This window comes from Bradyrhizobium sp. SZCCHNRI20481 (genome assembly GCF_032485055.1).
Taxonomy (GTDB): domain Bacteria; phylum Pseudomonadota; class Alphaproteobacteria; order Rhizobiales; family Xanthobacteraceae; genus Bradyrhizobium.
Genome location: NZ_JAUEUE010000001.1, coordinates 448,433 through 504,626 on the forward strand (window position 1 = coordinate 448,433; position 56,194 = coordinate 504,626).

The 56,194-nt window shown below is 65.1% G+C and carries 57 protein-coding genes and 1 pseudogene (1 of these 58 only partly in view); 17 read left to right on the top strand and 41 right to left on the bottom strand.

The window, feature by feature from the left end:
- The 11 genes from ptsP to QX132_RS02250 form a co-directional block, all read right to left on the bottom strand.
- Window positions 1-71 carry the 5' portion of a phosphoenolpyruvate--protein phosphotransferase gene (gene ptsP / locus QX132_RS02200; RefSeq protein ID WP_316159959.1) on the bottom strand. It extends 1,549 nt beyond the left edge of the window, so the window shows 71 of its 1,620 coding nt (coding positions 1-71); the start codon lies at window positions 69-71; the stop codon falls past the left edge of the window.
- Between the two features lie 2 nt (window positions 72-73).
- Window positions 74-376: an HPr family phosphocarrier protein gene (locus QX132_RS02205; RefSeq protein ID WP_316159960.1), complete on the bottom strand. Its 303-nt coding sequence runs from the start codon at window positions 374-376 to the stop codon at window positions 74-76.
- Window positions 377-388: 12 nt separating this feature from the next.
- On the bottom strand, window positions 389-787 hold the full coding sequence (dhaM, locus tag QX132_RS02210) for a dihydroxyacetone kinase phosphoryl donor subunit DhaM (RefSeq protein WP_284416623.1): 399 nt from the start codon (window positions 785-787) through the stop codon (window positions 389-391).
- Between the two features lie 2 nt (window positions 788-789).
- Window positions 790-1,395, bottom strand: a complete 606-nt coding sequence (gene dhaL, locus QX132_RS02215) for a dihydroxyacetone kinase subunit DhaL (protein ID WP_316159961.1) — start codon at window positions 1,393-1,395, stop codon at window positions 790-792.
- 3 nt (window positions 1,396-1,398) lie between these two features.
- Window positions 1,399-2,409 (bottom strand): ABC transporter ATP-binding protein, encoded by a 1,011-nt coding sequence (locus QX132_RS02220; RefSeq protein ID WP_316159962.1) that lies wholly within the window; start codon window positions 2,407-2,409, stop codon window positions 1,399-1,401.
- Entirely contained in the window at window positions 2,402-3,514 is a 1,113-nt protein-coding gene (locus QX132_RS02225) for an ABC transporter ATP-binding protein (RefSeq protein WP_316159963.1), read from the bottom strand. Before QX132_RS02225 ends, QX132_RS02220 begins: the two co-directional genes overlap by 8 nt.
- Before the next feature lie 4 nt (window positions 3,515-3,518).
- A complete protein-coding gene (locus QX132_RS02230; RefSeq protein WP_315739282.1) occupies window positions 3,519-3,716 on the bottom strand; it encodes a hypothetical protein in 198 nt (65 codons plus the stop codon).
- A gap of 17 nt (window positions 3,717-3,733) precedes the next feature.
- The gene (locus QX132_RS02235; protein WP_315712568.1) at window positions 3,734-4,687 is read right to left on the bottom strand and encodes a carbohydrate ABC transporter permease; all 954 of its coding nucleotides are present in this window, start codon (window positions 4,685-4,687) and stop codon (window positions 3,734-3,736) included.
- Complete coding sequence (locus QX132_RS02240) at window positions 4,684-5,646, bottom strand: sugar ABC transporter permease (protein WP_315739280.1); 963 nt, start codon at window positions 5,644-5,646, stop codon at window positions 4,684-4,686. Before QX132_RS02240 ends, QX132_RS02235 begins: the two co-directional genes overlap by 4 nt.
- A gap of 124 nt (window positions 5,647-5,770) precedes the next feature.
- Complete coding sequence (locus QX132_RS02245) at window positions 5,771-7,102, bottom strand: ABC transporter substrate-binding protein (protein WP_316159964.1); 1,332 nt, start codon at window positions 7,100-7,102, stop codon at window positions 5,771-5,773.
- Between the two features lie 331 nt (window positions 7,103-7,433).
- Window positions 7,434-8,321: a 4'-phosphopantetheinyl transferase gene (locus QX132_RS02250; protein ID WP_315777414.1), complete on the bottom strand. Its 888-nt coding sequence runs from the start codon at window positions 8,319-8,321 to the stop codon at window positions 7,434-7,436.
- A 223-nt stretch (window positions 8,322-8,544) separates the two neighbouring features.
- On the opposite strand from QX132_RS02250, the gene recQ reads away from it, so the two are divergent.
- Complete coding sequence (gene recQ / locus QX132_RS02255) at window positions 8,545-10,350, top strand: DNA helicase RecQ (RefSeq protein WP_315739277.1); 1,806 nt, start codon at window positions 8,545-8,547, stop codon at window positions 10,348-10,350.
- Window positions 10,351-10,743: 393 nt separating this feature from the next.
- Window positions 10,744-11,049, top strand: coding sequence for a hypothetical protein (locus QX132_RS02260; RefSeq protein ID WP_315739276.1), 306 nt, complete (start codon window positions 10,744-10,746; stop codon window positions 11,047-11,049).
- Window positions 11,050-11,084: 35 nt separating this feature from the next.
- Here QX132_RS02260 and QX132_RS02265 read toward each other — a convergent pair whose 3' ends face one another.
- The 6 genes from QX132_RS02265 to QX132_RS02290 form a co-directional block, all read right to left on the bottom strand.
- A complete protein-coding gene (locus QX132_RS02265; RefSeq protein WP_315777413.1) occupies window positions 11,085-11,819 on the bottom strand; it encodes an HlyD family efflux transporter periplasmic adaptor subunit in 735 nt (244 codons plus the stop codon).
- Window positions 11,820-12,166: 347 nt separating this feature from the next.
- A complete protein-coding gene (locus QX132_RS02270; protein ID WP_315739274.1) occupies window positions 12,167-12,868 on the bottom strand; it encodes a VIT family protein in 702 nt (233 codons plus the stop codon).
- Window positions 12,865-13,269, bottom strand: a complete 405-nt coding sequence (locus QX132_RS02275; RefSeq protein WP_316160002.1) for an OsmC family protein — start codon at window positions 13,267-13,269, stop codon at window positions 12,865-12,867. Before QX132_RS02275 ends, QX132_RS02270 begins: the two co-directional genes overlap by 4 nt.
- A gap of 140 nt (window positions 13,270-13,409) precedes the next feature.
- On the bottom strand, window positions 13,410-13,976 hold the full coding sequence (locus QX132_RS02280; RefSeq protein WP_315770973.1) for a cytochrome b: 567 nt from the start codon (window positions 13,974-13,976) through the stop codon (window positions 13,410-13,412).
- A gap of 81 nt (window positions 13,977-14,057) precedes the next feature.
- Entirely contained in the window at window positions 14,058-14,966 is a 909-nt protein-coding gene (locus tag QX132_RS02285) for a sigma-70 family RNA polymerase sigma factor (protein ID WP_316159965.1), read from the bottom strand.
- Window positions 14,963-15,721 carry an SDR family oxidoreductase gene (locus tag QX132_RS02290; RefSeq protein ID WP_315813171.1) on the bottom strand — a complete coding sequence of 253 codons (759 nt, stop codon included), beginning with the start codon at window positions 15,719-15,721 and terminating at the stop codon, window positions 14,963-14,965. Before QX132_RS02290 ends, QX132_RS02285 begins: the two co-directional genes overlap by 4 nt.
- Window positions 15,722-15,864: 143 nt before the next feature.
- On the opposite strand from QX132_RS02290, the gene QX132_RS02295 reads away from it, so the two are divergent.
- Both QX132_RS02295 and QX132_RS02300 read left to right on the top strand, forming a co-directional pair.
- Window positions 15,865-17,070, top strand: coding sequence for a M20/M25/M40 family metallo-hydrolase (locus QX132_RS02295; protein WP_316159966.1), 1,206 nt, complete (start codon window positions 15,865-15,867; stop codon window positions 17,068-17,070).
- Window positions 17,071-18,116: 1,046 nt separating this feature from the next.
- The gene (locus QX132_RS02300) at window positions 18,117-18,494 is read left to right on the top strand and encodes a hypothetical protein (protein ID WP_315770966.1); all 378 of its coding nucleotides are present in this window, start codon (window positions 18,117-18,119) and stop codon (window positions 18,492-18,494) included.
- A 277-nt stretch (window positions 18,495-18,771) separates the two neighbouring features.
- On the opposite strand, the gene QX132_RS02305 is transcribed toward QX132_RS02300, so the two are convergent.
- Entirely contained in the window at window positions 18,772-19,107 is a 336-nt protein-coding gene (locus QX132_RS02305; protein ID WP_316159967.1) for a hypothetical protein, read from the bottom strand.
- A gap of 717 nt (window positions 19,108-19,824) precedes the next feature.
- Between QX132_RS02305 and QX132_RS02310 the strand changes: the two genes are divergently transcribed.
- Entirely contained in the window at window positions 19,825-22,047 is a 2,223-nt protein-coding gene (locus tag QX132_RS02310) for a right-handed parallel beta-helix repeat-containing protein (protein WP_316159968.1), read from the top strand.
- Between the two features lie 327 nt (window positions 22,048-22,374).
- Here the strand turns inward: QX132_RS02310 and QX132_RS02315 are convergent, their stop codons facing one another.
- The 7 genes and pseudogenes from QX132_RS02315 to QX132_RS02345 all read right to left on the bottom strand — a co-directional run bounded on the left by QX132_RS02315 (window position 22,375) and on the right by QX132_RS02345 (window position 25,827).
- Window positions 22,375-22,626 (bottom strand): type II toxin-antitoxin system RelE/ParE family toxin, encoded by a 252-nt coding sequence (locus QX132_RS02315; RefSeq protein ID WP_316159969.1) that lies wholly within the window; start codon window positions 22,624-22,626, stop codon window positions 22,375-22,377.
- A 24-nt stretch (window positions 22,627-22,650) separates the two neighbouring features.
- Entirely contained in the window at window positions 22,651-22,776 is a 126-nt protein-coding gene (locus QX132_RS02320; RefSeq protein ID WP_316159970.1) for a hypothetical protein, read from the bottom strand.
- Complete coding sequence (locus tag QX132_RS02325; RefSeq protein WP_316159971.1) at window positions 22,766-22,906, bottom strand: ribbon-helix-helix domain-containing protein; 141 nt, start codon at window positions 22,904-22,906, stop codon at window positions 22,766-22,768. The genes QX132_RS02320 and QX132_RS02325 overlap by 11 nt, the downstream gene beginning before the upstream one ends.
- 230 nt (window positions 22,907-23,136) lie before the next feature.
- On the bottom strand, window positions 23,137-23,592 hold the full coding sequence (locus QX132_RS02330; RefSeq protein WP_315770957.1) for an RbsD/FucU family protein: 456 nt from the start codon (window positions 23,590-23,592) through the stop codon (window positions 23,137-23,139).
- Between the two features lie 157 nt (window positions 23,593-23,749).
- Window positions 23,750-23,998 (bottom strand): annotated as a pseudogene (locus QX132_RS02335) (PIN domain-containing protein); the annotation flags it as partial.
- A gap of 177 nt (window positions 23,999-24,175) precedes the next feature.
- Complete coding sequence (locus QX132_RS02340; RefSeq protein ID WP_315739267.1) at window positions 24,176-24,532, bottom strand: hypothetical protein; 357 nt, start codon at window positions 24,530-24,532, stop codon at window positions 24,176-24,178.
- Between the two features lie 644 nt (window positions 24,533-25,176).
- The gene (locus QX132_RS02345) at window positions 25,177-25,827 is read right to left on the bottom strand and encodes a hypothetical protein (RefSeq protein ID WP_315712575.1); all 651 of its coding nucleotides are present in this window, start codon (window positions 25,825-25,827) and stop codon (window positions 25,177-25,179) included.
- Window positions 25,828-25,997: 170 nt separating this feature from the next.
- Between QX132_RS02345 and QX132_RS02350 the strand changes: the two genes are divergently transcribed.
- Window positions 25,998-26,735 (top strand): hypothetical protein, encoded by a 738-nt coding sequence (locus tag QX132_RS02350; protein ID WP_316159972.1) that lies wholly within the window; start codon window positions 25,998-26,000, stop codon window positions 26,733-26,735.
- Window positions 26,736-26,759: 24 nt separating this feature from the next.
- The gene (locus tag QX132_RS02355; RefSeq protein ID WP_315777403.1) at window positions 26,760-28,340 is read left to right on the top strand and encodes an endonuclease/exonuclease/phosphatase family protein; all 1,581 of its coding nucleotides are present in this window, start codon (window positions 26,760-26,762) and stop codon (window positions 28,338-28,340) included.
- A 381-nt stretch (window positions 28,341-28,721) separates the two neighbouring features.
- Here the strand turns inward: QX132_RS02355 and QX132_RS02360 are convergent, their stop codons facing one another.
- The 7 genes from QX132_RS02360 to QX132_RS02390 form a co-directional block, all read right to left on the bottom strand.
- Window positions 28,722-29,663, bottom strand: a complete 942-nt coding sequence (locus tag QX132_RS02360) for an ABC transporter substrate-binding protein (RefSeq protein WP_315739266.1) — start codon at window positions 29,661-29,663, stop codon at window positions 28,722-28,724.
- A complete protein-coding gene (locus QX132_RS02365) occupies window positions 29,660-30,763 on the bottom strand; it encodes an LLM class flavin-dependent oxidoreductase (RefSeq protein WP_315739265.1) in 1,104 nt (367 codons plus the stop codon). Before QX132_RS02365 ends, QX132_RS02360 begins: the two co-directional genes overlap by 4 nt.
- Before the next feature lie 21 nt (window positions 30,764-30,784).
- Complete coding sequence (locus tag QX132_RS02370; protein ID WP_315739264.1) at window positions 30,785-31,969, bottom strand: acyl-CoA dehydrogenase family protein; 1,185 nt, start codon at window positions 31,967-31,969, stop codon at window positions 30,785-30,787.
- The gene (locus QX132_RS02375; RefSeq protein WP_316159973.1) at window positions 31,963-32,754 is read right to left on the bottom strand and encodes an ABC transporter ATP-binding protein; all 792 of its coding nucleotides are present in this window, start codon (window positions 32,752-32,754) and stop codon (window positions 31,963-31,965) included. Before QX132_RS02375 ends, QX132_RS02370 begins: the two co-directional genes overlap by 7 nt.
- Entirely contained in the window at window positions 32,748-33,761 is a 1,014-nt protein-coding gene (locus QX132_RS02380) for an ABC transporter permease (RefSeq protein WP_315739262.1), read from the bottom strand. Before QX132_RS02380 ends, QX132_RS02375 begins: the two co-directional genes overlap by 7 nt.
- Complete coding sequence (locus tag QX132_RS02385) at window positions 33,739-34,830, bottom strand: ABC transporter substrate-binding protein (protein ID WP_315739261.1); 1,092 nt, start codon at window positions 34,828-34,830, stop codon at window positions 33,739-33,741. Before QX132_RS02385 ends, QX132_RS02380 begins: the two co-directional genes overlap by 23 nt.
- A gap of 250 nt (window positions 34,831-35,080) precedes the next feature.
- Complete coding sequence (locus tag QX132_RS02390) at window positions 35,081-36,175, bottom strand: LLM class flavin-dependent oxidoreductase (RefSeq protein WP_316159974.1); 1,095 nt, start codon at window positions 36,173-36,175, stop codon at window positions 35,081-35,083.
- A 299-nt stretch (window positions 36,176-36,474) separates the two neighbouring features.
- Here QX132_RS02390 and QX132_RS02395 point away from each other — a divergent pair, with 299 nt between their 5' ends.
- The 9 genes from QX132_RS02395 (at window position 36,475) to QX132_RS02435 (ending at window position 44,975) form a co-directional block, all read left to right on the top strand.
- Window positions 36,475-37,335, top strand: coding sequence for an ABC transporter permease subunit (locus QX132_RS02395; RefSeq protein ID WP_316159975.1), 861 nt, complete (start codon window positions 36,475-36,477; stop codon window positions 37,333-37,335).
- Window positions 37,332-38,051, top strand: a complete 720-nt coding sequence (locus QX132_RS02400) for an ABC transporter ATP-binding protein (RefSeq protein WP_316159976.1) — start codon at window positions 37,332-37,334, stop codon at window positions 38,049-38,051. Before QX132_RS02395 ends, QX132_RS02400 begins: the two co-directional genes overlap by 4 nt.
- Before the next feature lie 17 nt (window positions 38,052-38,068).
- A complete protein-coding gene (locus tag QX132_RS02405) occupies window positions 38,069-39,085 on the top strand; it encodes an NrtA/SsuA/CpmA family ABC transporter substrate-binding protein (protein WP_316159977.1) in 1,017 nt (338 codons plus the stop codon).
- Window positions 39,086-39,126: 41 nt separating this feature from the next.
- Window positions 39,127-40,356, top strand: coding sequence for an acyl-CoA dehydrogenase family protein (locus tag QX132_RS02410; RefSeq protein ID WP_316159978.1), 1,230 nt, complete (start codon window positions 39,127-39,129; stop codon window positions 40,354-40,356).
- A gap of 62 nt (window positions 40,357-40,418) precedes the next feature.
- A complete protein-coding gene (locus tag QX132_RS02415; protein ID WP_316159979.1) occupies window positions 40,419-40,991 on the top strand; it encodes a flavin reductase family protein in 573 nt (190 codons plus the stop codon).
- A gap of 28 nt (window positions 40,992-41,019) precedes the next feature.
- Window positions 41,020-41,979 carry a serine O-acetyltransferase EpsC gene (gene epsC / locus QX132_RS02420; protein ID WP_316159980.1) on the top strand — a complete coding sequence of 320 codons (960 nt, stop codon included), beginning with the start codon at window positions 41,020-41,022 and terminating at the stop codon, window positions 41,977-41,979.
- Window positions 41,980-42,439: 460 nt separating this feature from the next.
- Window positions 42,440-42,667, top strand: coding sequence for a hypothetical protein (locus QX132_RS02425; protein ID WP_316159981.1), 228 nt, complete (start codon window positions 42,440-42,442; stop codon window positions 42,665-42,667).
- A 60-nt stretch (window positions 42,668-42,727) separates the two neighbouring features.
- Complete coding sequence (locus QX132_RS02430) at window positions 42,728-44,071, top strand: LLM class flavin-dependent oxidoreductase (protein ID WP_316159982.1); 1,344 nt, start codon at window positions 42,728-42,730, stop codon at window positions 44,069-44,071.
- Window positions 44,072-44,147: 76 nt separating this feature from the next.
- On the top strand, window positions 44,148-44,975 hold the full coding sequence (locus QX132_RS02435; protein WP_315777391.1) for a MetQ/NlpA family ABC transporter substrate-binding protein: 828 nt from the start codon (window positions 44,148-44,150) through the stop codon (window positions 44,973-44,975).
- Window positions 44,976-45,033: 58 nt separating this feature from the next.
- On the opposite strand, the gene QX132_RS02440 is transcribed toward QX132_RS02435, so the two are convergent.
- The 4 genes from QX132_RS02440 to QX132_RS02455 form a co-directional block, all read right to left on the bottom strand.
- Window positions 45,034-45,888 (bottom strand): NADPH-dependent oxidoreductase, encoded by an 855-nt coding sequence (locus QX132_RS02440; protein ID WP_316159983.1) that lies wholly within the window; start codon window positions 45,886-45,888, stop codon window positions 45,034-45,036.
- A gap of 135 nt (window positions 45,889-46,023) precedes the next feature.
- Complete coding sequence (locus QX132_RS02445; RefSeq protein ID WP_316159984.1) at window positions 46,024-47,253, bottom strand: LLM class flavin-dependent oxidoreductase; 1,230 nt, start codon at window positions 47,251-47,253, stop codon at window positions 46,024-46,026.
- The gene (locus QX132_RS02450; protein WP_316159985.1) at window positions 47,250-47,624 is read right to left on the bottom strand and encodes a ferredoxin family protein; all 375 of its coding nucleotides are present in this window, start codon (window positions 47,622-47,624) and stop codon (window positions 47,250-47,252) included. The genes QX132_RS02445 and QX132_RS02450 overlap by 4 nt, the downstream gene beginning before the upstream one ends.
- Window positions 47,621-49,216 carry an FAD-binding protein gene (locus QX132_RS02455; RefSeq protein WP_316159986.1) on the bottom strand — a complete coding sequence of 532 codons (1,596 nt, stop codon included), beginning with the start codon at window positions 49,214-49,216 and terminating at the stop codon, window positions 47,621-47,623. The genes QX132_RS02450 and QX132_RS02455 overlap by 4 nt, the downstream gene beginning before the upstream one ends.
- 448 nt (window positions 49,217-49,664) lie before the next feature.
- Here QX132_RS02455 and QX132_RS02460 point away from each other — a divergent pair, with 448 nt between their 5' ends.
- Window positions 49,665-51,089 (top strand): FAD/NAD(P)-binding protein, encoded by a 1,425-nt coding sequence (locus QX132_RS02460; RefSeq protein WP_316159987.1) that lies wholly within the window; start codon window positions 49,665-49,667, stop codon window positions 51,087-51,089.
- Here the strand turns inward: QX132_RS02460 and QX132_RS02465 are convergent.
- The 5 genes from QX132_RS02465 to QX132_RS02485 all read right to left on the bottom strand — a co-directional run bounded on the left by QX132_RS02465 (window position 51,071) and on the right by QX132_RS02485 (window position 55,858).
- Complete coding sequence (locus tag QX132_RS02465) at window positions 51,071-51,847, bottom strand: MetQ/NlpA family ABC transporter substrate-binding protein (RefSeq protein WP_316159988.1); 777 nt, start codon at window positions 51,845-51,847, stop codon at window positions 51,071-51,073. The two genes, QX132_RS02460 and QX132_RS02465, sit on opposite strands and share 19 nt — an antisense overlap.
- A 258-nt stretch (window positions 51,848-52,105) precedes the next feature.
- Window positions 52,106-52,888: a class II aldolase/adducin family protein gene (locus QX132_RS02470; protein ID WP_316159989.1), complete on the bottom strand. Its 783-nt coding sequence runs from the start codon at window positions 52,886-52,888 to the stop codon at window positions 52,106-52,108.
- Between the two features lie 184 nt (window positions 52,889-53,072).
- Window positions 53,073-53,738 (bottom strand): methionine ABC transporter permease, encoded by a 666-nt coding sequence (locus QX132_RS02475; protein WP_315799072.1) that lies wholly within the window; start codon window positions 53,736-53,738, stop codon window positions 53,073-53,075.
- Entirely contained in the window at window positions 53,728-54,849 is a 1,122-nt protein-coding gene (locus tag QX132_RS02480; protein WP_315799071.1) for a methionine ABC transporter ATP-binding protein, read from the bottom strand. The genes QX132_RS02475 and QX132_RS02480 overlap by 11 nt, the downstream gene beginning before the upstream one ends.
- A 163-nt stretch (window positions 54,850-55,012) precedes the next feature.
- Window positions 55,013-55,858, bottom strand: a complete 846-nt coding sequence (locus tag QX132_RS02485; RefSeq protein WP_316159990.1) for a CmcJ/NvfI family oxidoreductase — start codon at window positions 55,856-55,858, stop codon at window positions 55,013-55,015.
- Window positions 55,859-56,194: the final 336 nt, after the last annotated feature.

Genomic DNA, 56,194 nt, shown 5'->3' on the forward strand with positions numbered 1-56,194 from the left:
GCATGCAGGATCGCCGCGGGCCCGATGGCCAGCCCGTCCGACGCCGCCCGCCCGAAGATACGCCGCTCCATCGTCACTCCTCGTCGAACTTGCGGTTCACCAGATCGACCAGCGCGGCGATGGCGGCCTCGGCATCGGTTCCATTGGCGCGCAGGAACAGCGTCTCGCCCTTGGCGGCCTTGACGCGCATGATCTTCACCGGGCTCTTGGCATCGGTCCAGGGCCCGTCGGCCGCGATCGCGACTTCGATGGTCGACGCAAAGCGCTTGGCGAGCTGGGTCAGCTTGACCGAGGGCCGCGCATGCAGCCCGACCTCGTTGGTCAGCACCGCATGCGCCTTCGCTTCCTGCATGCCGATCTCTCCACCGTCAGCCATTCTCGTTCCTGCTCATCCGCCCATCAGCTCTTCGGCGGTTGCGCGCACCGCATCGAGCGGCGAGCCGCCGGAGGCTTCCGTCGCCGCCATCACCGCGCCTTCGACCAGCGGCGCGTTACAGATCACGATGCGCTCGCGCCGCTCCTCGGGCATCATCTCCACCGCCATCTCGCTGTTGGTTTCAGCGCCGCCGAGATCGACCAGGATCGCAACACCTGACTCCGACCATGCCTTGTCGATCGCGCCCATGATGGCGCCAACGTCGGTGCCGAGTCCGCCATCGGCATTGCCGCCGACCGCTGCGAGCGGCACGCTGTCGCCGACCATCTGCCTGACCATGTCGGCCGCGCCTTCCGCCACCTTGGCGGAATGCGACACGATGACGATGCCGACATTCTTCTGCTCACTCATGATCAGGCCTCATTGAATACGCTGCAGATCGCCTGCACGAGCAGGCTGGACGAGCGCGCGCCGGGATCCATGTGCCCGATCGAACGCTCGCCGAGAAACGAAGCACGGCCGCGGATCGCCAGCATCGGCACGGTGGCGTCGGCGGCTTCGGCAGCGATCGCGGGCAGCCGGGTGGCGAGATCGTCGCCACCGGCCGCAAAAGCTGCCTGCACCGGGATCAAGACGTCGAGCATGGTCTTCTGGCCTGCTTCCGACTTGCCGCGGGCTTTCACGTCCGCAATGGCACGCCCGAGCGCCGCCGCCGCTTCAGCGGCAGATGGCACCGGTGGCAACGCCTTGCCGAGTCCCATCGCCAGCGTGCCGTAGAGCGGACCGGACGCACCGCCGACCTTCATCACCAGCGCCATGCCGACCGCCCTCAGCGCCTCGGGAAGAGGCTTGGCTGAAATGTTCTCGACATCGGCGAGAACGGCCTCGAAGCCGCGCTTCATGTTGAGTCCGTGATCGCCGTCGCCGATCGCCGAATCGAGCGCGGTCAGTTCCTCGGCATGCGCGATGATGGCATCGGCCATCGCCATGATCAGCCTGCGCTTGAACGCATGGTCCATTGTCTATCTCACCCGCTGGCCCGCCCGGTCGAACAGCAGCGGCCGGGTGAACTCGATAGCGACGGCGTCGCCGACTTTCAATTCCGTATCCGGCTCGACCAGGCTGACGATGGTCTGGTCCTGCAGCGTGATATGCAGATGATTCTGATCGCCGAGATGCTCGATCCATTTCACCCGTGCGTCCGCACGGGTCTCGGCGCGCCGGACCGTCATGTGCTCGGTGCGCGCGCCGATCGTCGCGACGTCGCCCGGCACCGCGAGATCCGGGAACAGCCCACGCGGCAGCAGATTGATGCCGGGACTGCCGAGCCGGGTCGCCACATAGGCATTGGCCGGATCCTCATAGACCTCCCGCGGGCTGCCGACCTGCACCAGCCGGCCCTGCTCGATCACGCCGATGCGGTTGGCAAGTGTCATCGCCTCGATCTGGTCGTGGGTGACGTAGAGCATCGTGGCGCCGAGATCCTGCTGGATGCGCTTGAGCTCGATGCGCAGCTCGGAACGCAGCTTGGCGTCGAGCGAGGACAGCGGCTCGTCGAGCAATGCGATCGCGGGTCTGCGCACGAGCGCACGGCCGATCGCCACGCGCTGCATCTGACCGCCCGAGAGCTGAGTAGCGCGGTTGCCGAGCTTGTCCTCGATCCGCAGCATCCCCGCGACGTCACCGACGATGCGCCTGATCTCAGCCTCCGGAATCTTGCGCACAGGCGAGCGCAGTGGAAAAGCCAGATTGTCGTACACCGACAGATGCGGATAGAGAGAATATTGCTGGAACACGAACGTGACGTCACGCGCGGCCGGCGTCGCCTTCGTCTGGTCGACACCGCCGATGGTGATGCTGCCGCGATCCGGCATCTCGAGGCCGGCCACGAGCCGCAATGTCGTGGTCTTGCCGGCACCGGTCGGCCCGAGCAGCACGACGAGCTCGCCGTCGCGGATGGTCAGCGACAAATCCCGTACCGCCGGCTTGGAACCGAACGACTTGCTGACGGCGTTGAGCCGCGTCTCAGCCATGATGGCGCCCTCCTCTCACCGGCTGCTCATACAGCGCCGTGCGGACCGCACGGCCCGTGGCGGCGTCGAACAGCGACAGCCGGTCGGCGCGGAAGCTGAGTCCGACCGGCTCCGCACGCTCAACCCGGACCGCCGCGGGCGCGCGCGCCTTGACGGTGCCGTGAGCCGTCGTCACGGTGATGATCTGGGTGGTGCCGAGATATTCGGTGCCAAACACCTCGCCGCGCAGCCCGCCTTCGGCGCTGAGCGCCACCTGCTCCGGCCGCACGCCGAGGATCAGCTCATCGCTCTCGGCATCCTCGCGCAGCTCGGGCACGCCGATCTCGGCGCCGTCGATGCGCACGCAGTTCGTGCCGGCACCAAGCCTGCCCGCGAAGCGGATGAAGTTCATCGCCGGCGAGCCGATGAAGTCTGCGACGAACATGGTGGCGGGACGGTCGTAGATCTCCTGGGGCGTTCCGAGCTGCTCCACGAAACCGCGATTCATCACTGCGATCGTGTCGGCCATCGACATCGCCTCGAGCTGGTCGTGAGTCACGAACACAGTGGTCGCCTTGAGCCGGTCGTGCAGCGCGCGCAACTCGCCGCACATGATGTGACGGAACTCGGCATCGAGCGCGCCCAGCGGCTCGTCCATCAAGAACGCTTTGGGCTCGCGGACAATGGCGCGGCCGAGTGCGACGCGCTGGCGATCGCCGCTCGACAACCCGCTCACCGGACGGTCCACCAGATGGTCGATGCGCAGGATGCGCGCCGCTTCCTCGACCCGCCGCCTGATCTCCGCCTTGGGCACCCCCATCGAGACCAGGGGAAAGGCGATGTTCCTGCGTACGTTCATGTGCGGGTAGAGCGCGAACAGCTGGAACACCATGGCGATGTCGCGCTCACGCGCGCGCCGGAAGGTGACGTCCTCGCCGCCGAGGTTGATGGTCCCCGACGTCGGCAGCTCCAGGCCTGCAATCATGCGCAACGTGGTGGTCTTGCCGCAGCCGGACGGACCGAGCAGGCAGAAGAACTCGCCGTCGGCGATCGTGAAGCTGGTGCCGCGCACGGCGGCAAAGCCGCCGAACTCCTTGAACAGGTTCTCGATCCGGATCTCGGCCATGGCGTCAGTCCGGGAACTTGGAGACGATGGTGAACATCACGACACCAGCGAGCGTGGTGATGAAGGAATAGGTGTAGAGCACCAGCGCGAACGGCTGCAGCAGCATCAGCACGCCCGCCGCAATGAGGATCGTCGCCAGCGTCTCCATCGGGCCGCGCCGCAGCGCCCGTGGCCAGCGCGTGGTGGCCACATCGGCAGGCATGTTCCGGATCGACTCGCTCATTTGCGCACCGCTCCGAAGGTGATGCCGCGCAACAGGTGTTTCCTCAGCAGCACGGTGAACACGACGATCGGGATCAGGAACAGCGTGGTGCCCGCCGCAACCGCCGGCCAGTCCTGGCCGCCCTCGCCGATGATAATCGGAATGAAGGGCGGCGCAGTCTGCGCCGTGCCCGAGGTCAGAAGCACCGCGAAGGCATATTCGTTCCAGGCGAAGATCAGGCAGAAGATCGCGGTGGCGACGATGCCGGTGGTGGCCTGCGGCAACACGACCTTGAAGAAGGCTTGCAGGCGGGTGTAGCCGTCGACCATCGCCGCCTCCTCGTATTCGCGCGGGATTTCGTCCATGAAGCCCTTGAGCAGCCAGACCGCGAGCGAGATGTTGACGGACGTATAGAGCAGGATCATGCCGAGCCGCGTGTCGGACAGGCCGAGCTCGCGATACATCAGGTAGATCGGGATCGCGACCGCGATCGGCGGCATCATCCGCGTCGACAGGATGAAGAACAAAAGGTCATCCTTCAGCGGCACCTTGAAGCGCGAGAAGGCGTAGGCCGCAAGCGTTCCGAGCACGACCGACAGCGCGGTCGAGCCGAACGCGATCACCAGCGAATTGACGTAGCGTGGGATGTAGTTCGATGGACCCGCGACCACCATGTTGCGGCCGCGCGAGATGCGGTCGCAGAGGCTGGCGGCCGGCGGCAGCTTGGCCATGTACTCCGGGGCCTGCCGGGTCCGGGTCGTGAACAGGTTGCAGTAACCCTCCAGGCTCGGCTCGGCGACCAGCTTCGGCGGATAGGCGATCGCGTCCGATGGCGACTTGAATCCGGTCATGAAGATCCACAGCAGCGGCACCAAAGTGATCAGGGCATAGGCGATCACCACGGTTGCCGCGATCCGCTTGGTCAGCGGCGACGGATCAACGACGGAATGGGCGGTTGCGAGACCGGTCATCGGCTTTTCACCCGGTTGAGCGCCTTGACGTAGATGTTGGCGAGACCGAACACGGTGACGAACAGGATGATGGCGAACGCCGAGGAATAGCCGGTGCGCCACTTTTCGAACGCCTCGCGCTTCAAGGTGATCGAGGCGACCTCGGTCGTCGAGCCTGGACCGCCGCCGGTCAGCAGGTTGACCATGTCGAACATCTTGAAGTTCTCGATGCCGCGGAACAACACCGCGAGCATGATGAAGGGCAGCGCCATCGGCAGCGTGATCGACCAGAACTGCCGCCACGGCGAGGCGCGGTCGACCTCGGCCGCCTCATAGATGTAGTCGGGAATTGAGCGCAGGCCTGCGAGGCAGATCAGCATCACGTAGGGCGTCCACATCCAGGTGTCGACGACGACGATGGCCCAAGGCGCCAGCGGCACCTGCGCCAGCATCTGGAACGACGACGCCGGCATGCCGGTCACGGCGGCGATGACGTAATTGAACAGGCCGATCTGCGGCTGGTACAGGAAGGTCCAGAAATTGCCGACCACGGCCGGCGACAGCATCATCGGCAGCAGGATCAACGTGGTCCAAAGGCCGTGGCCACGGAATTTCTTGTCGATCAGCCAGGCCAGGGTGAAGCCCAGCACGGTCTGGATCAGGATGGTCCAGAACACGAAGCGCGCGGTCACCGTCATCGCCGCCCAGACGTCCGGATCGGTCAGGATCGACTGGTAGTTGGCGAGCCCGACATCGAGCACGGTGGCGTTCGGACGGTTCGCGCGATAATTGGTGAAGGACAGCCGGATGGTCCAGATCAACGGGAAGATGTTGATCGCGAGCAGCAGCAGCATGGTCGGCGTGATGAACAGCCAGGCGATGGCGCGCTCGGACAGGCCGCGCACGCGTCCCGCCACGACCGGCGGCGTCACGAGGGCGGCGCGGTCGACGAGGCTGCTCAGTCCGGTTTGGTCGGTCATGCGAGGGACTGCTTCACTGGCTGCTTCTGGCTGGCGGTGAGACTGGTTGGTCCGCCCGGCAAGCCGAAGCTCGCCGGAGGGATTGTCGTGGCGAATCCCGCGTGTGCGCGAGGTGCCGCGGCCATCAGAGCTTGCCGTCCTCCTTGAAGACCTTGGTCCAGTCGGCGATCAGCCCGTCGAGCGCGCCCTTGGCGGTGCCCTGGTCGGCGACGACATAGTCGTGGACGCGCTTCTGCATGGCGAGCAGGAGCTGCGCGTAGGACGGCTCGGCCCAGAAATCGACCACCTGGTCCATCGCCACCAGAAAGTCGGCGGCGAACGGCGCGGTGTTTTTGAAGTTGGGGTCGTTGAGCACGCCCTTGTGGCAGCTATAGCCGCCGAGCGCCCACCATTTCTTCTGGGTGTCGAGCGAGGCAAACCATTTGATGTAGGCCAGCGCCTCGGCACGGTTCGGCGAATAGGCCACCACCGAGATGCCCTGCCCGCCGAGCTGCGAGCCCTTCTCCTTCTGCGCCGGGTTGACGAAGAAGCCGATCTTGTCGCCGCCGACATTGGGGTCCTTGTAGAGGCCCGGGAAAAAGGCGAACCAGTTCATCTGCAGCGCGACCTGGCCGGACTTGAAGGCGTCGAGCCCTTCCTGCATGTAGCCATTCGAATAGCCGGGCGGCGTGCAGCACTTGTACAGCGCCTTGTAGAATTCGAGGCCCTTCACGGCGTCGTCGGAATTGACAAAGCCCTGCATGTCATACGGCTTCTTCGGGTTCTGATACTTGAAGCCGAACGGATAGAGCGCGTTGGTGACGCCCATGGTGATGCCTTCCGAGCCGCGCTCGGTGAAGATCGCCGCGCCGTAGACGGTCTTGCCGTCGATCACCCGCTTCTGGAAGAACTCGGCGATGTCCTTCAGCTCGGCTTGCGTCTTGGGCACGTCGAGCTCGCGGCCGAACTTCTTCTTGAACTCCTCGCGGATTTCGGGCCGTGAGAACCAGTCCTTGCGATAGGTCCAGCCGTTGGCGTCGCCCATCGCCGGCAGCGCCCAGTAGTTCGGCGTGCCCTTCGGCCATTCGGCGTAGCCGGCCACGGTGGCGGGCATGAAGTCGGAGATCTTGATGCCTTCCTTATCGAAGAACTCGTTGAGCTTGACATATTGACCGTTCTCGGCGGCGCCGCCGATCCACTGGGAGTCGCCGATCATCAGGTCGCACAGCTTGCCCTTGGAGTTCAGCTCGTTGAGCATGCGGTCGGCGAAGTTCGGCCACGGCACGAACTCGAACTTCATGCTGACGCCGGTCTTGGCGGTGAAGTCCTTGGACAGCTCGACCAGCGCATTGGCCGGGTCCCAGGCGGCCCAGCACAAGGTGATGGTCTTTCCTTCGGCGCGTGCCGGCGCGGATGCGCCGAGCACGGTCGCGGCGGCGACCGTCGCCGTCAGTGCAAATGTCTGCAGCAACTTCATCTGGCACTCCCTCCCTGTTGGCGCCGTCCCCGCTTCGCGTGGGTGACGGCGATGCATGGCCCGCGGCGAGCGGCGCCGTCACAACGACAGCGCGAGCCGCAAGCGTTTCCCCGTGGCCCCGGACCATCCGTCCGAGTTAAGTATTTTGTTTAGTAGATTGCGAATGACTAAACATGTCAAGCGCATTTTCGCCACGTTTGCAGCGCATCATGTTTAGCGACTGCGGTAAGCTGCTCGTCGTCCGGAGGTTTGCCGGGATGGCGATGGCGCGGCTCTCCGGCGCAGCCGCCAGGACGCAGGCTCGGCCCAACTCCAGGCTGCATCCGCGCGATCAGCCCTTCGCCAACGTCACGCCGCAACTGACCCGGCCGTCAGCGATGAGGAAGCGTCCGGCGAGGCGAGCAATGGCAGCCGGCCATCCCTCTCTCACGACGCGCGCCTCGAACGTGCCTGCCGCCCATGCGATCGTGAGCTCGACGTCCTGGAAATCCAGGAAGCCGCGCGTGATCGGATATTGGCATTTGTAGTAGGCTTCCTTCGCGCTGAAGATCACGATCGGCAGCATCGGCTGCAAGGCGTCCGGCTGCGCGCGAAGCCATCGCCGCTCGGCCGGCGTAAGCACCAGGTCGCGCATCGACGGATCGAGCTCGCGCAGGTCCTCGACATCCAGTCCGAGCGACGAGACATCCCTGCTTCGGGCTACGGCCACGGCGCAATGATCGGCACAATGTGAGATGCTTCCCACATAGCCCGGCGGCCACACCGGCGCGCGATCCGGCGCCGGGACGAGCGCCACCGGCGGAGCTCCGAGCGCGGCCAGCGCCCTGCGCGCCAGGACCCGCGCGGTCGCGAACTCGGCCCGCCGCTTGGCGACCGCGGCTTGAACATGAGCGCGCTCCTCGGCAAACAGTTCGTCGTCCGCCAGCGAGAGGCTGGAGGCCACGACCACGACCGGGCCTTCAAACAGATCTGCAAGCACCCTCGTCACCAACTCTGCGCGCGCGTCTCTTTGCGGACCGGCCTCGACCGACCGCCACCGTATACGACACGGCGACGTCGAAGCGAATTCCAACGGTTCAACATGTTTCGCGATCTCGCGGCGCCACGCGCCCGAGCTTTGCATGGCGAGCGCACGCTGCCGCTCGGCGAGCCGCACCACCGACCACTGCGGATCGGCATCGACCAGCACCACCTTGCGCCCGGCGAGGTGCCAAGGCACCCAGCTCGCCCCGGCAGCCCATGCTCGTATCAGGATCGGAACATAATGCGATGCAAGTCGATTCTGCCATAACTCGTCGGCTTGTCCAACGCGCCCCTGCCACTGTCCCCGCCATGCTTCTCCGCGCCGCTGAAATGCGCGTCATCGGGCAGCTTTCGCTTGACGGCGGCGTCCCGCAACGGGACTTATCCAGTCCCTCCGTCTGCCGAAGAAGTGCGTTCCCATGACCGCCGATCCGCTCTCGATCCTCAAGGCCGTGTTCGGCTATGACAGCTTTCGCGGGCGGCAGCGCGACATCGTCGAGCACGTGATCGCCGGACACAATGCCTTCGTGCTGATGCCGACCGGCGGCGGCAAATCGCTGTGCTACCAGATCCCGGCGCTGGCGCGTCCCGGCCTCGGGCTGATCATCTCGCCGCTGATCGCGCTGATGGAGGACCAGGTCACCGCGCTCCGGCAGGCCGGCGTGAAGGCCGCGGCGCTGAACTCGCGGCTCTGGGGCGCCGAGAAGGACCTGCTGTGGCAGGACATCGAACGCGGCGAGCTCGACCTGCTCTACATGGCGCCCGAGACGCTGCTCAGGCCGGAGAACCTGGAGCGTCTCAAGGCCGCGCAACTGTCGCTGATCGCCATCGACGAGGCGCACTGCGTCTCGCAATGGGGCCATGATTTCCGGCCCGAATACCGCGCCCTCGACTGTCTCGCCGGGCTGTTCCCGACGATCCCGCGCATCGCGCTCACCGCCACCGCCGATGCGCCGACGCGGGCCGAGATCGTCGAGCATCTCTCGATCGGCGACGGCAACAGCTTCATCGCCGGCTTCGACCGGCCGAACATCCGCTACGGCGCGGCGGAGAAGACCAGCACGATGCAGCAGATGCTCGCCTTCCTGAAATCCCGCGAGGGCGAGAGCGGCATCGTCTATTGCCTGTCCAAGCGCAAGACCGAGGAGGTCGCCGCCTCGCTCAGCGACCACGGCTTTCCGGCGCTGCCCTATCATGCCGGCATGGAGATGAAGGCGCGGGAGAAGAACCAGCGTCGCTTCCAGCTCGAGCAGGGGCTGATCATGGTCGCCACCATCGCTTTCGGCATGGGCATCGACAAGCCCGACGTGCGCTTCGTGCTGCATGCCGATCTGCCGTCCAGCATCGAGGCCTACTATCAGGAGACCGGCCGCGCCGGCCGCGACGGCCTGCCATCGGAAACCCTGATGCTGTACGGCGCCGAGGACATCGCGCTGCGCCGCCGCTTCATCGATGAGTCGGACGCGCCCGATGCGCGCAAGCGCACCGAGCGCCGCAAGCTCGATGCGCTGCTCGGCTTCGCCGAGACCTGCCAATGCCGGCGCCAGGTGCTGCTGCGCTATTTCGGCGACGATTGCGCGCCGTGCGGCAATTGCGACATCTGCCTCGACCCGCCCGAGACCTTCGACGGCACCATCGCCGCGCAGAAGCTGCTGTCCTGCATCCACCGCACCGGCGAGCGCTTCGGCCAGGCCCACGTCGTCGCGGTGCTGCTCGGCGAGACGGACGAGCGCATCGAACGGCTCGGCCATGACAAGCTCTCCACCTTCGGCATCGGCAAGGAGCACGACCGCAACGCCTGGCGCTCCATCGTCCGCCAGCTCGTCGCGCATGGGCTGATCAGCGTCGACGTCGCCGGCCATGGCGGCCTGTCGATCTCGCCCGAGGGCCGCCAGTTCCTGCGCGACAAGCCGCAACTCAGCCTGCGCGTGCTGAAGAAGACCAGGCGCGACCGCAAGGCTCGGGAGCGGCAGACCACGACGACATTTCCTGACCTCGACCGCGACTTGTTCGAGAAGCTGCGCGTCCGGCGGATGGAGCTCGCCAAGGCCCAGAACGTGCCGCCCTACGTCATCTTCCACGACAAGACGCTAGCCGAAATGGCGGCCCGCCATCCGCGCTCCGTCGCGGAGCTTGCGAGCATCCCCGGCGCCGGCACGGTCAAGCTCGCGCGCTACGGCGAGGCATTCGTGGCGGTCATCAAAGCGCATGATGCGGGCGCCTGAGCCCGCCATCGTCCCGCAGCACCGCGAATTCTTCGCTCGACTATCAGACGGCACACATGGCCTCACACATGGGCTCGCGATCCCGGCCGGACGCTCGTGACGATCGCGAAACGTCCCTCTTCGGCGAGCCGGATGCGCGGAAATGTGACGGTGATTTGCCCGAGTGCAATTGATTAGTTTACGACAAATCGGCTCCACGGGCAGTTCGCGCATGAGCGGCATGCACGGATTGCCGTCGTGCAGCGAACATGCGCGCACACCCGTGGCATGCGTTCGCACCCGTTGTATTTTGTCGGATTCCCGACACCGACTTTTCTTGACCCTCGCGCTGCGCGCTCTTAGTTTCCGTCCCCGCTTGAAACGGCAATCAACAAACTCATATGGGCGGACGCGATGGTTCGGGAATTCGAGTACAAGGGGGAAGTGTTTCGGGTGACGGCGCATGGCATCCATGGCCATGAGGAGATCTTCATCGTCCACATCGACGACGGCGTCGAGGGCGGCGAGATCTCGATCGACCGGATGACCGAGGAGAACGACACCAGCGCACCGCTGGAGGACATCATCGTCATGCTCTGCGACAAGCTGATTCCGGAAGCCGGCATCGTCTGCCGCGAGCCCGGCGGCGCGTTCGCCTGGCGCGAGGGCAAGGTCGTCTACCAGGTTCACGACGGCGTGCAGGAGCTCAGCCGCGGCTGATCGCGGGCGCCGCGCGTCGCGTGGGGATGCCGTGGTCAGATGCGCCGCTGCACCGACGCGGGTTGGAGATCCTGCTCGCAGCGGCAGGTCCTCTGCGCCCTCTTCTGCAGGATCTGCGAGACCATCCGCTCCGTCCCGGTCAGGCCGGTCAGGATCGTCGCGCCGACAGCCATGCCGGATCGCAATCCGGCGGGCATGGCCGCCTTCAGCAGGCTGATCTTCAGCGCAATCCGGCTTTCGCCGTCTGGCGAGCCGGACGCCGCGCCGATCAATTCGGCATCCGCGACATGCCCATAGAGCCGGACGGAGGGCAGACCGGGCACGTCGATCGTGACCGCCTGTCCGATCGCGACATAGGTGATCTCGGAGACCGCGAGGGCAGCGATGACGTGGGACTCGCCCGGCGTGACCACCGCCATCAACGACCGATCTGCCGTCACGGCGTCCCCGACATGGAGACCGCTTGCGGCCACGACGCCGGCGACGGGAGCGATGACGTCGTTCAGCGCGACCGTCGCGGCGCGCTCGTCCCGGTGCTCGATCCGCGCCAGAACCTGTCCCGCAACAATCTCCTGATTGTCGGTCACGAGCAGGTCCCTGACCAGGCCGGACACCGCCGACCTGACTGGGACTTCGTTCATCCTGACATAGGCGTCATCGGTGTGGACGAGATATTGGCCGACGGTCACATACTCGACCATCCATGGCAGCGCGACGAGCATTCCGATCATCAGGCCGAGCCCGACGAGCGACCACAGCGCACGTCCCACGGACGCCCTGGATGTGGCGCGCGGGTCCGCCGGGGGACGCTCCTCATGCAGAATCGTCAGCTGGGATCCGCCCGGCGCTTGCTGTCCGTCCACCGCTCGCTCCTCACGACCACGGCATCGGGCGCATTGCCGCCTCGGCGGCGTCCTCGTGACGTGAGGGTCGCGCCCATCGAATGCTCGTGACGCCGATGTGGCGGCTCGCGGGCCGGTTGATAATGGCGCCTGGACCGAATTGGGTCTTCAATTTCTCGAAACAATGCCGGCGTCGACGACACCGCGACACCGCCGCAACCTCGACACGAGACGGCGGTAACGCCGTTGACCGTCACGCAAGCTTTGCCCGCGCTTCAAACGACGGCCCCAAACAACTTTCCGATGCCTGCGGTGAGACCCAGGGCGAAGGCCCCCCAGAACGTCACGCGAAAGGTGGCGCGCGGAATGTTGGCCCCGCCTGCCTTTGCGCCGATCGCTCCCAGCACCGCGAGAAAGGCGAGAGAAGCCGCGGAGACGATCGGGACCAGCAAGTTGGCGGGCGACACGACGACCATCAGCAAGGGCATGGCGGCTCCGACCGAAAACATCATGGCCGAGGTCACGGCGGCCTGGATGGGCCGCGCTGCGGTGATCTCCGAGATTCCCAATTCGTCGCGCGCATGAGCCGTCAACGCGTCTTTCGCCATCAACTGCTCGGCCACCTGCCGCGCAAGGGATTGATCCACACCTCGCTTGACGTAGATATCGGCAAGCTCGTCGCGTTCAAATGCGGGGTTGTCGCTCAGCTCCTTGCGCTCCCGTGCAAGGTCGGCCTGCTCCGTATCCGACTGCGAACTGACGGAGACATATTCACCGGCGGCCATCGACATCGCTCCCGCGACCAATCCCGCGACACCCGCGATCAGGACGTCGTTTCGTGTCGCTGCTGCCGCAGCAACACCGACGATCAGGCTTGCAGTCGAAATGATGCCGTCATTGGCTCCCAGAACGGCCGCCCTGAGCCATCCGATCCGCGCCACCAGGTGGCTTTCAGGGTGGACGTGAAGACGGCTCATGTCTTTCTCCTGATCACGCCTTGCAGCTTCGTCGCGGCGGCCACGGTGTTGGAAATCGTTCCATACTTCCTGACATTCTGATGAAGCAGCTCGAGCCGGCGGTCATCTTCATCGGTGTCGACGATCAGCTCGTAATCGATCGACGCCATCATCGGCGGGCTGTCCTGACGGACGCCGATCAGTCGCACCTCGACGCCACGAACATAGAACTTGAGCATCGGCGTCACGCGTTCGATTCCCTTGATCATGCAGGCGGCAACCGCGGCGAGAAGAAGCTCGGCCGGGTTGAATGCATCCCGCCGTCCCTTGACGTCGGTATCGAGCACCACGGTCGCATCCTTGCAGTCTGCGACGCTTTCATGCGCATCGATCCGTCGGGCGTTGACGCGATACTCCAGCATTGGCGAGTCTCCCGGCCGTGTTTCCTGGGGGATTGGCAATCCGAACCATGAGCGGAGTGATCGATCGGATCGCGACCGTTCGGTCACGGCGCCTGAAGCGACGGCGCAATCCGTCATTCCCGACAGGCCTGTCGCCTCCCCTAGTCGTCCGAATGAGGCAGCATGCGCAGGAGCGTCCGATCCCGGAAGATCCAGTGATGGATCAGCGCGGCGGCCGCATGCATCGCGGCCACGATGACGAGGGCGTGGGCGAGAATTTCGTGCACTTCCTTGACGTTGTGAGCAAAAGCGCGGTCCTTGGGCCAGGGCGACGCGATCTCGGCGATGCCAAACAGCGGCAAGGCATCACCGCGCGCGAACTGCAACACGATTCCAACGACAGGCACGGCAAGGAGCAGCGCATAGAGGGCGTAGTGCGCGAAACGCGCGGCCGGATCCTGCCACTTTCCCATCCATGTGGCGAATTCGGTCGTCTCGGGCGGCGGAGATGGATCGGCCAGCCGCCAAGCCAGGCGCGCGGCCAGAAGCGCGAGGATCGCGATCCCAGCCGTCACGTGGATGAACAGGCCGGATTCGCGCGGTGCGCCCTTGGGCAGCACGTCACCGAAGACACCAAGCGCCCAGGCGACGGCCACGAGCACGACCGTCAGCCAATGCAACGTCTGCGGAATTGCGCCGTAGCTTCGCGTCGAGTTGAAGAGCTGCATCTCGGACCTCTCTCGTCAGAATATGGTCCTGACGCGACCGTCCCTCGTTGACGTGGATCAAGCCCTTGCCGGCCTGGGTGCTCAGACTAGTGGGACGAGTGCCAGCTCTGCATCGGCGATGACATAGCGGACGTAGCGGTAGTCGCGGATGAAGCTGATCTTGCCGTCGCGCCAGCTCAGCCACATGAAGTAGCTGGGCTGCGGATCGCCATGGCGTTCGAACACGGCGATCACTTCCCGGCCCTCGAGCCAGGCGGGCGCCAGCCAGACGCCGTCCATCCCGGCGTAGATGCTGAAGAACATCCCGACATCGGCCGGGCCGACACGGATGGGATGAGTGGACTGGTGCAGTTTGACGTCGTGCGCCAGCAGCGCGCGCAGGCCGTCCCAATCACGCCGGTTGAACAGGCTCGCATAGCGCGCCACCGCATCGGACGCCGGTCTCGCCGCCGGCCGGGCCTCGGCCACGGCGTTGATCCCCGAGAGCCGCGCGCGGGCGCGGGCGAGATGCGCCTTCACCGAGTCCAACGTCAGGCCGAGCAACGCCGCGATGTCGGCGAGCGGCTCGTCGAGCACGTCCTTGAGGATGAGCACGCTCCGCTGAGGGATCGGAAGCTCCGTGAAGCGCGACACCGCCGTCCTGATCGCCTCGTCGCGCATCATCACCTCCACGGCATCCGGTGCGGCGTCATCGGCGACGTCGTCAGCGGCCTCGATCGGTTCGACCGCCCGGATCGCACGGCTGCGCAGCAGGTCCAGCGCCCGGTTATGCGCGACCCGGAACAGCCAGGCGCGCAGCATCGCGAGGTCCCGCATCTCGCCCACGGCGACGAGCGCCTTCGTCAGGGTGTCCTGCACGACGTCCTCGCCGTCGATCACCGACCCCATCAGCCGCGCGCAATAGCGATGCAGCTCGGGCCGCAACTGCTCTGCCAGGGCCATGAGCTCGGCCCTGCGCGCGTCTTGCTGATCCTGTGGTCCGTCACTCAAGCTGCCGCTCCTTCCATCACCGTCACACCGTCGTCGCCATTCAGACCGAACACGACACCATCGGCGAATCGCGGGTCCTCCAGCACGGAGACGACGCGATCGCCGAACGCGCGCGGCGGCATCGGCGCGCCGAAACGGGCGACGAACGCTTCCGGCGTGATGCCCATGGACCCGGCATAAGCGCCCGCGGCCGTATCCCCCACTCCCGTGCCGAGGATCATCATGCGCGGCACGATCGCCTGGAAGCGGATGCCGAGTCTGTCGTCCTGCGACACGCCGTTGGCATATTTCGCCATGAACCAGAGCATGCGCTTGGCGCCGCCGTAGCCGCCTGACATCTGTGAACCACCCACCGCCGCGCCGCTCGATCCGACCAGCACGCGGCTTCCTGGCTTGAGCGGGAGCTTGAGCGCCGCCTGGATCCAGTACAAGCCCGCCTTGACGTCCGTTTCCCAGGCAGCCGAGAAATCCCTCCAGGTCAGCCGATCCAGCCGGCCCATGAGCGGCGTTGTGCCGGCGTTCAAGATCAGGATGTCGGGGCTGATATCGCCGACGATGCGATGCGCAGCGGCCTCGTCGGTGACGTCGGCCGCGATCGTGGCCACACCCAGGCGCGCAGCAATCGCGTTCAGCGCCTCGGTTCCGCGCGCGACGACGGTCACCTTGGCGCCGCGATCGACGAGGGCCTCCACGACTCCCAGGCCAAGGCCGCGGCTTCCGCCGGTCACGACGATCGTCTTGTCTTTCAGGCTCATCTTGATGCTCCAATGTCCAGATGACATGAAGACGATCGAGGCATCGGAAAAGAGTCAGGCGGCGAAACCAATGCGAGCCCCCTTGCGCAACCGGCCGCCCGGCTGGATGCTCCGGGCACATCGTTCATCATGGGAATCGCTTCATGTCCGTCGACACCGCCGCCGCCACCGATCGTCTGATGCGTTTTCTGGCCGTCCAGGGCGTGACCGGACAGGAGAAGGCGATCGGACGCGAGATCATGGCGGCGCTGAAGCAGGCCGGCGTGCCGGCCAAGGCGATGCGGCTCGACGATGCCAATACGCGCATTCCGCTGCCGACCGAGACCGGCAACCTGATTGTCGAGCTGCCCGGCCGCGGCAGCCAGCACAATCAGCCGCGGATCATGTTCATGACCCATATGGACACGGTGCCGCTGTGCGCCGGCGCGCAGCCGAAGATCGCTGGTCGCAAGATCGTCAATCAGGCCAAGACCGCGCTCGGCGGCGACAATCGCTGCGGCTGCGGCATCCTCGTCACGCTCGCCGCCGAGCTTGTCAGGCAAAAGCTCGATCATCCGCCGATCACCCTGCTGTTCTGCGTGCGCGAGGAGAGCGGGCTCCATGGCGCGCGCCACGTCAACACGGATGACCTCGGCGCGCCCGAGATGGCCTTCAATTTCGACGGCAGCTCGGCCTCCAGCGTCACCATCGGTGCCGTCGGCGCCGACCGCTGGGAGGTCGAGATCTTCGGCCGCGCCTCGCATGCCGGCGTCGCGCCGGAGCGCGGCATCAGCGCCACCATGATCCTGGCGCTCGCGCTCGCCGAGGTCAAAGCCGGCGGCTGGTTCGGCAAGGTGGTGAAGGGCAAGGGCAAGGACGCCAAGCAAGGCACCAGCAATGTCGGCCCGGTCACCGGCGGCGAAGGCCGCCCGGCCGGCGACGCCACCAACGTCGTCACCGACTACGTCCATGTCCGCGGCGAATGCCGCAGCCACGATGCCAAGTTCGTCCGCGAGATCAGCAACGCCTACAAGGCGGCATTCGAGACCGCCGCCAAGCGCGTCACCAACAGCGACGGCAAGTCCGGCCGCGTCAAGTTCAAGGCCGTGACGGAGTTTCCGCCGTTCCGGATGAAGGAGACCCTTCCCGTCGTCAAGCGCGCCACGGCCGCCGTCTCCGACATCGGCGCCACACCGACCTTGCGCGCCGGCAATGGCGGCCTCGACGCCAACTGGATGGTCCGCTACGGCATCCCCACCGTGACCTTCGGCACCGGCCAGAACGAGCCGCACACGATCGACGAATGGATCAACCTGGACGAATACGACCGGGCGTGTGCGCTGGCGGTTCGGCTGGCCACGATGGGGTGAGACGACGCCGTCCGAACACCCAAGCGGAATGGCTGCAACCTCCCTGCTCCCGCGCGGCGTCGTGATGACGGGCTTGCCGGCAAACGCGCATGTTCCGAACAGGTCGAACAGCGAGGCCATGACGTCGCGCTCCCGCGGCGGATGGCACCCGGGCTTTGCGTCCTTTGGTCCTCTTCTCCTCGAAGAAGAGGCGCAGGGAAGACCGGGTATCGGCTGATACCCGCGGTCCGCGTGCAGCAGAAAGCACGCGGCAGAACCACAGGTTCAGCCCAATATCCGGCCTTCCCTGCGCGACGGTTTGAACGGGTTATAGGCGCTCTCCCCGGGGATCGGCTGTCTTGCCCCCGTCGCCGGCGGATCATCATCACCGCCGACTTGGCATCAGCACCGCGATGCCAGGACCACACCATTTCGCCGTCGCATCGCTCCGTTCGTCGGCCCGGCTGTGACACCCGGCTGCAGAGCAACGCGCCCATCGCATCTTCCGGCTCGACGCTCGTGACGATCGCGAAACGTCCCTCTTCAGCGAGCCGGGATGCGCGGAAATGTGGAGGTGATTTGCCCGACGTGGCAAGTGATGAGTCCGCGACAAACTGGCTCGACGGGCAGTTGGCGCATGCGCGCCATGCAGAGATTGCCCGTCGTGCAACTCGGGATGGCGTGAGTTCATCGGGTCATAGCGGCCAGCATCATCGACGCCCTTCAAACGTCTTCAGTTGTTGGAATGCACCGTCACGGTGATGAGTTGGCTCCGGGCTGCCGGGTCGGCAAAGCATGAGCCATTCCCCTCCTCCGCGTGCCCAGCGGCACCGGTCCGATCGCATGGAAGTTCGGGCCGGGCCGGAACTCCGAAGCGCAGCAGCGGTTCTAGTGTGGTGGACCTGACATTCGCTTTGGACAGTCGCCAGCTCCTCGAGCGAGGTCGGATCAAGAACCGCAATCGATCATCCGTTTGCCGGCCGGCTCTGACATTCGTCAACCGTTCTTGGCAGAGCCGGACACCGGAGACATCCGCCGATCACGGCGCACTTCACTGGAGGCCTGATATGTCGACCAAAACAGCTCTGCTCGGCCGCACGGCCGCAATTGCTTCATTGACTGCACTCGCGATCGGCGCCCTGGCCCCGACCAGTGCCGACGCGCGAAATGGGCGCTGGCACGGCGGCGGCGGCGCTGCGGTCGGCGCGGCGCTTGCGGCGGGTGCCATCGGCACCGGTCTTGCGATCGCCGCGAGCCGCGACGCCTATGATTACTATGATGGTCCGGTCTACGGCGGCCCGGCGTATTACGAGGCGCCCGCCTACTACGGAGTGAACCCCCACGCCTATGGCTATTACCGCAAAGGCGAATACCCCTATCAGATCTATGGTGGTGACAGCCCGAACGCGGTTTGCGCGCAAGGAACGACCTGGAATTGCCGCTGAGCCGCTTCTGATTGAAACCGCGGCGTGGCACCGGGCGAGGTCTCGCGGCGCTCGCCCGGCGCTGGACTCCCTTCTCTGCCTCCGTGACCAGTCCCGTAGCCCGCCATGAGCGCAGCGACATGCGGGACAGGTCCCTCCCCGGCGTCGCTTCCCCGAAGCCCGTTGAGCCTCGTCACGTTGAGCCGGCGAAGTCAGTTTCGCGCGCTGTCACCCCCCGCAAACGGATCGATCGAAGGGCGACACCCAGCGGCGCGAGCGACCGAAGCTGCCATCCGCTTCAGCGCGCGTCACCCACCAGGCGAAGATCGATCCTGCCGATCAGGTCGGCGCGAAACGTCTCGGCGGCGGCCATTGCCGCCATGGTCTGTCGCAGTGTGCTGACGTTCGATCCGAGCGACACGATGCCGCCCAGCACCGCGGCAATCGCCCCGAGGGCGACGACCGCATTGGATCCCAGCAGGCCCAGCACCGCGCCGAGCAGCAATCCTGCGCCGACATAGATCACGACCCTCGAGGCTAGGATGATCTTTCGACACCACTCGGCCATCTCGGCAAGCTCCTCGATCTGCGCCTCGATCCGGGAGATTTGATCGCTCGGGTCGTCCTCGTTCATCAGACCAGCTGTTCTCCATGGTGTTTGCTTTGAGCACTATTCCCTCTCCGCCAGCCAACGTACGGCCAATGACTGGACAATCCAAGAGATGGTTTGCAGCCGTGAGGCATCGACCTTGGTCAGCGAGATAGTCAAGTGCACTGTCAGCGCAATCCCGCAATCGCTGGCGCGAACGCACCGAGAGCGAGCTGGTCATCCTTCATCGAACAGACGACGAATATCGGCCATCGAACGAAACAACTTCATCGGATGGCCCAGCACGATTTAGTGCACTGTCACCCGCAATCTCGCCGCGCCGCATTTCTGCTACGATCTACCCTGAGTCGAGCGGAGGACAGGCACATCATGGCTTTGACCATCATTTGCGTAAGCGGACCTGCTAACAGTCCGGCGATGTTCTCGGCATTTTTGAGATGCCCTACCGCGGATATTTGGCGACAGCGTACCGCTTCATATTCACCACAACGAGAACCGTTCGCTGCTGATGGCAACGCAGGCTGGCGAGCCAACCCATAGAGGTCAGAAAGAGCCAAATCGCAGCGAAGGCCCCGAGCTCGCGCCGGATTGACTCAGATCAACACAAACGATTGACGTCGAGAGCATGCTACATTGTGACCCAGCATAGAACTGCGCTCTGCTCGATAGAGACCCCTGCTCGCTGGAACGCCTACGGATTCAGCCGACGCGCCGCGGATCAATTCCCGATTAGGAATGAAGATGAAGCACCTTTTCACGGCACTTTTTGCGGCTGCAATCGTCACCTTAGCTTCGGGCGTCTCGCAAGCCGATTCCGGAAAAACTTGGTACGTGAATCAGGCAAGTAAGAGTGCGGGGGACGGGCACGCCTGGAATGCCCCGTTCCATTCCCTGCAGGATGCACTATCAGCGGCCTCTAAGAACGACGAAATCTGGGTGGCGCGTGGCACGTATTATCCCGATGCGACCGATCAGACCAAGTCATTTGTCCTCAAGGAGGACATCGCCGTCTATGGGGGCTTCTCAGGCAACGAAACGGCGCGGCAGCAAAGGGATTTTCGAAGGAATGTAACCATACTCAGCGGCAATATCGGCAAGGGCGACAAGACGAAAAACACAAAGACCATTATTATGGGCGCTAACCGAGCCATTCTGGATGGCTTCACGGTCTCGGATTCTTACGGGACGGACAAGCCCCGCATGCATCTCGTGCCGGCCGACATTCTCAAGAACGACATGGTCGTTGGCGGCGGCATGAGAAACTTCATGACCAGCCCCATTGTGCGCAACGTCGTCTTCAAGAACAACTACTCGCCCAAGGGCGGCGCCGTTTACAATGTGCACAAGGCGGGCGCGGACCAGGCCGCCTTCATCAATGTCGATTTCATCGACAATGTAGCCGAGCTGCGCGGCGGCGGCGTAAGCAACGATCTCGGCGCTATGCCGCGCTTCATCAACTGCCGCTTCATCGGCAACCGCAGCAACGACAAAGGCGGTGGCCTTTACAACGACTTTGCCGCGTCGCCGCTTGTCTTCAACACGCTGTTCACAGGCAACTCGGCCGTGAGCGCCGGCGGCGTCGGCAACGACGGCGGCTCGGCACCACTGCTCGTCAACGTGACAATCGTGGGCAACAAGGCCAGCAGCGCGTTGGGCCCGGACCTTTATCAGGGGACAGGTGCGAACAGCAATCCGATCCTCATCCGCAGCGTTGTCGGTAAGGTCTATAATTGGCATGAGGACATTGTGTCGGAGGTCGGCTCGCTCGCTCCTGCGGGAAGCACGCTGCCGCTGACCGACTTCATCCCCATCAGCAACCTCAAGGGGGAGTTGGAACCCGTTGCCCTTAAATCCGCGCCCGCTTATGCGCGCGGTTACCAGCCCGGCTTGGACGGCGCGCTCCTGCTGAAGAACGGTTTGGTCGAGAAACTCGTCCAGATTTACGTGAAGAACAGCGGCGCGGTCGAATATCAGGGCGAGTACATCCGGCCAGCGGTCAGCGCCAAGGCCGTATCCGCGCCGGTCATCTATGTCGTTCCGGACAACCCGGCCAAGGCACAGGACGGACTTTCCTGGGCAACCGGGTTCTCCGACTTACAGGCGGCCATCGACCTCGCCTCGGCCTCGAAGGCGGCGGTTTGGATCAAGGCCGGCACGTACAGGCCTGCCAAGAAGGACGGCCGTATCGCGGCCTTCATTCTCTACGACGGCGTGAAGCTGTACGGCGGGTTTGCCGGCACTGAAACTGCCTTAGAGCAGCGTCGCGCCGCCGGCGCGCGGACAATTCTGAGCGCGAGGGCCGCCAAAGGCGGCTATCGATATGCGCACGTCCTCTATGGCGCCGATGACGCGCTGCTCGACGGATTGACGCTGCGTGACGGTCGCGCGGTCGGCCGGACTTACAACGGCAAGGGCGGCGGGTTGCTTGCCTATCATGCCGGCAAGAAATTTCTGCCGCGCGAGGCCGCGATCGGATTCAAGATGACGCTGCACAATTGCCGCTTCGAGCACAACGAGGCACTCGAAGGCGGAGCGATTTATGCCTACGGCAAGGCCAATCTCACGATCTCCGATACCGTCTTTGAAGGCAATCGGGCCGTCTATGGCGGCGCCAACGTCAACCGCGAGGGCGTCGTCGTCACATGTCAGAAGTGCTCGTTCACCGGCAATCGGGCATCGCAGGATGGCGGCGCAACCTACGAGGATTACGGCTCGCATGTGAGCTATGAGCAAGCCCGGTTTACGGCCAATAGCGCGCGCCATCAGGGCGGCGCCATCTATGAGATCAGCCGGGCCTCGCAATTGGAAGCGACAGTCGTCGGCGTCAGCAAGTCGGCATTCGTCAAGAACAAGGCGCGCGACGGCGCCAGCATCTATAATCTCGATGGTAGTACGCTGACGATCACGAACTCGACCTATCCGGCCAAGACGGTCTACAGCCGGACGCCATCCGAGAGCAAATAGAGGCGGCAACGCCGCGCCACTGAAGCCACTCACCCTGAGATGAAGCAAGACGACGACGGCGACTGCGATGGCGCGCAGACCGTCAATATCTGCTCGATACTCGCCAGTGCCCTTCTACGGCCATATCAACATCGATCGAAAAGCCGACACCACATCGCTGGCTGAGCCTTCAGGCGGCGGCTATGTTTGGCCCATCGCCCAGACGTCATGGGGCCGGCCGCGGCCGGATGATGGGTGATGCAGGACTCGAACCCGCAAAGCCATGAGGGCGGATTTGCCGTCGGTCGGACGTCGTCGCCGTCGATGACGCGGATGATTTCAACGGAGTCAACCGGACCTTCGTCCGTGTCGGGGACGGTTCGGTAAAGCAGCAGGTAAGGCGCCTCGACCAGCATACGCATGGACGGGCGGATCGGAACGGCGGGCGCCCATCCGCGGTTGCGATCTCAGCAGTTCGAATTTCGCTTCGATTCGGTCGAGATGACGCTCAGCGGCGGCTGGCTGATCGACCCAGATCAGCAGGTAGATGTCGAGCAGATCGGACCAGGCCTGGTTGGACCAGACCAGCTCAATCGGCATTGTGGGAGGCTTGCTTCGCTCCCTTCAGCCGTCGCGGGCGTCCGTGCGCAGCTGCTTCATATCGACCTTGGCAGCAGATCCGCTGGCGATGCCTTCGTCCCAGGCCTGCCGCAGGCGCCTGACGTCCTCCCGGCACAGCTCACGCTTCAAGCTGCCAGTCGCGCACCGCCTCGCGGACGATCTCGCTGGTGGTGGCATATTCGCCCGACTCGACCGCTGTCTTGAGGGCTGAGACCTGCTCGCTCGTCAGCGCAACGCTGAGTTTTTCGACAGATGCCATCGGATGCTCCAAGACCGGGGAGCATAAATTGCCACCATTTGCTACCGCAAGCCAACAGCTCCCGCCTCCGTGACCGGTCCGTAGCCCGCCACGAGCGTAGCGACATGCGGGGCCGGCCTCTCCCCGGGGCCGCTCCCGCCGACGACCGTTGGGCATCGGCGGGCGCTCGCCCTGGCTACGCGACGAGAACACGACGCGCATCACCCATGTGAGCGCGGCCAGGAGTATGCTCACTGCGCGTCCGGCGCGATCACGCCCTTGCTGAACAGGAAGCAACCGTAGAACCGGCGCTCGCCGGTCGCGATCACGCAATAGGCGGTCTTGGCTTTTTCATAGAACGCGTGCCGCTCGACGCCGACCAGCGGCCAGGACCTGCCTTCGGCGCGGTCGATCACAGCCTGAACCTCCTGCTGCACCGGCGGCACCACCTCGGGCTCGCCGACGACCTCCATCCTGACCGCGGCATCGTCGACGAAGGTGTCAAGCGGCAGCACCGACAGCACCGCCTGGACGGCCCGTGCCGCGCTGACATTGTCGATGCGCAGGAGCTCGCCGAACACCGTCTGCCGCGCGATCGCATCGGCCGGAAAATTGCTGTCGCAGATCACGAGACGGTCGCCATGCCCCATCGCCCTGACAGCATAGAGCACGTCGGCATTGAGCAGCGGATCGATCCCCTTGAGCATGGTTTACTCCCTGCATCTTCTTTTTCATTGCTATCGTAGGATAGGTCGGGCGCCGGCGAAACCATCCTCTCACGTCAATTGAGCTGATTGGCTGAGCTGATTGGCATCGCGCGAGGCCGAATCCACGCTACTTGCCGATCAGAACCCGGACCGCCGTTCACGGCAAGTCCGCAAATGGATCCAGCACGGAGACATCCAGCGGCTCGAAATGTCTGAGGTTGCGCGACAGGATCGTCAATTGATGCCGGCGCGCGGTCGCTGCGATGATGATGTCGGCGAAGCCCGGCGCCTGTCCAGGCCCCCTCGCCCGATCCGACAATCGGCCCGCGATCCGCGCTGCCCGCATGTCGAACGACAGAATGCGCTCACCGTACAGATGCATGACCGTCTCGAGCCACTCGGCGAGATCAGCACTCTTGCGCGTTGCTTATATATAGCAGCCCGGGCTGCGCACGGCAAGGCGATACAGCCTACCTGAACCCGCTTTGCTCGACAGGTCGCGTTGATCCGGTGCAGTCAGTTCGCGCACCGTCACCGCCCCCCGCAAACGGATCGCTCGGAGTGCAACACCCGGCGGCGCGAGTCACCGAGGCTGCAATCCGCTTCGGCGCGCGTCACCAACCAGACGAAGATCGATCCTGCCGATCAGGTCGGCGCGAAACGTCTCGGCGGCGGCCATTGCCGCCATGGTCTGTCGCAATGTGCTGACGTTCGATCCGAGCGACACGATGCCGCCCAGCACCGCAGCAATCGCCCCGAGGGCGACGACCGCATTGGATCCCAGCAGGCCCAGCACCGCGCCGAGCAGCAATCCTGCACCGACATAGATCACGACCCTCGAGGCCAGAATGATCTTGCGACACCGCTCGGCCATCTCGGCAAGCTCTTCGATCCGCGCCTCGATCCGGGAGATTTGATCGCTCGGGTCGTCTTCATCCATCAGACCAACTGTTCTCCATGGTGTTTGCTTTGGGTATTATTCCGTCACCGCCAGCCAACGTACGGCCAATGACTGGACAATCCAAGAGATGGTTTGCAGCCGTGAGGCATCGACCTTGGTCAGCGGGACAGATCAAATAGCTCGCTCGAGCGCATCGCTGATGAAGCCGCGATTTCCCCTCGACGGAAGGCCCGATTGCCATGAATAGAAGATCACCCGTCTCATCTCTTGACCTTATCCGTGCTGCTTCCAACAATGCAGGAGCTCGGATACGAACGGCCGAATGCAAGATCAATAGACTACCGTCAGACCCGGCGGAATTTTGCTCGGGACCTCCGATCCTTTGAGCTGCGACCTCCGCTTGAGGCACATCAATTGCTCATGACGACAAGCTATCAGGCGCGTTTTCCATAGCGATCAATTCGTAGGATGGGTTGAGCAGCAGCGAAGCCCATCTTGGCCAACCATCCGATTGATGGGTCTCGCCTTCGGCTCAACCCATCCTACTTGCCGAGGCGAGCTCTGCACCGGGAGCGGCCGTTCAATGAAGCTTGCTATCATCCGAGACAGTACGGTGTTGGATCACACGAACGAATCGCATGTGGCTTTGTCACAGCGCGACCAAGGCGAGGAGGCTCTTGAGGCTAGGCCGGCACGGGAACCCCGGCTTTCTTCTCCAGCGCGGCCACCCGGTCGCGAAGACTGCGGATCTCCGCGACCAGGTCAAGGACGTCCGGCGCGGGTTGATGCCCCATCATCCCAACATGGCTCGTTGTCACACGAATGGTCGACGAGCTGATCTCCATGCTGGTGCGCGAGCTCGCAACTGATAAACCCGGTTGCAATGCGGGCGGTGCGGGGACTGCGATCGTAACGCCACCCGCGACAATTCCGTCTGGAGCGGTAACGGTTTTCTCGAACCGCGCGGCGCCTTTAACGGTCACGTCTTCGAGTTTCGCTGCACCGTGAATCGAAACGCCCCCGGCGTAATGCTTGCCATCGTTGAGAACAAGTTCGTCAGCCTGGGAGTGAGAGAGCGCCGCGCGCGCCGCCGGAGGCACTTTCGGGCTCTGGAGCTGCACGGTCTCGACGTTGCATGCCATTATCGCTCGCCCCAACCAAGCCGGGGCTAGCAAGAGACGTCCCGCGTGGGCCTCCGCGCCGTCAAACTCGATTCTGAGCATGCCGGGATAGCCCTGCGCGTCGACGGGAACCCTGACGTTGCCGCTCTGCAGCACAGTCGTTGATCCTTCTAGGATGACCGACGTGTCGGTGAGTTTGATGTCGCTCGTCATGTTCGTTGCCTCACGCTGAAGATGTATTTTCAAATATATTCAACTCGTCCGCCGCGGCTTGATTCACGTCAACGATCGATCGGCTGGCGCCTGCGATCGTTAGCTGCGAGACAGGATGTTTGGCGCGCGCTAGGCCGCGCTCAGAACATGCGAACTGGCGGGGTCTTGAAATGCCCAATGATCTGCACACCGTCCTGAGCAGCATTCACGGACTGAAGGTAGACGCAGTCACGAAGTCGGTTCCGGCCTGCGCGGACCACGCCTTCGCCTGGGCAGGCAAGCTGCTCGCCGCCCCCCATCCTCGAGCCCGCGCCGATTTCAGCTCGGCTCATCAGCAGGCCTGGCTCGAGGCAATGGGCAATCTAAGTGCATGGAAGACACGCCAGATCGATGTGAACCTGCCGGCATCGGAGAAGCTGCTGATTGTCGGATGGTACTTCCCGGAGCTTGCGAGCCTGCTCGGCACTGCGAAAAAAAAGCATGTGGTCGTTCTGGTATCGAATGATGCTCCCTGGCTCTCCGAGCTAAAGGACGCAGGCACCACACTGAACTTTCGGGCCGAAGGCGGTGCGTCGGCGCTCGCCGCGTACATGCGCGAAGGCCGCAACGTGTTCGCGATGATGGACAACATTCATCCGGGCACCGAGTTCGTCCGCAGCCCATTCTTCGGGCGCCCCGCCAAGACCCCGGCCGCCATTCTGAGGCTTGCGATCGGCAGCGGCTACACGCTGGCGCTGATAGCGCCTAGGGACAACCGTGTGGAAGTGGTGGCGACACTGCCCACCGCCGGCAAGCAGCCGGAGGATCTCGCTGCCTGGGTGAACCAGAAGATCGAACAGGAAGTCAGACGGGCGCCGGAACGCTGGCTGTCCTGGCCAACGCTCGCCTACCGGTTCCAGGCAAGCTGATTCACCAGTCAGGAGGATGCGCGCATGCCCACCACGTCGTTCAATCAACTCGCGCAGCAGGCCGACGCACTCTACCCGCCGCAATCGATGCACAGCCTCTTGTCCAGGCTGCGCTACCCGGGAGCGGCACCGGGAACGACCCTGCCGACGGCTTCGTTTGCCGACGCAGCTTGGCGCCTGTCGGGCCCCTCCACAACACGAATTTCATTCTTGCACTACAACATCTGGTGCCTGCGCGCGAAGGTCGGAGTCAAGGAGATCGTCGCCGCTGCAGGAGGGGTGGGCCACTTCGTGGCTTGTCTTGGGGTATCGTCGGCTGACTTCATCGGCAAGACGCTGGAGATGATTGGGGCCGATGTCGGAGATGTCTGCGATCGCATCTTCCCGCCGATCGTGGAAATCTGCGGCGTGCCCGCCAACCCGCTGAACGGCACTTGCAAGCTGGTGGGCGACAGCCTCTCGCTCGGCGGATACATCATCGAACATCTCAGTTCCGACCTCGACTGGCTGATAAGCTTCTTCTCGATCCCGGAGGAGGTCGTATTTGAGGCGCTGATGCAGCTGGTCGCGCCGGTGCTTGGCGTGTTCGAAGTAACTGCCAAGGAAGAGCCGGTTATCCCGGAGCGCGCCGACGAAATCGGCCGAAGGGTGTTCGCTTACGACGTCGTATCGCTGATCGAGGCTTGGGACCAGGATACGAGGGATACGATCCTGGCACATGGCAACGCGCAGCATTTAGACGGACCGGCCGGCTCCCTTGCCTACAAGCAGCTGCAGAGTGGGATCCTCGTACTCAGCCCGACCCGGACAATCGAAAATGGGGGCGGGCATGTCTATGCGGCGGACGGCGTGTCGCGAGTCATGCCCGGCGGATGCGAGATGGGTTACATGTTCGATTCCGACAAATGGGCGAACAAAGGGGTGCAACTCACGCGTATCCCGGTTGGCTTCGGTGCGATCGAGCTATATTCGACGCATCTTTATGCCGGCGATGGCGGCCTTCTGCCGCCTGGCCCAACTGACGCGGAGAAGATCGACGTCAGACGCAGGCAGATTGACGAGTTGATTGCATTTATCAAGGCGACGCACCTTCCACCCAACGTGGCCATTGTCGCCGGAGATCTCAACATCGGCGCGGACACCGACGAGTACCACAACCTAGTCGCGGCGATGGAGCAGGCCGGCTTTTATGACCTACGGACCGTACCGTTTGATACGATGAAGAGCGATGGCTTGACCGACCGTCACGGCGACGGCGACGAGCCGATCTACAACGACTTCAATACCAACTGTAAGGTCTATCGCGCCAGCGACGCATATCGGCAAGCCTATGATCCGGCCATTGCCACGCCGACGATGTCGGACAATGTCGATTACTACTGCGACGAAATGCAGCCGGACGACGCGAATCCGACCGGATCCAGGATCGACTACCTGTTCATCGAACGTGCGACTGCGGTTCACGGCTTCAATCTCGACGTCTCGCGTGTGCGCCGGCGCGCTTTCAAGTCACGCATCCGCTGGATCGTCACCCCCGGCCCGCAAGACTACCTCTCGGACCACATCGGACTGGAAGCGACTCTGTTCGCCAGCCCAAGGCATTAGCGCACTGGGCGTTCAAGAAGCGCAGCAACAGGCTCCAAGTCACTGAATAGGTCGCTTGCCGTCGACAATGCCGACCTAGCCGTCTGCGCAGCGCTTGACGGCGGGGAGCCAAGTTAAGGCGTCTTGGCACTCTACCTATCGAGGATCGGAGCGGGCTCCTTTTCTCCCGGGTTCGCGGAGGCGCCGCGATCGTGCCGCGTGACGTGGCGTAGCTGGTGTGGCACCAAGTTCACCGGCGCGGGCCGGGACGGTTACGGGAAGGTCAGCCTGATAGCGTGGAGGCTGACGGTGGGATCACCGCTGAAGGGTGCTATGGTTTTCAGCGGCCGACGCCGCCGAGAGTCACGTGTGTTCGGTGAGATCACGTGACGCGCTGACAGCTCAAAGCCCCGCCCCCTTCGCGATCGCCGCAGTGAACGAACGGTCGAGGATGCCGGCCGCGTCGAGCCGCTCCTTGATCAGGCCGGTGCGCCTGTAGAGGTCGATCGTCTTCTGCTCGTCGGCGACGACGGCATCGTCGACCGGCACGATGCGCACCTTCGCACGCTTGAGCCAGTTCAGTGGTACGGAGGACGGAATGTTCATCAGCCGGCCCCAGGTCTCGGCATAGCTCTCGACATTGCCGAGCGACCACGCACGCGCCGCCGCAAGCCGTTGGACGAAGTCCTCGAGCGCCGCGCGCTTGTCCCTGATGGCGGTGGGGGTCGCGACCTGGAAGCTCAGGCCGGGCGTCAGTCCTTCGCCGGTGATGATGCGGCGCGACTTGAACAGCACCTCCTCCTGGCTCACATACGGCTCCCAGGTCGACCACGCATCGACCGAGCCCTGCGTATAGGCGACCTTGGCATCGGAGGGCGGCAGGAACACGAGCTGGATGTCGCTGGTGGTCCAGCCGCGTGACTCCAGTGCCGCCAGCACCAGTTGATGTCCGATCGAGCCGCGGCCGGTTGCGATCTTCTTGCCCTTGAGGTCGTCGAAGCTCTTGATGGCCGAGCTTTCGGGCACAAGCATCGCAAGACCCTCCTGGGTCTGGCGAATGGCGGCGATCGCCTTGACCGGCACGCCCGAGGCGGCAGCGAAGGTAAAGGGCGCGTCGCCGACGAGCCCGGTCTCGATCGCGCCCGCGCTCAGCGCTTCCAGCAAGGGCGCAGCGGCGACGAACTCCTTCCACTCGATGCTGTAGGGCACGTCCTTGAGCACGCCCGCTGCCTCCATGACGGCGCGCGCATTACCCTTCTGGTCGCCGACGCGCAGGGTCGCCTGCGCGAAGGCGGAAGCCGTGAACGCGAGCAGAACACCCGCGGCAAGCAGAACGCGCTTCATTCCGCGGCCACTCCCTTCGCGCCCTGCCGCCGCGCGATCAGCTCGCGCGTCGCGGGGATCAGCTCGCGGCCGTACTCGATGGCATCGATCAGCGGATCGAAGCCACGGATCAGGAAATGGCTGATGCCGAGATCGTAGTAATCGCCGAATACGTCGGCGACCTGCTCCGGCGTGCCGACCAGCGCGGTGGTGTTGCTGTTGGCGCCGGTAAGCTTGGCAATCTCGGTCCACAGCCGCTTGTCGACCCGCTTGCCCTGCTCGGCGATCGCCAGCAGCCGCTTGGCGCCATCCGTGGCATGTCCGTCGGCCGGCTTGCGGTAGCCGGTCTGATCCTGCAGCGCGGTGGCGCGCTCCAAAATCTCCTGCGCCTTGGCCCAGGCCTTCTCCTCGGTCTCGGCGAGGATCGGCCGCACCGACAGCGAGAAGCGCGGCGCCGGCCGGCCGTGCCTGGCGGCGGCCGCGCTGACGCGGGCGACCTGCTCACGCACCTGCGCATAGGACTCGCCCCACAGCGCATAGGTGTCGGCGTGACGGCCCGCAACATCGATCGCGGCATCGGAGGCGCCGCCGAAATAGATCCGGATGCCCTCTTTCCGATACGGCTTCACCTGCGCGAATGCATTCTCGACCTGATAGTGCTTGCCGGCATAGCTGAACGGCTTCTCGCTGGTCCACTCGGCGCGGACGATGTCGAGGAACTCAGCTGTCCGCGCATAGCGCGCCTCCTTGTCGTCGAGCGTGTTGCCGTCCTGTCGCAACTCGGTTGAATTGCCGCCGGTGATCACATGCAGCGCAACGCGGCCCCTGGAGAACTGGTCGAGCACCGCGAACTGCCGCGCCAGCAGGGTCGGTGACGTGAACCCCGGTCGCTGCGCGATCAGCACGTTGAGCCTCGAGGTGACGCCGAGCACATGCTGGGCGACCTGCAGGCTGTCCGGCGAGGTCGAGTGGAACGCGAGCAGCGCGCGGTCGAAGCCGGCATTCTCATGCGCCTTCGCCACCGTCTCGATGTGGACGGGGTCGAGCACCGGTCCCTTGCGGACGATGGTCTCGGACGAGTTGTTGTTGGAAATGAAGCCGATGAATTCGATCTCGGACATGTGTCCTCTCTCCTCAGGTTCTCAGAGTCCAAGCGCCAGACGGCCGGCGGCGATCCGCGTGGCATCGTCCTGCGGGGTATGCACGCGGCCGCACAGCACGTCGCGATAGTGCCGCTCGAGCGGGTTGGCGCGGCTGAGGCCGTGATTGCTCGACAGCGACAGCGCGTCCTCGACGGCCGCCACCGCATTGTTGGTGACGGTCAGCTTGATGACGTTGCCTTCGACCGGGCTGACGACCCTGCCCTCGTCGAAATCGCGCGCCACGCTATCGATCAGCCGCGCATTGACCTGTAGCCGCGCCTCGATCGCGCCGAGCACCTCCTGCGCCCGGGGCAAGGTCGCGAGCGGTGCACCGAGGCTCGACGGCGTCCGCGTCCTCAGGAAGTCGACGATCCAGTTGCGTGCGGCGCGCGCGACGCCGTCATAGATCGCGCCGACGAAAGCGGCATGAACCAGCGCCTGCGTCGGGTTCTGCACCCGCCAGCCCTCCGGCTTGCGCAGCTCGATCTCATGGTCCAGCGGGATCACGACGTCATCGAACACGACGTCATGGCTGCCGCTCGCGCGCAGGCCGAGATGATCCCAGGTCTCCAAAATGCTGATGCCGGGCAGTCCGGCCTGGACCAGGAAGAGTCCAAGCCGGGGCTCGGCCTCGTCGGTCTTGGCCCACACCGAGTACCAGCTCAGGATCGGCGCACCCGTCGAGTAGATCTTGCGGCCGCTCAGCCGCCAGCCGGTGTCGGTGCGCCGCGCAATCGTTTCCGGCAGGCCGCCGCGCGACGGCGAGCCCAGCGCGGGTTCGACGCGGAACGTGTTGATCAGCGCGCCCCGCTCGACCGAATCCCGCGCGAGCTTGCGCGCAAGCCGCGGCGGATACTCCTGGTGCCGCGCCATCACGAAATGCTGGATATAGTGCATCGCCAGCACCAGTGCCGTCGACGGATCGGCTTCGGCAATGATCCCGAGCACGCGCGCGGTGAGACGTGCGCCGGCGCCCTGCCCGCCAAGCGCGGTCGGCACGGTCAGCGACAGCAGGCCCGCGTCGAACAGGTCTTGAAAATTCTGGAACGGGAAGCTGCGGTCACGGTCATGCGCCGGCGCACGCTCGGCGAAGACAGGCACGAGCCGCAGGGCTCGTGCGATCAGCTCCTCGTCGTCCACTGCACCGGCCGGGCGCGGCGCGATGCTTTCGATGGCGGCTACCATGTTGCCTCCAAGCCGAGGAGCCCAAGGATCTGCCGGCGCGGATCGGCAAGACGCGGATCACCGCGATGCCGCGGATAGGGTCTGTCCACGACGATGTCGGCCTTGATGCGCGCGGGGCGGTCGCTGAGCACGATGACGCGATTGGCGAGCACCAGCGCCTCCTCGACGTCGTGGGTGACCAGCAGCGTCGTGAAACCCTTGCGCTGCCACAGCGCCACGAGCTCCGCCTGCATCGCGATGCGGGTTAGCGAATCGAGCTTGCCGAGCGGCTCGTCCAGCACCAGCACCTTGGGATCGTTGACCAGCGCCCGCGCCAGCGCGACGCGCTGCGCCATGCCGCCGGAGAGCTGATGCGGAAAGGCGTTGCGGAAGTCGGACAGCCCGACCAGGTCGAGCGCCGCATCGACACGATGGCGCTGCTTCTTGAGGATGCCCTGCGCCTCCAGTCCCAGCGCAACGTTGTCCCGCACCGTGCGCCATGGAAACAGCGTCGGGTCCTGGAACACGACGACGCGCGAGGGATGCGGTCCCCTGATGCTGATCTCGTCCTCGCGCAGCACGCCGCTGCGCGGCTTGTCGAGGCCGGCGATGAGACGCAACAAGGTCGACTTGCCGCAGCCCGAGGGCCCGAGCAACGCGACGAACTCGCCGGGCTCGACGATCAGGCTGACATCGTCGAGCACCTTCAGCTCGGCGCCGTCGATGTCGAAGGCATGGTCGACATGGGCGATGTCGATCGCGGCACCCGGGAACGCCGCCCGTCGAGCTTCCGAAACGGCTACCATTTCACGACGCCCTTCTGCCAGACCAGCACGCGGTCACGGGTCTTGAACAGCAACGTGATCGCGCCAGAGCAGAGCAGCGACATCACCAGCAGCGCTGCATACATGTTGGCGTACGCCGCCCAGCCCTGCGCCCATTGCAGGTACCAGCCGAGACCGGCCTTGACGCCGATCATCTCCGCGACGACCAGCACCGCAAAGGAGGCCCCGAGGCCCATGAACAGGCCGACGAACACATGCGGCAGCGCCGCAGGGATTGCGACCTTCAGCACCAGGAACGACGGCTTGGCGCCGAGCGTCCGCGCGACGTCGTAGTACGCGGTTGGCACGCTGGCGACGCCGGACCATGTCAGCACTGTTACGGGGAAGCCGGTGGCGAGTGCGATCAGGAACGTCGACGCGCTCCAGCTGGTCGGGAAGCTGAAGAAGGCGATCGGCAGCCATGCCGTGGCCGGCAGCGGTCCGATGAAGCGCAGCACCGGATGCACCCAGTAGCCGATCCGCGTCGACCAGCCGATCGAGACACCCGTGACGAAGCCGATGGTGGCACCGATGAGGTAGCCGCCGAGCTGCAGCTTGATCGACGCGAAGACGCTGTCGAGCAGCTTCGGCAGATCGTCGGTGTAGACCTCGATGATGGCCTGCGGCGGCGGAAAGAACGGCAGCGGCAGCCAGGCGTATTTCGCGGTGCCAAGCTCCCACAGCGTCAGGAACACGCCGAGCGCGATGAACCAGGGACTTCGCTTGCGCACGCCGACACCCGCACGTCCGAGCAGGTGCGCGGCAAGACTGGCCAACAATAGGATTGCCGCGATGACAAATCCGGCGCCCGCGAGATCGGTCGTGCGCGACCAGTCACCGATGTCCTCGCGGACGAGGCAGGATGCGCCGAAGGCGGCCCAAGCGAGCGCCGCGGCAATGCCGGGCGCCACCTCGCGGAGCTTGTCGGAAAGCAAGCTGCTCCGCGCGAGCTCGCCGGCGGCGACGTCAGACAGAGAAAATGTCGACATAGATGCGCTCGGCGAATTTGCTGGTGTCGGTGCTGGGCTTGAAGACGGAGACGACCTTCAGGTCGTCGGCATAGGCCTTCAGCTCCTGCTTCAGCGGAGCACCATGCGGATGATGATGATGGGTGTGATAGCGCACCATGCCTTCGAGATCGGCGAGCGTCGCCTGCTTCGGCGCGTAAGGCTGGAACGACTTCGCCGCCTCGACCGGGTTCTGCGCCGTGAACATCGCGGCATCGAGCAGCGCTTGCGTGATAGCGCGGCCAACCTGCGGCTCCTCGCGCACGAGGCTGCCACGCAGGCCGAGGATGCAGCAGACGCGGTTCTGATACTCGCCGTCGAGATTGGAGGCGACCTCCTTGTAGGCCGGGTCCTTCAGCCAGAGATAAGCGAGCGGATCGGACGCCAGGAACGCCTGCGTCTCGCCCTTGTCGGCGGCGACGTTGACGACGGCGCCTGGATAGACGCGCCAATCGACATCCTTCACCGGATCGATGCCGAGCCGCGCGAGCTGGATCGAGAAGAAGTTCTTGTCGGGACCACCGAGATCGCCGACGGCGACCGCCTTGCCCTTGAGGTCCGCCAGCTTGGTGATGCCGGAATCGCTGCGCGCCAGCACCCGCATGCAGCCGCCATGGGTGCCGGCGGCGATCTTCACGTCGAACCCCTGCTCCAGCGGTTTCAGCCAACGCAGCGCCATGCCGAGGCCCGCATCGCTCTTGCCGGTCGCGATGGCTTCCAGCAGCTGATCGGTCGAGCCCGAGTAGTTGATCAGCTCGACATCGAGATTGTACTTCTTGAAGAGGCCCTGGTCGATCGCCACCGGAACCGGCGTCAGGCACACTGCGCCGGCATTCCACGACAGTTTCAGTTTGCGCGGCGCGCCGGTGAGAGCTGGCACTTCAGCCGCCGTCCGGCAGATCGGAAACTGCTGAAAGTCGATCTCCGGCGCTGCTCGCAAGGACAGAGCCTGCGCGGCAAGGCCGCCGAACGGCGCCACCAACGCGGCTCCGGCGCCTGCCTGCAGCAGCCGACGCCGGCTCAAAGCGCTTGTCGTCTCCGTGTTATCCATCACCCTCTCCTGCCGACAACGCTCCGCCTATGCGCAGGCGCATGGCGCCCGCACTCCATCCGCGGAATGCCTCGATGTCTCGTTGACCGTGCGCTGTCGTCAGCGCCCCAATGATGAATGGATGATGCGTTCGCCCGTCCACATCGTCAATGAAATGGATTTTCGAATGTGGCGCGACGGTGAGCGAATATCTCCCCGCGCAACGAACTTCACAAAGCAATCAGTTCTTCCGCGCGCTTCGCAGGCGAGATCACCCCACACGTCGGCCGGAATCGGCCGTCGCGAGACCAAGATCGCGCTGTCGCTGCCGCACGCGCGGAATGATCTCGTCCGCGAAGTGCTTCATCTCGGACTCGAACGGCTGGAACTGCAGCATGAACAGCTCGATGCCGGCGGCGTGGAAGTCGATGACGCGGTCGGCGACCTCCTCATAGCTGCCGACCAGCCCGGCGGCCGTACCGCCATTGCTGCCGACGCGCGCGCTCTTTTGCATGGTCTGCATCATCACCACCTTGGGGTCGGTGTTCTGCTTCTGGATCGCCTTCATCGGCGCGTCCTTCTCGGCGAGAAGCAGCAGCCGCTGATGCGCAGCTTCCGCCTCCGCCGCGGTCGGACGTGCGATCACAAAGGCCGATAGGCCAAAGCGAAGCGGCGGCGCCGCACCTCTCGGCCGCGCCGCAACGTCGCGGATCAGGCCGGAGACGTCGGCGAGCGGCTGGCCGTTGATGAACCAGACGTCACCGTGATCGGCGACCAACGACCGCGCCGGCTCGGATTCGCCGCCGACATAGATCCGCGGCCGGACCTGGTAGAGATCCTTCGGCCGCAGCGCGTAGTCCTGCACGTCGAAATAGCGGCCCTTGTGCGTGAGGCGCTCGCCCTGCAGCAGCCGCGACACCACCGAGATCCATTCTCGTCCATAGGCGTAGCGCTCGTCATGCTCGGCGAAGCCGATGCCGGCGCGCTCCAATTCGGGCTTGTTCCAGGCATTCACGAGATTGATGGCGAAACGCCCGCGGCTGATGTTCTCGATGCCGAGCGCCATCTTGGCGAGCACCACGGGATGATACAGATACGGCTTGATCGCGGTGATGATCTCGATCCGGCTGGTGAGCGCTGCGAGCGCCGCTGCTGCGCTCCAGGCCTCGAGCTGATCGAGATCCTCCTGGTGCGGATTGATCGTGTGCTGGGCCACCAGCGTCGAATCATACCCCAGCGCCTCGGCCTTCAGCACGAGATCGCGATTGCGCTCCCAGGAGGCATCATAAGGCTCTTCCGGATCCTGATGCGCCGCGCGCGGGCCATGCACCAAGGCCCAGATGCCGAAACGAAGCGGATGTGTCATGTCGAGCCTTCCGATATCAGCGTCGCGCATCGTCGTCCCAACGCAGCGCGCTCCCCAGAGCACGTACTAACAAATCTCGAAAAGAAATTCTTGCCGCTTTTGGCCCGCGCGGGAAATCGAAAACCTCCAGGCCTGACAACAATTGGAAAACGGCTCTATTTCGATCAGCCATGTTTCGTGGGACAGTTTGCCGGCGTGCAACGAGGCGGCGTGACACGGCCGCCTGCGGGCATCCGATCTACAGATCTGCCGAGTGATCTCGATCGGCAGAGGCATGACATCGCGAGGACGACGCACTCTTGAGCAATCTCGAACAAGCTGCCGGGACGATCGAGCTGCCGCAGACCAATCGTGACGCCGCGCGCCCCAGCGCGGACAGGCGTCGCGCGCTGAGCTCGGCGACGCTGCAGGCCCTGTCTTGGCTCGCGCCCGCCCTCCTCATCGTGATCTGGGAAGCGGCGGCGCAGGGCGGCTATCTGTCGCCGCAAGTCTTGCCGGCGCCAAGCAAGATCATGCGCACGGCCTTCAAGCTGACGACGCAGGGCACCCTGCTGAACGATCTCGGCGTCAGCCTGCTGCGCGCAGCCGCTGGCTTTGCGATTGGCGGCGCCATCGGGTTTGCGCTCGGCATTCTCGTCGGCTTCTCGCGGATCGCCGAAGCCCTGATCGACCGCAGCATTCAGATGATCCGCGCGATCCCGTTCCTCGCCATGCTGCCGCTGGTGATCGTCTGGCTCGGCGTCGGCGAGGCCGAGAAGGTGTTTCTGGTTGCACTCGGCGTGACCTTCCCGATCTACATCAACACCACGCTCGGCATTCGCCAGGTGGATCCGAAGCTGCTCGAGCTCGGCCGGGTCCAGGCGCTGTCGACGCTGCAGCTGATCCGCCGCATCATCCTGCCCGGCGCCCTGCCCTCGATCCTCACCGGCGTCCGCTATGCGCTAGCGACCGCTTGGCTCGCGCTGGTCGTCGCCGAGACCATCGGCGCGCAGTCGGGCCTCGGCTTCCTCGCCATGGATGCCCGCGAGTTCCTGCGCACGGACGTCATCGTGCTGACGATCGTGATCTACGCCCTGATCGGAGTCGGGGCTGACCTGATCGCACGCTGGCTGGAGCGGCGACTGCTCGCATGGCACCCGAACTACGGAGCGGTGCGATGACGGTCCAGTTCGCGCCGCCGCTGCAGGGCGCCACCGCGCCTGCGGTGATCGTCAATGGTCTGCGCCGCGCCTATGGCGAGCGTACCGTCATCGAAGGCCTCGATCTTCGCATCGAACGCGGTGAGTTCGTGGCGCTGCTCGGCGAGAGCGGCTGCGGCAAGACGACCTTGCTGCGCGCGCTGGCCGGGCTCGATCCGATCCAGGCTGGCCGCATCATCGGGCCGCGCCGGCCCGCCGTCGTGTTCCAGGAACATCGCCTGTTGCCCTGGGACAGCCTGTGGCGCAACGTCGCGCTCGGTCTCGATGTGCCCGACGCGCGCGCCCGCGCCGCCGCGGCGCTGGCAGAGGTTGGCTTGGGCGACCGCGTCGACGACTGGCCGCGCAATCTCTCGGGCGGCCAGGCGCAGCGCGTCGCGCTCGCTCGTGCGCTGGTGCAGCAGCCGGAGCTGCTGCTGCTCGACGAACCGTTCGCCGCGCTCGACGCGCTGACCCGCATCCGCATGCACGCGCTGGTACGCGAGCTCGTCGCCAACCATCGTCCCGGCGTGCTGCTCGTCACGCACGACGTCGACGAAGCGATCGCGCTCGCCGATCGCATCCTGGTGATGCGCGACGGCCGGATCGCCTTCGAGCACCGCGCGGATCGCAGCGGCACGGTCGCCCGCGGCGACCTGCTGGCTGAACTCGGTGTGCTCGGTTCACACGCTCACGATTGATTTTCGGAAGGATCGACATGTCTTCGGATGACTTCTCCCGCCGCCAGTTCCTCGGCACCGCCGCCTTCGGCATCGGCGCGCTCGCCGGCTTCACCCTGACGGATGACGCATGGTCCGCGCCCGGCCGCGTCACGGACACGGTGCGTCTCACCTGGGGTCTCTCGGGCCTCAACCTGATCGCCAAGGAGCGCGGCGAGTTCGAGAAGCTGCTCGCCAAGGACGGCATCAAGGTCGAGTGGCTCGGCCCGTTCCCGAACCACGCCCCGACCTTGCAGGCCGTCACCGGCGGCACCGCGGATTTCAGCTTCGGCGGCTCGACCACGCCGGCGCTGGCGGCGATCATTGCCGGCTCGCCACTGGTGTTCACGCAATTCGTCGTCTACGAGCCCCGCACGACAGCGATCATCGCCCGCGATGATTCCGGCATCAACAAGCTCGAGGATCTCGTCGGCAAGTCGGTCGCCGTCAACCGCTCCGGCCTCGGCGAATTCCTACTGGTCGCCGCGCTGGAGAAGCACAAGGTCGACCGCTCCAAGGTCAAGTTCGTCTACCTCAATCCGCCGGATGCGGCGCCGGCGCTGGCTTCGGGCAAGGTCGACGCCTGGTCGATGTGGAGCCCGGGCGTCGATATCGCCCGCCTCGACTACAAGGCGCACGACATCTTCCTGGAAGGCCGCGATCTCGAGTTCCAGATCGACTACACGTCCTATCTGACCACCCGCAAGTTCGCGACCGAGAATCCGGCCCTGGTGCGCGCCGTCGATGACGCCTTCCGGGCCGAGGGCAAATGGATCTCGGAGAACAGCAAGGACGCCGAATACATCGCCCAGAAGGCCGGCAAATACAGCGATCAGATCCGCGACCAGTTCATCGCGCTGAACCGCAAATACCGCTATTTCTCCGTCAACGACAAGCAGTTCGTCGCCGATCTGCAGAAGGCCGCCGATTGGCTGGTCGAGCGCAAGGTGCTGCCGGAGCCGGTCAAGGTCGCCGACCACCTCGCCCGGATCGACGAGCCGGCGCCGCAACGCTGAGCAGCTCGCTTCCTCTTGTCTCGCTATCGTTCGGGTCCCTCATGAACAAGCCGCTGCCCACCAAATCCTTCACCACCGAGCCGCCCCTTCCGCTCGCTCCTGGCGCACTCGAGACCCTGCTCGCCGCAATCGCCGAAGGCGAGTCGGACCGCGAGCGCGAGCGCATCCTGCCGCACCAGCAGATTGCGCTGATCAAGCAGGCGCGGCTTGGCGCGCTGCGGCTGCCTGTCGCCGCAGGCGGCGCCGGCAGCTCGATCCGCGATCTGTTCCAGATCGTGATCCGGCTCGCCGAGGCCGATGCCAATGTGGCGCACATCCTGCGCAATCATTTCAGCGTGGTTGAGCGGCTGGTCCGCAATCCCCGCGACGACCAGGCGCGCGAATGGCAGAAGTCGGTGGCCGGCGGCGCGATCATCGGGCTTGCCACCACCGAGCTCGACAGCCCCCAGGTCGGCAACATCACGCCGAACACAACCTTCACGCCTGATGGTGACGACTATCTGCTGAACGGCACCAAATATTACAGCACCGGCACCTTGTATTCCGATCTCGTGCTGGTGCGCGCGGCCGATCCGAACGGCCGTCCCGGCGCCACGATCATCCCGGTCGACCGCGACGGCATCGAGCTGATCGACGACTGGGACGGCATGGGACAGCGCCTGACGGCGACCGGCACCACCCATTTCCGCAACGTCAGGGTCAAGCGGCAGGAGATCGTGTTCGACGCTCCGGACATCGGCTACGGCGTGCCCTATTCGAACACGTTCGCGCAGCTGTTCCTGACCGCCGCCGTCGCTGGCATCAGCCGCGCCGCCCTGCGCGAGGCGATCGCGCTGGTCCGCTCGCGCAAGCGCACGTTCTATTATGCGCCGCACGAGAAGCCGACCGAAGACCCACTGCTGCAGGAGACGATCGGCAAGATCGCGAGCGCGGCGCATGCCGCGGAGACGGTCGTCCTTGTCGCCGCCGAAGCGCTCGACGCGGCCACGGAGGCGTTCGACGCCGGGCGCGCCGACGCCGAGGAACTGGCCCACCGGGCCGCAGTGCTCTCGGCACAGGCCAAGATCATCGCGGATGATGCGGCCATCAAAAATGGCGGATACATTTTCGACGTCGGCGGCGCCTCGTCGACCAAGAAGGCCACCAATTTCGATCGGCACTGGCGCAACGCCCGCACCCTGTCGTCGCACAACCCGGTCTCCTACAAGGAGCGGGCGATCGGGCAGTATCTGATCAACGGCACACCGCTTCCGGCCAAGGGCTTCTTCTGACCGACGGCGCTGCCGCGACGAGGGACACGACCAATACGGCTCGTGCCCGAAGGAGGCGACGGATGAGCAAGCGTGACCTTCATCTCGTATCTGAGACCGCGTTCGATCCCCAGCACTTCCACTCGGCCCTGCGCCGTGTCGCGGCCGGCGTCAGCGTCGTGACCGCGGGCCGCGGCGAGGAGATCACCGGGGTGACGATCGCCTCGCTGATCTCGCTGTCATCAGAGCCGCCGCGGCTCATGATCAGTCTCGGCAGCCCGTCGTCAGCGTTCCCGCTGATCGCTCGCGAGGGCTGGTTCGGCATCAACATCCTCAGCTCGGACCAGCTCGCGCTCGCTGATCGCTTCAGCACGCCGCATCTGTCGGGACAGCAGAAGTTCGAGGGCATCGACTGGTCGCGCGGCCCGGCCGGCGTCCCGCTGCTGCAGCACGCCCAGGCCGCGATCGCGTGCGAGGTCGACGAGATTATCGAGCGCTACGCGCATGCGATCATCGTCGGTCGCCCCGACAGCGTCGAGCTTGCGCCCAAATTGTCGAGCCTGCTGTATTGGAACGACCAGTATGTCGAGGTCGACCGCAATGCGGATCTCGACCTGCTCGCCGAGGTCAGCGTGCCCTTGACCCATGTCCGGTGATGACGCACATGCGCACGGAGGAAACGGCATGAGCTCTCGCCCCACCACGGGATCGGGTCCGGACAACGCCACCTCTGCAGGCGAACGCTGGGGTCTCGACCGGCTCGTTGCAGAGCTGCGTGTGTCGCGGGAGGAGACGCACAGCATCCGCAAGGACGGCGTCATCCATCGGCCGCCATCGCGCGACAAGCTGGCGCAGATCGTCTCCGCCCTCACCGAAGCCCTGTTCCCGCGCCACTATGGCCAGTACGATCTCGACGGCGAGAACATCGACTATTTCGTCGGCCACCGGCTCAGCATCGGGCTCGATCTGCTGTCGGACCAGATCCACCGCTCCGCTTTGTTCGTCGACGATGAGCTGATCCCGGGCTTCCGCCAGCCCGAGGCTGTGGAGCTGACCCGCCGCTTCGCGGCTGGGCTGCCAACCCTGCGCGGTGTCCTGATCAGCGATCTGCGCGCCGCCTTCGTCGGTGACCCCGCCGCCAAGAGCTTCCCGGAGATCCTGATCGGCTATCCCGGGATGACGGCGATCATCCATCACCGGCTCGCCCATCTGCTCTATGGCCTCGACGCTCGCCTCGTGTCGCGGCTGATCGCCGAGATCGCCCATAACAGCACCGGCATCGACATTCATCCGGGCGCCCAGATCGGCTCCGGTTTCTTCATCGATCACGGCACCGGAGTGGTGATCGGCGAGACCGCCGTGATCGGCGACCACGTCCGGATCTACCAGGCCGTCACGCTCGGCGCGCGCCATTTTCCGACCGAGGAGGACGGCACGCTCATCAAGGGTGACGCCCGCCATCCGATCGTCGAGGACGACGTCGTCATCTATGCCGGCGCTACGATCCTGGGCCGCATCACGATCGGACGGGGCTCGACGATCGGCGGCAACGTCTGGCTGACCCACGACGTGCCTGCGAACAGCGTCGTGACCCAGGCCTCCCTGCGCAACAAGGTCGGTGGACCTGCGCCGCAGAAGTCATGATCGACTCATTTTGCGGTGACGGCGACGACCGCTGCGACAGACTGCATGGGTCGATCGACGATCCGCTGCGCATGCAGGGCCATCGCATATGGCGCTCCATGTATTGCCCCTGCCCCCATCTCTTTCCAAGACGTCATGGCCGGGCTTGTCCCGGCCATCCACGTCGTCCGGCCTACTCGGAACGACGTGGAAGCCCGGGCATGACGGATTGACTCATCGACAGGCGTACGTGCCGAGATTGCCTCATTTGGTCAAATGCAGTCTTCCTGCTGCGTAGGACACAACCAAATCGAAATGTCGCTCCTCGGTTTCTGATGAGAACGACGCATTCATGCTCGTGCCATGACCAACAATGCAAATCCATTTCATCGACAGCATCGGGACAGAGCCGCTAGATTTTTCATCTCACGCAGCTGACGCCAGTCGATCTCATGGCTGCAGCGTTTCAACGGAAACTGCGATGTTTGACCCTCTCGCCGTGATCAGCCTTCAGCAGGACACGCCCGGCATCTCCCATCCCGATAACCGGCTCGGAGGCACCCAGGACCTTGCCGGCAAGTGCCGCCCCGAGGGCGACAAACGAGGTCTCGACCTCCGCGCCGGCCTCGGCCGGCTGGCTGGCCACATCGCCCGGTGCCTGCGATCGGCTCACGACCTGAGCTACGCATCCGCCCGCGACCCACACTAGCCGGCATCAGCCGATCACCGCTCCGCCTCCTCCTCAAGACCGCCACAACACGAGCGCCCCATGAGCCAGCGTCGCCAACTGAACCTCAACCTCTTCATCTATCCCGGCGGCCATCACGAGGCGGCCTGGCGCTACAAGGGCTCGGCGACCAGCCGCGCGCTCGACATCACCTACTATCAGCAGCTGGCAAGGACGGCGGAGCACTCCAAGTTCGATGCGATCTTCTTCGCTGACGGTCCGGCGCTCGCCGACAACGTCCGCTACGCGCAACGCTTCCGCTTCGAGCCGATCACCTGGCTGTCGGCGATCGCCGCCGCGACCAGCCGCATCGGCCTGATCGGCACGGCTTCGACCACCTATCACGAGCCGTATAATCTGGCGCGCCTGTACGCCTCGCTCGATCATCTCAGCGGCGGCCGCGCCGGCTGGAACATCGTCACCACAAGCGCGCCACAGGCGGCGCAGAACTTCGGCCTGCCGGAGCATCCGCCGCATCATGAACGCTACGAGCGCGCCAAGGAATTCCTCGATGTCGTGACCGCGCTGTGGGACAGCTGGGAGGACGACGCGGTCGTCAACGATCCCGCCTCCGGCATCTTCGCCGACACCGACAAGGTCCATGCGCTGAACCATGTCGGCAAGTATTTTCGCGTGCGCGGTCCGCTCAACGTGCCGCGCTCGCCGCAGGGGCGGCCGGTCTACGTCCAGGCCGGCTCGTCCGAGGATGGCCGCGCCTTCGCCGCGCGCTTCGCGGAAGCCATCTTCACCGCGCACCAGACGCTTCAGAGCGCGCAGGAGTTCTATGCCGACATCAAGCGCCAGGCGCGCGCGCTCGATCGCAATCCGGATCACGTCAAGATCCTGCCCGGCATCAGCCCGTTCGTCGGCTCGACGCAGGCCGAAGCCGACCGCCTGCAGGAGGAATTCAACGACCTGATCCAGCCGGAGTATTCGTTGGTGCAGCTGCGCCAGATGCTGGGCCTCGACCTCCAGGGCTTCGATCTCGACGGCCCGTTCCCGCGACACCTGATCGAGACCGACGGCGCGCGCGGCGTCGCCAGCCGCTTCAAGCTCGTGGTCGACATCGTCGATCGCGAGAAGCCGACGATCCGGCAGCTGATCCAGCGCCTCGCCGGCGCACGCGGCCATTGGGTGATCGCCGGCACGCCGGAAAAGATCGCCGACAACATCCAGACCTGGTTCGAGAACGGCGCCGCCGACGGCTTCAACGTGATGCCGCCCTGGCTGCCCGGCGGCTTCGACCTGTTCGCCGAGCACGTCGTGCCGATCCTGCGCAAGCGCGGCCTGTTCCGCGAGGACTACACCGGCAAGACCCTGCGCGAGCACTACGGGCTCGACCGTCCAGACAGCGCCTTCAGTCACCAGGTCCAGGCGATTGCCTGAGATCCGTTCCCGAGCGGCGCGGACGCCTTGCAAGGCATCCGCGCCGCTCTTCGTTTGTCGAAGCTTTGGAAGTCCCATGCCTGCATTGACACGATCGCAAGTCCTCCGCCTGCTCGCCGCCTCGACGCTCTCCCTGTTCACCGTCACCAGCGCGTCGGCGCAGTCGGCCGAGAAGAAGGAGCTCAAGGTCGGCTTCGTGCCCGGCCCCTATATCGACGAATTCAAGATCGGCGTGGCGCCCGAGCTTGCAAAGAAGGGCTATCAGATCCGCTATGTCGAGTTCTCGACCGGGCTTGAGGCCAACAATGCCGTGTTCAAGAGCGAGATCGACGCCAATGTCATGCAGCACACGGTGTTCCTGAACTCCTACAATGAGCGGCAGAAGACCGATCTCACCGGCATCGTGCACGTGCCGACGCCGCCGATGGGGATCTATTCCAAGAAGCACCCGCTCGGCACCAAGATCGGCGCCGGCGCCAAGATCGCGGTGCCGAACGATCCGGTCAACCTGCAGCGCGCGCTGTGGATCCTGCGCGATCTCGGCCTGATCGAGATCCGCGACTCCAAGCCGGTCGACGTCACTGAGCTCGACGTCATCAAGAATCCCGGCGGCATCAAGATCGTCCCGCTGGAGGCCGCGCAGGCGCCGCGCGCGCTCGACGACGTCGACTTCGCCGCCGTCCAGGGCAATTTCGCGATCTTCAGCGGCCTGAAGCTGACCAACGCCTTCGCGCTGGAAAAGATGACGACGCCCTACATCAACGTGGTCGCGGTCAAGCGCGACAACGCCGACACCGCCTGGGCGAAGGACATCGTAGCGGGCTACAAGTCGCCAGGCTTCAAGGCCGCGATCCTCGCCGATCGCTTCTATGACGGCTTCACGCTGCCCGATTACATGAAGTGACCAACGGCGGCGGCCCGCGCTCGTCACGGGCCGCCGCTGATCTCGGTCGACGCCAGCTCTACTTCAATCCGAAGCCGAGCGCGCGCAGCGCCTCGGTCAGCTTGTCGCGGCCGTTGAGCGCCTTCGCCGAGCCCAGTCGGTTCAGCACGGCTTCTCGCCAGCCGACTGCAGCGATGCCCTGGCTGGTCTGGAAGTCGCGCAGCGTCTCGTCATAGGCGGCGATGCCGTGGATCTCGTCCGTCGGCGCATAGCGCTCGCGATGCAGGATCACGCTCTGGCGCAGCCGCGGCTTGACGTCCTCGCCGGCGGCCCGATCGGCATAGCCGACGCAGAGGCCGAACACGGCAAGCACGTTCGGCGGCAGGCCGAGCTCCTCGGCCACCGCCTGCGGGCGGTTGCGGATCGCGCCGATATAGACCGAGCCGAGCCCGAGCGCCTCCAGCGCCACCACGGCGTTCTGGGCTGCGAGCGCGGCATCGATGACCGCAACGAACAGCGTTTCCAGGAAATGGATGCCGTCGTCGGAGCGCCCTTCGCGCCGTGCCAGCCGTTCGGCCCGCGACAGGTCGGCAAGCCAGACCAGGAACAACGGCGCCTCGCGGATGTGCTTCTGGTTGCCGGCGAACTCCGACAGCCGCTGCTTGCGCGCGGGATCCTCGACCGCGACGACGCTCCAGGTCTGCAGGTTAGAGGACGACGCGGCCGACTGCGCGGCGGCCACCAGCGTCTCCACCGTGTGCGGCGGCACCGGATCAGGCCGATAGCTGCGGATCGAGCGATGCGCCAGCAACTGGCCGAGGATGTCCTCGGCGCCGGCGGCGACCGCAGGGATATGCGCGCCATAACGCTTGCGCAGCGCCGCCGTGACGTCGTCTTCCACCGCGCGCGATGTCCTCGTTTCAACAATCGTCATTCCAGTCCCTCACGTCATGCCGTGCGCTTTTCGCGCCAGCAGCCATCTCGTCCAGCTCGCACTTCGATCCGCAGCAAAGCCGACCTCGCGGACGACGGCAATCCCCATATCGCCCGCGTCGGTCGGCGCTCACGGCTACTCGGCGGCCTCCGCAGCAGCAGGATGAGCCACTGTCTCAATCACGGGTTTACGCAAGCCCGCCTGCTCCATCAGCGGCAGCACGCGGCGGCCGAAGAAGTCGAGGTCGGGCTTGAAATCGTAGAACGACAGCTGCAGGCCATCGACGCCGGCCTTCTTGAGCTGGACGAACTGCTCGACCACCTGCTCGGGCGTGCCGATCACTTCGATGTTGCCGCCGATCGCCCGGCGCTTGGGCGCATCGACGCCGACACGGCCGCGCCAAGCATGGGCGTCGCTGTCGAGCCGGTGGAAGTCGCCGACCGGATCGGCATGGGCGACGATGGCATCGTGATAGGTCCAGGTCTCGCGCTCGGTCTCGCGGCAGATCACCATCGGATTGAGCAGCGTCCGCACCTCACGGCCGATCTCGCGCGCCGCCTGCTTGACCCTGGCCGTATGCGCCGGCAGCACCGGAATAGCGCTCTCGAAGCTGGAGCCTGCCGGGCTGGTGATGAAGACGATGTCGGAATAGCGCGCGGCGAAGGCGATGCCGGCATCCGAGCCGGTGGCGTTGACCAGCACCGGCCGGCCATAGCGCGGCTTCGGCGTCACGAAGGCGCCGTTGAGCTTCCAGGACGACTGGCCGGAGAACGAATAGTTCTCGCTCTCGCCCCACAGCCGCTGCAGCACTTCAAGAAACTCGGCGGCGAGTTCGTAGCGGCGGTCGTGATCGATCCGGCTCCAGCCGAACGCCTCGTGCTCGGCGGCGCGATGGCCGGTCACGACATTGATGCCCCAGCGCCCGTTGGAGATGTGATCGAGCGTGGCGCCATATTTGGCGAGATGCAGCGGATGCAAGGGACCGTAGAGCACGTGGATGGTCGAGACCAGGATGATGCGCCGGGTCACGCTGGTCAGCGCCGCCGTGGTCATAAACGAGTCGAGCGCCTCGCCGGTGAAGACGCCGCCATAGCCGCCCTTGGGCAGCCATTGCGACAGCGCGAACACCAGGTCGAAGCCGAGATTCTCCGCAGCCAGCACCAGGTCGCGGTTGTAGTCGAAATGCCAGGACGTCGTCCGCAGCAAGGTCGACGCGCTCCAGCCGCCGGCCTGGATCGGCAGGAACAGGCCGAGCAGCAGCGGCTGCTGCAGCGCTTGCGACAACGGGCTGTCCGGCCGCTCGGCCGGTCCCGGAAAGCCGTCGAGGCCGACAAGGGCTCCTGGCCGGTGGGTGATGATGGTCATGCCGTCCTCCTGTCGTCTGCGGCGGCTGCACGCACGGTTTCGCCGGCGCGGCGAAACACCGTTTCCATCAGCCATTGCTCGTTAGGAAACTGCCGGGCCCATTCGTCCCAGCCGGAATGCTTGCGATATTGACCGAGGCGTCCCGAGGCCACCGCCTCGTCCGGCGTAATCGTGACGCGGCGGTCGCAATCGGGTGCGACGTAGATCGCATCCGCGCGGCAATAGAGCTCGCACATGAAGCAGGTCTGGCAATCCTCGACCCGCGCCAGCAGCGGCGGCCCCGACGACGCGCGGTCGAGCACGTTGGTCGGGCACACCTCGACGCAGGCGCCACAGTCCGTGCAGCGATCGGCAACGATGAGCTCGATCATGACGCGGCTTCCAGGGCGATTGGAGCTGCCGGCACACGGCGCGTGTCGGTTGCGATGTCGACGCGATCGAGGCCGCGGCTCACCAGGCGCACTGCGAGGTCCGGATCGACGCCGGGATGATCGAGCCTGCGATGCATCCCCCTGCTTTCGGTCCGCTGTCGCGCGGTCGCGACCGACCAGCGCGCCGTTGCGACCAGCGCCGCCGTCTCGCGCGACCGCAGCGGATCGCCGCCCGCATGGTCGGCGATCTCGCGCCAGAGCCCGTCTAGCGAGCGCTGCGATGCGGCGAGCATCGACTCCTTGCGGAACAGGTTCTTGTCGAATGGATGCATCTCGGCGCGGACGCCGGCCCTGATCGCGTCGAGATCGCCCGCTCTGCTCCGTACCCCCGGCCGCAGGCCGGCCTGTCCGAGCGGAACCAATGGCGAGGCTTTCGCCCCGATGTTGCGCGCCAGCCGCGCGGCCGCCTGCCCTGCGCGCACGCCGGACGACAGCGCCCAGGCCGAATTGATGTTGCCGCCGCCGGAGATCGCGCCCGCAACCTTCTCGCGCGAGGCGTTGTCGCCGGCGACGTACAGCCCCGGCACGGCAGTACGCCCGTCGAGATCGTCGACCCTGACGCCGCCGAGACCACGGATCGTGCCGTCATTGTGCAGCGTGACCTCGAAGCGATCGCGCCAGGGATCGATGCCCCAGCGATCGAACACCAGCGGCACGTTCGGCGAGATCGTGCGCAGCCGGGCCTTGATGTCGTCGGGCAGAAGATGGAGCGAGCAGAACACCGGTCCAGCAAGCATAGCCTTGGCCAACCCGATCGTCTGCTGCGGCCCGAACGGCAGATCGAGTTCGCGCCCGTCGGCGTCGTAATAAGTCGCGAACGCATAGGCCATGCTGCGCGTCATCGTCGAATGCGCCGGCGCGATCGTGTAGGCCGCGGTGAATTCCATCCCTGAGAGATCGGCGCCGGCTTCCGCCGCCAGCAGATAGCCATCGCCGGTATTGGTGCGCGATCCCAAGAGATGCGACAGGAAGCTGGTGCCGCCGGCAGCGAGCACAGTCGCACCTGCGGCGATCTGGTAAGGCCGCGCCCCATCCTGACGGCGAAGGCCTCGTGCACCGCCGATCGTGCCGTCACTGCGCGCCAGCAGTTCCAGCACTGGCGAATGGTCAAGGATCGTGACGCCATGATCACGCGCAAAGGCACGCAGCGCCCGCATGTATTCGGGACCGCGAACCGCGCGATAGTTGGTCTGCCCGTCATCGTCGATGCCGAACGCGTAGTGGCTCGCGAGCGTTGGCAATGTCCGCCAAGTCTCCGCGATGATCCCATGCATCCATGCGGCTTCGCCGAGACCGAGACCCGCGATGACACGCTGGCTGACGGCCTGCTCGCGCGCCTGCGGCGGCACCCACCAGTGACCGGGGCCGGCCGCGGCCGTGACGCCGCTGGTGCCGCAATAGCCCTTGTCGACGAGGATCACCCGCGCACCGGCGCGCGCGGCCGAGACCGCAGCCCAGGCACCGGCCATGCCGCCGCCGATGACGAGCACGTCGGCGGTGAGCGATAGTGGATCTGGCCCTGAAGCAGTCACGGCGACACCGGATGTGTCATCCGCAAGGCGCGCGCTCCCGTTCGTTCTGCCGGTGTGGCCTGCGCAACCATGTTCCGAACTCCGCAGCCGTGCGCCAACGACGCACGTGCGCCGTCATGGTCATCCAGTGCGGCGTCGCTGGCAATTTCAGAGTTGCGCGATTTTCAAACGCTCTGTTCTCGCCGCGATCCATGATCGGAGAAGATTTCGATCGGGTATTCCAGGCTTCCATCACCACCCGGCGCGCCAGCCGGCTGCAAATAATAATTCTATCGCAGCGTCGCTCATGACGACACGCTTGCGACAACAATCTGTATGTTCTTGGAACACCATCGGTCGGAACGCGCCAACAAGTAGAATATTCGTCTTTCCGAATCCGGCCGACGTTTTACGTGCTAGACTACAAACGTAGCACATCGTCCGCGCGCGAGAGAAAAGGCATCTTTGCATGAGCCGTTTTCCAGAACGACACGTGATCATCGTCGGCGGCGGCGCATCCGGCGTCCTTCTGGCCCATCAGCTGCTGCAACGCCCGAAGTCCGCTATCCGGGTCACCTTGATCGAGAGGCGTTCGGAGGTCGGTCGCGGGCTGGCCTATCACACCGGCAATGCTGATCACCTGCTCAACGTGCGCGCTGCCAACATGAGTGCGCTGCCCGATGATCCCGACCATTTCTGGCGCTGGCTGTCGACGCACGAGCATGGCCTGCGGCTTTGTCCCGATCCGTTCTGCTTCGTGCCTCGCCGCCTTTATGGCGACTACATCGCCAGCCTGATCACGCCGTTCCTGGAGACCGAGGACGGCGCCCGGCGTCTCAGCATCATCCGCGGCGAATGCATCGCGGTGAGCGAGGGCGCTCACACCGTGACCGTGAGTTTGGCGGATGGGACGCGGCAGGTTGGCGACGTCGCGGTGTTCGCGACCGGGCATGACGCGGCCATCCCGCGCTCGGCCTGGCATGCCGATCCCTGGATCTCGCCGTCCATTCCCGGCTTCAGCCGCGATTCGGCGGTGCTCATTCTCGGCGCCGGCCTGACTATGGCGGACTACGTGCTGTCGCTGCTGCGCGAGGGCCATCGCGGCCCGATCCTCGCGATCTCGCGCCGCGGCCTGATGGCCAAGGGACATCGGCGTATCACTCCCTGCAAGATCAGCGAGGATGAGGTTCCGTTCGGTGCGCGCGGCAGCGTTCTGCTGCGCTGGTTCCGGCAGCGGATCGCCGCCCACATCGCCGAGGGTGGCGACTGGCGCGGCGTCATCGACGCCGTCAGGCCGTTCAGCCATCGGCTGTGGCAGGACTTGCCGCTGGCGTCCAAGCGCAGCTTCCTGGAGCATGCGCGGGCATGGTGGGATGTGCATCGGCACCGCATGGCGCCCGAGGTGGAGAAGCGCATCGCGCAGGCGATCGCGGACGGCCAGCTTCGGGTCGCCGCCGCCAAGCTCGTCAAGATCGACGGTGGGACGCAAGGCGCCCGCGCGCATTATCGCCGGCGTGGCCGCAGCGAGATCGAGACGCTCGAGGTCGGTGCCGTGATCGACTGCACGGGGATCGTCAGGGACCCCCGCGCCACCGCCAATCCTGCGGTCCGCAGCCTGTTCGATCAGGGGCTGGCGCGTTGCGATCCGCTGCGGATCGGCATCGAGGTCACGGCGGATTGCGCCATCGTCGGTGCCGATGGCACGCCGTCACAGCGCCTGTTCGCGATCGGCCCGCTGACTCGCGCCGCCTTCTGGGAGATCATCGCGATCCCGGACATCCGAAGCCAGTGCGCCGATCTGGCGGACCGGCTATTGCAGGCCCGCCCGATCGTCGGGTCGCCGCGCGATGCGCCGGCGTTGGCGGCGGTTGCCGATCACCAGGTCGCGATGTAGGTGCCCTTGAAGCGCGTCTCCAGGAACGCCTTGACCGGCTCGGAGTGGTAGGCCTCGATCAGCTGCTTGACCCAGGGCTTGTCCTTGTCCTCCTCGCGCACCGCGAGGATGTTGACCCAGGGCCCCTCGGCACTTTCACGCGCGATGGCATCCTTGGCGGGATTGAGCCCGGCCTGAACTGCGTAGTTGTTGTTGATCGAGACGAGGTCGACGTCGGCCAGCGCGCGCGGCAGCTGCGCCGCGTCGAGCTCGACGAATTTCAGCTTCTTCGGATTGTCGGTGATGTCGACCACTGTCGAGGCGACATTGCTCGGATCCTTCAGCTTGATGACACCGTGCAGCGCAAGGATCATCAACCCGCGCGCGCCGTTCGACGGATCATTGGCGATCGCGACCTTGGCGCCTTCCGGAAGCTCGGCCAGCGTCTTGTATTTCTGCGAATACACGCCCTGCGGCGAGGCGATGGTGGTCGCGACCTTGACGATCTTCCATCCGGTCTTGGAGATCTGGTTCTTCAGATAGGGCTCGTGCTGGAACGAGTTCGCCTCGAGATCCTTCAACGCCAGCGCCTGGTTTGGAATCACGTAGTCGGTGAACTCGACGACCTTGATGTCGAGCCCGCGCTCGGCAGCGACCTTCTTCACGACGTCGATGATTTCGGCATGCGGCCCGGCGGTCACGCCGACGCGGATGGCTTCCGCTTGTGCGGGAAGGATCAACGACACAAGGGCGGCAATGGCAACAATGGGAAGGCGCATTCAAGTCTCCAACGAAACAACCAAGTTTCGTTGCTCACTAGCGCCGCAACAGCCGGGCCGCAATCGCAGGTGCGAACAAAGCAATGGACGCGCTCTCGCGGCTGATCATTGCGTGCAAATGTTCTTTCTTCTCTGCCATTCTGATCGATTCATTCTCTCAACCTGTAGCCCGGATGAGCGAAGCGACATCCGGGGTCACACGAGGCGTGGAGAAGAGCCCGAATGTCGCTGACGCTGATGCGGGCTACGGGCGCTCGCTCAGTTGAAAAGATCCGGCTCCTGCGCCGTGATCCAGTCCCACAGCGGCTGGAAGCTGAAATAGCCGCCCTTGTGGGTCCCGACCTGCCCCGTCGTCAGCTTGGCGATCTCATGCGGGATCGGCTTGGTCACACCGGCAGCTTCGGCCAGCAACTGGGTGCGCGCGGCGTTGTCCATCGCGATGTACCACCATGCAGTCGCCTCGATGGTCGGGCCGACCGTCAGCAGGCCGTGATTTTGCAGAATCGCGGCCTTCTTCGTCCCCAACGCCTGGGCGATCTTTCTGCCCTCATCGGCATCGAGCACGACGCCGGTGAACGGGTCGAATAGCACGTGATCCCCGTAGAAGGCGCAGGAATCCTGCGTCAGGGGATCGAGCAGTCGGCCGAGCGCGGACCACGCCTTGCCATAGGTCGAATGCGTATGCGCGGCGGCGATCACATGCGGATGCGCCGCATGGATCGCGGAGTGAATGACGAAGCCGGCCTGGTTGATCGGCCTGTCGCCGATCAGGATGTTGCCATCGTGATCGACGAGTTGCAGGTCGGACACCTTGATCTGGCTGAAATGCGCCGACAGCGGATTGATCCAGAACCGGTCGGGGAATTCCGGATCGCGCACGGTGACGTGGCCCGCCAGGCCCTGATCGAAACCGTAGCGGGCAAACAGGCGGAAGGTCGCCGCGAGGCGCTGCTTGCGATGCAGCCGCTCCTCCGCGAACGTGGCGGTGGGCTGGCGCTCGACGAGCGCAAACTTCCTGGGTTTCTCGACGAGCGTATTCATGGCCGTTCACCTCTTGCCTCGAGCGCGCGCGTCCATCGCGCGGTCAACTCGTTAGGCTGATGGTAGAACGAACGGCGCGAGACGATCTTTTCAAAGATCAGGGCTCACCGGAAATGCCGGCGAGACCTCGTATCTCACGTCGACCGAAAACGTCTCCGCCGCGCCGTCGCGACACAATCTCTGCTCAACGCTGCCGCAGCCGCCGATTGAGCCTGCGCGCGAGATGATCACCGACGGTCTGCACCGTCTGCACCAGCGCGATCAGGACGACGACCACGGCCAGCATCATCTCCGGCATGAAGCGCTGATAGCCGTAGCGAATGCCGAGGTCGCCGAGACCGCCGCCGCCGACCGCGCCGACCATCGCGGAATAGCCGAGCAGGCTGACCACGGCGAGCGTCAACGCCAGCACGAGGCCCGGCAAGGCTTCCGGGATCAGCACCTTGAACACGATCTGCAGCGGAGTCGCGCCGAACGAGGACGCGGTCTCGATCAGGCCGCCATCGACCTCGCGGATCGCCGCCTCGACCAGCCGCGCGATGAACGGCGTCGCCGCCACCGTCAGCGGCACGATCGCAGCCCCCGAGCCGATCGACGTGCCGGCGACGAGGCGCGTGAACGGGATGATGGCGACGACCAGGATGATGAAGGGCGTCGAGCGCGTGGCGTTGACGACGATGCCAAGGATCGCGTTGGCCGCGGGCGCTGCGAACAACTCCCCCGCGCGGCTCGTCGCCAGGAAGACGCCGAGCGGCAACCCGAGCGAGGTCGCGACCAACGCCGCGGTCGAGACCATGAACAGGCTCTCGCCGGTGGCCTGGATGATCAGGTTGATGAGCTCAGGAGACATAGCCGAGACGCTCCGCTGCGAAGTGATGCAGTGAGAGATAGGACAGCGTCTGCCGCGCCGCCGCCTCGCCGCCGGGAATGCCCAGGATCAGCGAGCCGACATGCTGGCCGCCGATCTCGTCGATCCGCGCCGATAGCAGCGCGACGTCGATCGACAGCTCGCGTGCCAGCCGCGCCACCAGCGTGTCGCCGGCATCCGAGCCGCGCACCTGGACGCGGAGCACCGTCTGTCCGATCGGCACAGGCTCCTGCACGAGCCGGCTCGCCAGCGACACCGGCACGGCATCGCCGAGCACCTCGGCCAGGAAGGTCTGCGTGGTCGGATGCTTCGGATGGGTGAAGATGTCGGCGACATGGCCGCGCTCGACGACACGCCCATCATCGATCACGACGACTTCCTTGGCGAGCTGGCGGACCACGGACATCTCGTGGGTGATCAGGATGATGGTGACGCCGAGCTCGCGATTGATGTTGGCGAGCAGGTCGAGAATCGCCCGCGTCGTCTGCGGATCGAGCGCCGACGTCGCCTCATCGGACAGCAGCACGTTCGGCCGCGTCGCCAGCGCGCGCGCAATGCCGATGCGCTGCTTCTGACCGCCGGACAACTCCGCCGGGTAGCGATCATGCTTGTCGGCGATGTCGACCAGCTCCAGCAGCTCGGCGACCCGCGTCCTGATGTCGGCCTTCGACCAGCCGGCGATCTCGAGCGGGAGTGCGATGTTGTCGGAGGCCGTGCGCGACGACAGCAGGTTGAAGTGCTGGAAGATCATGCCGATCGAACGCTGCGCCAGCCGGAGCGCCTGGCCGCGCAGAGCCGAGATGTCGCGTCCATCGACGACCACCCGTCCCGCCGTCGGCTTCTCCAGCCCATTGATCAGCCTGACGAGGCTCGACTTGCCGGCGCCGGACCGTCCGATCACGCCGGTGATGGAGCCCCGCGCGATCGCGAAGTCAATATCCTTGAGCGCCTCGACATCCGGCTTGTCGCGATAGGCGGGATAGATCTTCGACAGTCCCTCGAAGCGAACCATCGGCTCGGCGACGAGAGACGAAGGGATGAGACCGGCCGGCACGACCGGCTCGGCGATCCCCAGGGTTGGGTGGGCATTCATGGACTGACCTTGGACTGACCTTGGCTTCAGATGCTGCAGCGCACTCGAATTGCACTCACCATCGCCTGCGATCAGTCCAGAGGCAATTTCAGAAAATGCCCCCAAGTTGGACGAAGCATCTCGCGGCGTCACCGTCCGTGAAACGTCATCCTCCTGCTCACGTTCAATCGAAGTGGAACACCAGCATCCGCAATTCGATGCTCTCGCGCGGTGGCGCATCGGCCGGCGTCGTCGGGTCGACGAACGCGGTATGCGGTCCGAACCGCGTACGCCCGTCGGTCGCCGAATCGTAGCACTTCAGCAGCAGCGCCTCGTCGGGTGTCATGTCCGGGAAATAGAACCAGCGATGAGCGGGATTGTACGTGACGGAGTAGATCTCGCCGTTGCGGTTGGGATAGATCAGGTCGGACGCGATCAGATCATCCGGCGCGACCGTGGTCCCGTCGCACATCGCCAGCGGCGTGTCGCGCAACGGCCCGATGATTGGCCGCCACAGGTTGATCACCTGAACCCGCCCGCGCAGCAGGTCCTCCGCTTCGGCGCCGAGATGCTCACGCACCCGGTTGGCACCCGACGTCGCGGTCTGGTCCACATGAACGCGCGTCGCCGGCTGGCGCGGCCCGCCGTCACGGACGTCGGGAGCACCGGCCACACGCTTGCGCAGGGTGTGGTCGAAGATCACGACGCGATCGGCGCGCAAGGTCGCACGAATGAAGGCCTCCGCCGCCGGATAATAGATGCTACGTATTTCCTTCTCGTTGGTGAAGTCACGCACGAATGTGGGGTGACGCACCAGCGCAAAGCCCTCGCCGTCGAGCGAGAATGATTGCGCGATCGGGCGGCCGTTGAACACCGGCACCTGACGGGGCTCCGGCAGCGCGGTCGATCTCGGCTCGCCCGGCGGCGGGTCGAACGCATAGGTGCGCGGCTTGCCCGCGGTGGGCGCCAGATAGTTCAGCTCGGCGAGAACGAAGGGCAACGCTTCGATCTTTCTCTCGACCAGGCTCATGGATGTCTCCGGGCAGTTTCATGCGATTGCATGTAGCTTGATCTGCGCCGGCGGTCAGAACAAGCCGGCGCCCGAAATAGCAACGCTCCTGCTTTCGCTGCGGCCCGGCGTAGCAAGGAATTGCTCGTCGAACACAGTGCTAGACCGAAGTTTTCTTCTGTGTGTCGCGTCCTGCGCCAGGACATGGCTGGCATGACATCACCGCAGCCAGACTCGGCGCCATCGGGTCCCTTGCATTCGGGTCACGCCGCCCGCGCAGAAAAATTCTTGCTCGATCAACCTGAAAATCGCGCGACCCATTTTATTGACGGCATGCGGCGTCCTTCTACACTCAGC

Coding starts and splice junctions, on each gene's coding strand:
- QX132_RS02480 (WP_315799071.1), bottom strand. CDS start 54,849: ATGAATGCCCACCCAACCCTGGGGATCGCCGAGCCGGTCGTGCCGGCC.
- QX132_RS02230 (WP_315739282.1), bottom strand. CDS start 3,716: ATGCCTGCCGATGTGGCCACCACGCGCTGGCCACGGGCGCTGCGGCGC.
- QX132_RS02475 (WP_315799072.1), bottom strand. CDS start 53,738: ATGTCTCCTGAGCTCATCAACCTGATCATCCAGGCCACCGGCGAGAGC.
- QX132_RS02295 (WP_316159966.1), top strand. CDS start 15,865: ATGTCCGTCGACACCGCCGCCGCCACCGATCGTCTGATGCGTTTTCTG.
- QX132_RS02205 (WP_316159960.1), bottom strand. CDS start 376: ATGGCTGACGGTGGAGAGATCGGCATGCAGGAAGCGAAGGCGCATGCG.
- QX132_RS02290 (WP_315813171.1), bottom strand. CDS start 15,721: ATGAGCCTGAAAGACAAGACGATCGTCGTGACCGGCGGAAGCCGCGGC.
- QX132_RS02375 (WP_316159973.1), bottom strand. CDS start 32,754: ATGGTAGCCGTTTCGGAAGCTCGACGGGCGGCGTTCCCGGGTGCCGCG.
- dhaL (WP_316159961.1), bottom strand. CDS start 1,395: ATGGACCATGCGTTCAAGCGCAGGCTGATCATGGCGATGGCCGATGCC.
- QX132_RS02385 (WP_315739261.1), bottom strand. CDS start 34,830: ATGGATAACACGGAGACGACAAGCGCTTTGAGCCGGCGTCGGCTGCTG.
- QX132_RS02330 (WP_315770957.1), bottom strand. CDS start 23,592: ATGCTCAAGGGGATCGATCCGCTGCTCAATGCCGACGTGCTCTATGCT.
- recQ (WP_315739277.1), top strand. CDS start 8,545: ATGACCGCCGATCCGCTCTCGATCCTCAAGGCCGTGTTCGGCTATGAC.
- QX132_RS02465 (WP_316159988.1), bottom strand. CDS start 51,847: ATGCGCCTTCCCATTGTTGCCATTGCCGCCCTTGTGTCGTTGATCCTT.
- QX132_RS02350 (WP_316159972.1), top strand. CDS start 25,998: ATGCCCAATGATCTGCACACCGTCCTGAGCAGCATTCACGGACTGAAG.
- QX132_RS02365 (WP_315739265.1), bottom strand. CDS start 30,763: ATGTCCGAGATCGAATTCATCGGCTTCATTTCCAACAACAACTCGTCC.
- QX132_RS02235 (WP_315712568.1), bottom strand. CDS start 4,687: ATGACCGGTCTCGCAACCGCCCATTCCGTCGTTGATCCGTCGCCGCTG.
- QX132_RS02345 (WP_315712575.1), bottom strand. CDS start 25,827: ATGACGAGCGACATCAAACTCACCGACACGTCGGTCATCCTAGAAGGA.
- QX132_RS02275 (WP_316160002.1), bottom strand. CDS start 13,269: ATGCTGGAGTATCGCGTCAACGCCCGACGGATCGATGCGCATGAAAGC.
- QX132_RS02355 (WP_315777403.1), top strand. CDS start 26,760: ATGCCCACCACGTCGTTCAATCAACTCGCGCAGCAGGCCGACGCACTC.
- QX132_RS02410 (WP_316159978.1), top strand. CDS start 39,127: ATGAACAAGCCGCTGCCCACCAAATCCTTCACCACCGAGCCGCCCCTT.
- QX132_RS02405 (WP_316159977.1), top strand. CDS start 38,069: ATGTCTTCGGATGACTTCTCCCGCCGCCAGTTCCTCGGCACCGCCGCC.
- QX132_RS02260 (WP_315739276.1), top strand. CDS start 10,744: ATGGTTCGGGAATTCGAGTACAAGGGGGAAGTGTTTCGGGTGACGGCG.
- QX132_RS02240 (WP_315739280.1), bottom strand. CDS start 5,646: ATGACCGACCAAACCGGACTGAGCAGCCTCGTCGACCGCGCCGCCCTC.
- QX132_RS02370 (WP_315739264.1), bottom strand. CDS start 31,969: ATGGTAGCCGCCATCGAAAGCATCGCGCCGCGCCCGGCCGGTGCAGTG.
- QX132_RS02325 (WP_316159971.1), bottom strand. CDS start 22,906: ATGGCATCTGTCGAAAAACTCAGCGTTGCGCTGACGAGCGAGCAGGTC.
- QX132_RS02440 (WP_316159983.1), bottom strand. CDS start 45,888: ATGACGATTGTTGAAACGAGGACATCGCGCGCGGTGGAAGACGACGTC.
- QX132_RS02225 (WP_316159963.1), bottom strand. CDS start 3,514: ATGGCCGAGATCCGGATCGAGAACCTGTTCAAGGAGTTCGGCGGCTTT.
- QX132_RS02380 (WP_315739262.1), bottom strand. CDS start 33,761: ATGTCGACATTTTCTCTGTCTGACGTCGCCGCCGGCGAGCTCGCGCGG.
- QX132_RS02400 (WP_316159976.1), top strand. CDS start 37,332: ATGACGGTCCAGTTCGCGCCGCCGCTGCAGGGCGCCACCGCGCCTGCG.
- QX132_RS02310 (WP_316159968.1), top strand. CDS start 19,825: ATGAAGCACCTTTTCACGGCACTTTTTGCGGCTGCAATCGTCACCTTA.
- QX132_RS02485 (WP_316159990.1), bottom strand. CDS start 55,858: ATGAGCCTGGTCGAGAGAAAGATCGAAGCGTTGCCCTTCGTTCTCGCC.
- QX132_RS02450 (WP_316159985.1), bottom strand. CDS start 47,624: ATGATCGAGCTCATCGTTGCCGATCGCTGCACGGACTGTGGCGCCTGC.
- QX132_RS02220 (WP_316159962.1), bottom strand. CDS start 2,409: ATGGCTGAGACGCGGCTCAACGCCGTCAGCAAGTCGTTCGGTTCCAAG.
- QX132_RS02305 (WP_316159967.1), bottom strand. CDS start 19,107: ATGAACGAGGACGACCCGAGCGATCAAATCTCCCGGATCGAGGCGCAG.
- QX132_RS02315 (WP_316159969.1), bottom strand. CDS start 22,626: ATGCCGATTGAGCTGGTCTGGTCCAACCAGGCCTGGTCCGATCTGCTC.
- QX132_RS02445 (WP_316159984.1), bottom strand. CDS start 47,253: ATGACCATCATCACCCACCGGCCAGGAGCCCTTGTCGGCCTCGACGGC.
- QX132_RS02425 (WP_316159981.1), top strand. CDS start 42,440: ATGTTTGACCCTCTCGCCGTGATCAGCCTTCAGCAGGACACGCCCGGC.
- QX132_RS02270 (WP_315739274.1), bottom strand. CDS start 12,868: ATGAGCCGTCTTCACGTCCACCCTGAAAGCCACCTGGTGGCGCGGATC.
- QX132_RS02300 (WP_315770966.1), top strand. CDS start 18,117: ATGTCGACCAAAACAGCTCTGCTCGGCCGCACGGCCGCAATTGCTTCA.
- QX132_RS02340 (WP_315739267.1), bottom strand. CDS start 24,532: ATGGATGAAGACGACCCGAGCGATCAAATCTCCCGGATCGAGGCGCGG.
- QX132_RS02390 (WP_316159974.1), bottom strand. CDS start 36,175: ATGACACATCCGCTTCGTTTCGGCATCTGGGCCTTGGTGCATGGCCCG.
- epsC (WP_316159980.1), top strand. CDS start 41,020: ATGAGCTCTCGCCCCACCACGGGATCGGGTCCGGACAACGCCACCTCT.
- QX132_RS02280 (WP_315770973.1), bottom strand. CDS start 13,976: ATGCAGCTCTTCAACTCGACGCGAAGCTACGGCGCAATTCCGCAGACG.
- QX132_RS02245 (WP_316159964.1), bottom strand. CDS start 7,102: ATGAAGTTGCTGCAGACATTTGCACTGACGGCGACGGTCGCCGCCGCG.
- QX132_RS02430 (WP_316159982.1), top strand. CDS start 42,728: ATGAGCCAGCGTCGCCAACTGAACCTCAACCTCTTCATCTATCCCGGC.
- QX132_RS02435 (WP_315777391.1), top strand. CDS start 44,148: ATGCCTGCATTGACACGATCGCAAGTCCTCCGCCTGCTCGCCGCCTCG.
- dhaM (WP_284416623.1), bottom strand. CDS start 787: ATGAGTGAGCAGAAGAATGTCGGCATCGTCATCGTGTCGCATTCCGCC.
- QX132_RS02470 (WP_316159989.1), bottom strand. CDS start 52,888: ATGAATACGCTCGTCGAGAAACCCAGGAAGTTTGCGCTCGTCGAGCGC.
- QX132_RS02460 (WP_316159987.1), top strand. CDS start 49,665: ATGAGCCGTTTTCCAGAACGACACGTGATCATCGTCGGCGGCGGCGCA.
- QX132_RS02415 (WP_316159979.1), top strand. CDS start 40,419: ATGAGCAAGCGTGACCTTCATCTCGTATCTGAGACCGCGTTCGATCCC.
- QX132_RS02360 (WP_315739266.1), bottom strand. CDS start 29,663: ATGAAGCGCGTTCTGCTTGCCGCGGGTGTTCTGCTCGCGTTCACGGCT.